The organism is Youngimonas ophiurae (nom. illeg.) (genome assembly GCF_049803795.1).
In the GTDB taxonomy this organism is placed as follows: Bacteria; Pseudomonadota; Alphaproteobacteria; order Rhodobacterales; family Rhodobacteraceae; genus Thalassobius.
This window is the reverse complement of the sequence record NZ_JBNAGJ010000012.1, coordinates 1-56,893: the sequence shown is the minus strand read 5'-3', so window position 1 is coordinate 56,893 and position 56,893 is coordinate 1. Positions and strand designations below refer to the sequence as shown.

General features: G+C 60.2%; 53 protein-coding genes (1 of these 53 cut by a window edge). 25 read left to right on the top strand and 28 right to left on the bottom strand.

Features of this window, described 5'->3' with window-relative positions:
• Positions 1-235 carry the beginning of an NAD-dependent succinate-semialdehyde dehydrogenase gene (locus ACP15O_RS17815; RefSeq protein ID WP_084658595.1) on the bottom strand. 1,211 nt of this gene lie to the left of the window's left edge, so the window shows 235 of its 1,446 coding nt (coding positions 1-235); the start codon lies at positions 233-235; its stop codon lies off the left edge, out of view.
• A gap of 180 nt (positions 236-415) precedes the next feature.
• On the opposite strand from ACP15O_RS17815, the gene ACP15O_RS17810 reads away from it, so the two are divergent.
• The 15 genes from ACP15O_RS17810 (at position 416) to ACP15O_RS17740 (ending at position 18,311) form a co-directional block, all read left to right on the top strand.
• Positions 416-1,210 (top strand): IclR family transcriptional regulator, encoded by a 795-nt coding sequence (locus ACP15O_RS17810; protein WP_009804224.1) that lies wholly within the window; start codon positions 416-418, stop codon positions 1,208-1,210.
• Positions 1,211-1,225: 15 nt separating this feature from the next.
• The gene (locus ACP15O_RS17805; protein WP_007120593.1) at positions 1,226-2,386 is read left to right on the top strand and encodes an acyl-CoA dehydrogenase family protein; all 1,161 of its coding nucleotides are present in this window, start codon (positions 1,226-1,228) and stop codon (positions 2,384-2,386) included.
• An 18-nt stretch (positions 2,387-2,404) separates the two neighbouring features.
• Positions 2,405-3,559, top strand: coding sequence for an iron-containing alcohol dehydrogenase (locus tag ACP15O_RS17800; RefSeq protein WP_007120592.1), 1,155 nt, complete (start codon positions 2,405-2,407; stop codon positions 3,557-3,559).
• Positions 3,559-4,761 carry a CaiB/BaiF CoA transferase family protein gene (locus ACP15O_RS17795; protein WP_007120591.1) on the top strand — a complete coding sequence of 401 codons (1,203 nt, stop codon included), beginning with the start codon at positions 3,559-3,561 and terminating at the stop codon, positions 4,759-4,761. The genes ACP15O_RS17800 and ACP15O_RS17795 overlap by 1 nt, the downstream gene beginning before the upstream one ends.
• A gap of 52 nt (positions 4,762-4,813) precedes the next feature.
• Positions 4,814-5,695 carry a helix-turn-helix domain-containing protein gene (locus tag ACP15O_RS17790; RefSeq protein WP_232272173.1) on the top strand — a complete coding sequence of 294 codons (882 nt, stop codon included), beginning with the start codon at positions 4,814-4,816 and terminating at the stop codon, positions 5,693-5,695.
• A 73-nt stretch (positions 5,696-5,768) separates the two neighbouring features.
• Positions 5,769-6,227: an acyl-CoA thioesterase gene (locus ACP15O_RS17785; RefSeq protein ID WP_007120589.1), complete on the top strand. Its 459-nt coding sequence runs from the start codon at positions 5,769-5,771 to the stop codon at positions 6,225-6,227.
• A gap of 149 nt (positions 6,228-6,376) precedes the next feature.
• Complete coding sequence (locus ACP15O_RS17780) at positions 6,377-8,548, top strand: ParB/RepB/Spo0J family partition protein (RefSeq protein WP_009804227.1); 2,172 nt, start codon at positions 6,377-6,379, stop codon at positions 8,546-8,548.
• A gap of 126 nt (positions 8,549-8,674) precedes the next feature.
• Positions 8,675-9,055 (top strand): DUF3768 domain-containing protein, encoded by a 381-nt coding sequence (locus tag ACP15O_RS17775; RefSeq protein ID WP_009804228.1) that lies wholly within the window; start codon positions 8,675-8,677, stop codon positions 9,053-9,055.
• A 116-nt stretch (positions 9,056-9,171) separates the two neighbouring features.
• Positions 9,172-9,468 (top strand): hypothetical protein, encoded by a 297-nt coding sequence (locus ACP15O_RS17770; RefSeq protein WP_009804229.1) that lies wholly within the window; start codon positions 9,172-9,174, stop codon positions 9,466-9,468.
• A gap of 80 nt (positions 9,469-9,548) precedes the next feature.
• Positions 9,549-9,932, top strand: coding sequence for a DUF6878 family protein (locus ACP15O_RS17765; protein ID WP_009804230.1), 384 nt, complete (start codon positions 9,549-9,551; stop codon positions 9,930-9,932).
• Position 9,933: 1 nt separating this feature from the next.
• Entirely contained in the window at positions 9,934-10,410 is a 477-nt protein-coding gene (locus ACP15O_RS17760) for a DUF6915 family protein (RefSeq protein WP_037930962.1), read from the top strand.
• A 105-nt stretch (positions 10,411-10,515) separates the two neighbouring features.
• Positions 10,516-11,145 (top strand): hypothetical protein, encoded by a 630-nt coding sequence (locus ACP15O_RS17755; protein ID WP_037931030.1) that lies wholly within the window; start codon positions 10,516-10,518, stop codon positions 11,143-11,145.
• A gap of 515 nt (positions 11,146-11,660) precedes the next feature.
• Positions 11,661-16,058 (top strand): strawberry notch-like NTP hydrolase domain-containing protein, encoded by a 4,398-nt coding sequence (locus ACP15O_RS17750; protein WP_040609075.1) that lies wholly within the window; start codon positions 11,661-11,663, stop codon positions 16,056-16,058.
• Positions 16,055-17,101: a DUF7146 domain-containing protein gene (locus ACP15O_RS17745; RefSeq protein WP_008335668.1), complete on the top strand. Its 1,047-nt coding sequence runs from the start codon at positions 16,055-16,057 to the stop codon at positions 17,099-17,101. The genes ACP15O_RS17750 and ACP15O_RS17745 overlap by 4 nt, the downstream gene beginning before the upstream one ends.
• Before the next feature lie 298 nt (positions 17,102-17,399).
• Positions 17,400-18,311 (top strand): DUF2493 domain-containing protein, encoded by a 912-nt coding sequence (locus ACP15O_RS17740; RefSeq protein ID WP_009804234.1) that lies wholly within the window; start codon positions 17,400-17,402, stop codon positions 18,309-18,311.
• Positions 18,312-18,319: 8 nt separating this feature from the next.
• Here the strand turns inward: ACP15O_RS17740 and ACP15O_RS17735 are convergent, their stop codons facing one another.
• Positions 18,320-18,613, bottom strand: coding sequence for a helix-turn-helix domain-containing protein (locus ACP15O_RS17735; RefSeq protein WP_008335665.1), 294 nt, complete (start codon positions 18,611-18,613; stop codon positions 18,320-18,322).
• A gap of 129 nt (positions 18,614-18,742) precedes the next feature.
• On the opposite strand from ACP15O_RS17735, the gene ACP15O_RS17730 reads away from it, so the two are divergent.
• The 5 genes from ACP15O_RS17730 to repC all read left to right on the top strand — a co-directional run bounded on the left by ACP15O_RS17730 (position 18,743) and on the right by repC (position 24,891).
• Entirely contained in the window at positions 18,743-19,906 is a 1,164-nt protein-coding gene (locus ACP15O_RS17730; protein ID WP_008335662.1) for an ATP-binding protein, read from the top strand.
• 555 nt (positions 19,907-20,461) lie between these two features.
• A complete protein-coding gene (locus ACP15O_RS17725) occupies positions 20,462-20,800 on the top strand; it encodes a DUF736 domain-containing protein (RefSeq protein ID WP_008335659.1) in 339 nt (112 codons plus the stop codon).
• Between the two features lie 209 nt (positions 20,801-21,009).
• Entirely contained in the window at positions 21,010-22,365 is a 1,356-nt protein-coding gene (locus tag ACP15O_RS17720; protein WP_009804235.1) for a ParA family protein, read from the top strand.
• Entirely contained in the window at positions 22,362-23,384 is a 1,023-nt protein-coding gene (locus ACP15O_RS17715; protein ID WP_037207731.1) for a ParB N-terminal domain-containing protein, read from the top strand. The genes ACP15O_RS17720 and ACP15O_RS17715 overlap by 4 nt, the downstream gene beginning before the upstream one ends.
• Before the next feature lie 226 nt (positions 23,385-23,610).
• A complete protein-coding gene (gene repC / locus ACP15O_RS17710; protein WP_081940158.1) occupies positions 23,611-24,891 on the top strand; it encodes a plasmid replication protein RepC in 1,281 nt (426 codons plus the stop codon).
• Positions 24,892-24,903: 12 nt separating this feature from the next.
• On the opposite strand, the gene ACP15O_RS17705 is transcribed toward repC, so the two are convergent.
• A complete protein-coding gene (locus ACP15O_RS17705) occupies positions 24,904-26,013 on the bottom strand; it encodes a tyrosine-type recombinase/integrase (protein WP_008335646.1) in 1,110 nt (369 codons plus the stop codon).
• 113 nt (positions 26,014-26,126) lie between these two features.
• Here ACP15O_RS17705 and ACP15O_RS17700 point away from each other — a divergent pair, with 113 nt between their 5' ends.
• Both ACP15O_RS17700 and scpB read left to right on the top strand, forming a co-directional pair.
• On the top strand, positions 26,127-27,011 hold the full coding sequence (locus tag ACP15O_RS17700) for a DUF1403 family protein (protein WP_084353839.1): 885 nt from the start codon (positions 26,127-26,129) through the stop codon (positions 27,009-27,011).
• A 2-nt stretch (positions 27,012-27,013) separates the two neighbouring features.
• Positions 27,014-27,610 (top strand): SMC-Scp complex subunit ScpB, encoded by a 597-nt coding sequence (scpB, locus tag ACP15O_RS17695; protein WP_133840908.1) that lies wholly within the window; start codon positions 27,014-27,016, stop codon positions 27,608-27,610.
• Positions 27,611-27,705: 95 nt separating this feature from the next.
• Here the strand turns inward: scpB and ACP15O_RS17690 are convergent, their stop codons facing one another.
• The 4 genes from ACP15O_RS17690 to ACP15O_RS17675 all read right to left on the bottom strand — a co-directional run bounded on the left by ACP15O_RS17690 (position 27,706) and on the right by ACP15O_RS17675 (position 31,124).
• Entirely contained in the window at positions 27,706-28,545 is an 840-nt protein-coding gene (locus tag ACP15O_RS17690; protein ID WP_084353837.1) for a hypothetical protein, read from the bottom strand.
• Between the two features lie 13 nt (positions 28,546-28,558).
• Positions 28,559-29,476 carry a nucleotidyl transferase AbiEii/AbiGii toxin family protein gene (locus tag ACP15O_RS17685; protein ID WP_084353836.1) on the bottom strand — a complete coding sequence of 306 codons (918 nt, stop codon included), beginning with the start codon at positions 29,474-29,476 and terminating at the stop codon, positions 28,559-28,561.
• On the bottom strand, positions 29,466-30,296 hold the full coding sequence (locus ACP15O_RS17680; RefSeq protein WP_084353844.1) for a type IV toxin-antitoxin system AbiEi family antitoxin domain-containing protein: 831 nt from the start codon (positions 30,294-30,296) through the stop codon (positions 29,466-29,468). Before ACP15O_RS17680 ends, ACP15O_RS17685 begins: the two co-directional genes overlap by 11 nt.
• A gap of 246 nt (positions 30,297-30,542) precedes the next feature.
• A complete protein-coding gene (locus ACP15O_RS17675) occupies positions 30,543-31,124 on the bottom strand; it encodes a plasmid pRiA4b ORF-3 family protein (RefSeq protein WP_235866649.1) in 582 nt (193 codons plus the stop codon).
• A 416-nt stretch (positions 31,125-31,540) separates the two neighbouring features.
• Here ACP15O_RS17675 and ACP15O_RS17670 point away from each other — a divergent pair, with 416 nt between their 5' ends.
• From ACP15O_RS17670 to ACP15O_RS17660, 3 genes are read left to right on the top strand one after another with little or no spacing between them, the layout of a single operon-like run.
• Positions 31,541-34,069 (top strand): tellurite resistance TerB family protein, encoded by a 2,529-nt coding sequence (locus tag ACP15O_RS17670; protein WP_133840909.1) that lies wholly within the window; start codon positions 31,541-31,543, stop codon positions 34,067-34,069.
• Positions 34,062-35,369 carry an ATP-binding protein gene (locus ACP15O_RS17665; protein ID WP_084353833.1) on the top strand — a complete coding sequence of 436 codons (1,308 nt, stop codon included), beginning with the start codon at positions 34,062-34,064 and terminating at the stop codon, positions 35,367-35,369. The genes ACP15O_RS17670 and ACP15O_RS17665 overlap by 8 nt, the downstream gene beginning before the upstream one ends.
• A 5-nt stretch (positions 35,370-35,374) precedes the next feature.
• Positions 35,375-37,546, top strand: coding sequence for a DEAD/DEAH box helicase (locus tag ACP15O_RS17660; protein ID WP_084353832.1), 2,172 nt, complete (start codon positions 35,375-35,377; stop codon positions 37,544-37,546).
• Between the two features lie 43 nt (positions 37,547-37,589).
• On the opposite strand, the gene ACP15O_RS17655 is transcribed toward ACP15O_RS17660, so the two are convergent.
• From ACP15O_RS17655 to ACP15O_RS17555, 21 genes are all read right to left on the bottom strand, one after another.
• A complete protein-coding gene (locus ACP15O_RS17655) occupies positions 37,590-39,335 on the bottom strand; it encodes an ATP-binding protein (RefSeq protein ID WP_084353831.1) in 1,746 nt (581 codons plus the stop codon).
• Positions 39,336-39,344: 9 nt separating this feature from the next.
• Positions 39,345-40,370, bottom strand: coding sequence for an SIR2 family protein (locus ACP15O_RS17650; RefSeq protein ID WP_133840910.1), 1,026 nt, complete (start codon positions 40,368-40,370; stop codon positions 39,345-39,347).
• A 248-nt stretch (positions 40,371-40,618) separates the two neighbouring features.
• Positions 40,619-41,707 carry an ATPase, T2SS/T4P/T4SS family gene (locus ACP15O_RS17645; protein WP_425097390.1) on the bottom strand — a complete coding sequence of 363 codons (1,089 nt, stop codon included), beginning with the start codon at positions 41,705-41,707 and terminating at the stop codon, positions 40,619-40,621.
• 82 nt (positions 41,708-41,789) lie between these two features.
• Positions 41,790-43,232: a TraB/TrbI/VirB10 family type IV secretion system protein gene (locus tag ACP15O_RS17640; RefSeq protein ID WP_133840893.1), complete on the bottom strand. Its 1,443-nt coding sequence runs from the start codon at positions 43,230-43,232 to the stop codon at positions 41,790-41,792.
• 2 nt (positions 43,233-43,234) lie between these two features.
• Positions 43,235-43,957 (bottom strand): TrbG/VirB9 family P-type conjugative transfer protein, encoded by a 723-nt coding sequence (locus ACP15O_RS17635; RefSeq protein ID WP_133840894.1) that lies wholly within the window; start codon positions 43,955-43,957, stop codon positions 43,235-43,237.
• A gap of 5 nt (positions 43,958-43,962) precedes the next feature.
• The gene (locus ACP15O_RS17630; protein WP_133840895.1) at positions 43,963-44,643 is read right to left on the bottom strand and encodes a VirB8 family type IV secretion system protein; all 681 of its coding nucleotides are present in this window, start codon (positions 44,641-44,643) and stop codon (positions 43,963-43,965) included.
• A gap of 17 nt (positions 44,644-44,660) precedes the next feature.
• Complete coding sequence (locus ACP15O_RS17625) at positions 44,661-45,674, bottom strand: TrbL/VirB6 family protein (protein ID WP_133840896.1); 1,014 nt, start codon at positions 45,672-45,674, stop codon at positions 44,661-44,663.
• A complete protein-coding gene (locus ACP15O_RS17620) occupies positions 45,675-46,100 on the bottom strand; it encodes a hypothetical protein (protein ID WP_133840897.1) in 426 nt (141 codons plus the stop codon). It abuts the gene before it with no gap.
• Positions 46,101-46,108: 8 nt separating this feature from the next.
• Complete coding sequence (locus ACP15O_RS17615) at positions 46,109-46,876, bottom strand: type IV secretion system protein (protein WP_152460853.1); 768 nt, start codon at positions 46,874-46,876, stop codon at positions 46,109-46,111.
• The gene (locus tag ACP15O_RS17610) at positions 46,873-47,985 is read right to left on the bottom strand and encodes a lytic transglycosylase domain-containing protein (RefSeq protein WP_133840899.1); all 1,113 of its coding nucleotides are present in this window, start codon (positions 47,983-47,985) and stop codon (positions 46,873-46,875) included. The genes ACP15O_RS17615 and ACP15O_RS17610 overlap by 4 nt, the downstream gene beginning before the upstream one ends.
• Positions 47,982-48,191 (bottom strand): hypothetical protein, encoded by a 210-nt coding sequence (locus ACP15O_RS17605; RefSeq protein WP_133840900.1) that lies wholly within the window; start codon positions 48,189-48,191, stop codon positions 47,982-47,984. Before ACP15O_RS17605 ends, ACP15O_RS17610 begins: the two co-directional genes overlap by 4 nt.
• The gene (locus ACP15O_RS17600) at positions 48,188-50,617 is read right to left on the bottom strand and encodes a VirB4 family type IV secretion/conjugal transfer ATPase (RefSeq protein WP_235872045.1); all 2,430 of its coding nucleotides are present in this window, start codon (positions 50,615-50,617) and stop codon (positions 48,188-48,190) included. Before ACP15O_RS17600 ends, ACP15O_RS17605 begins: the two co-directional genes overlap by 4 nt.
• Positions 50,556-50,834: a VirB3 family type IV secretion system protein gene (locus ACP15O_RS17595; RefSeq protein WP_038070148.1), complete on the bottom strand. Its 279-nt coding sequence runs from the start codon at positions 50,832-50,834 to the stop codon at positions 50,556-50,558. The genes ACP15O_RS17600 and ACP15O_RS17595 overlap by 62 nt, the downstream gene beginning before the upstream one ends.
• 15 nt (positions 50,835-50,849) lie before the next feature.
• On the bottom strand, positions 50,850-51,131 hold the full coding sequence (locus ACP15O_RS17590) for a TrbC/VirB2 family protein (protein ID WP_065335126.1): 282 nt from the start codon (positions 51,129-51,131) through the stop codon (positions 50,850-50,852).
• A gap of 16 nt (positions 51,132-51,147) precedes the next feature.
• Positions 51,148-51,459 carry a lytic transglycosylase domain-containing protein gene (locus ACP15O_RS17585; RefSeq protein ID WP_425097389.1) on the bottom strand — a complete coding sequence of 104 codons (312 nt, stop codon included), beginning with the start codon at positions 51,457-51,459 and terminating at the stop codon, positions 51,148-51,150.
• Positions 51,459-51,650, bottom strand: coding sequence for a helix-turn-helix transcriptional regulator (locus ACP15O_RS17580; RefSeq protein WP_425097388.1), 192 nt, complete (start codon positions 51,648-51,650; stop codon positions 51,459-51,461). Before ACP15O_RS17580 ends, ACP15O_RS17585 begins: the two co-directional genes overlap by 1 nt.
• A 341-nt stretch (positions 51,651-51,991) precedes the next feature.
• Positions 51,992-53,191, bottom strand: coding sequence for a 3-oxoadipyl-CoA thiolase (gene pcaF, locus ACP15O_RS17575; protein WP_009804213.1), 1,200 nt, complete (start codon positions 53,189-53,191; stop codon positions 51,992-51,994).
• A 2-nt stretch (positions 53,192-53,193) separates the two neighbouring features.
• Entirely contained in the window at positions 53,194-54,114 is a 921-nt protein-coding gene (locus ACP15O_RS17570; RefSeq protein ID WP_009804214.1) for an electron transfer flavoprotein subunit alpha/FixB family protein, read from the bottom strand.
• Positions 54,114-54,872: an electron transfer flavoprotein subunit beta/FixA family protein gene (locus ACP15O_RS17565; RefSeq protein WP_009804215.1), complete on the bottom strand. Its 759-nt coding sequence runs from the start codon at positions 54,870-54,872 to the stop codon at positions 54,114-54,116. Before ACP15O_RS17565 ends, ACP15O_RS17570 begins: the two co-directional genes overlap by 1 nt.
• Positions 54,873-54,948: 76 nt before the next feature.
• The gene (locus ACP15O_RS17560; RefSeq protein WP_009804216.1) at positions 54,949-55,704 is read right to left on the bottom strand and encodes an SDR family NAD(P)-dependent oxidoreductase; all 756 of its coding nucleotides are present in this window, start codon (positions 55,702-55,704) and stop codon (positions 54,949-54,951) included.
• A gap of 72 nt (positions 55,705-55,776) precedes the next feature.
• Positions 55,777-56,893: flavin-containing monooxygenase (locus ACP15O_RS17555; protein WP_425097387.1), on the bottom strand; the 1,117-nt coding region annotated here is incomplete at its 5' end.

Here is a 56,893-nt window from a genome sequence, read left to right as displayed (position 1 = left end):
GCAGCAGGTCGGCAAACCGTCGCAAAATTGCACTTCGTTCCATGGGAGAGCTGTTTTTCCATCGGCGAAAAGCTGATTCGGCCGAGTGAACCGCATGGTCCAGATCTGCGGCGCTAGCCTGCGGAATCTGTCCGATAGTTTGCCCGTTTGCAGGGTTTATGACTGCACGATCCTCCGGCGTGGGAGAAGCGATCCAGTCCCGTCCGATGAGGTGCTGGATGGTCGGATAATTCATTTCTTTCATGGCGTTATGCCCTCGCTCAGTTGTGTCATCCGCAGGATCCGGCACGAAGGGGACCAGATGGACGACTTTAGTTTTCCGCATAGCGGAAAAGTTTACCACAGTATTGACGCGGACGTTATCGATCGTTTAGATGTGTTTCAAGACGCATAATTCTTCCCGAGGAGGGATGTCGTGAGACCAAGGAAAGACCGCACCAAGGACGCCGAGAGACAGGACCGCGATTTTGTCACGGCGTTGGCGCGCGGCTTGGAGCTGTTGCGGGCCTTTCGGCGGGAAGGGGAAGCTCTGGGGAATGGTGAGTTGGCCGAGCGCACTGGCCTGAGCAGATCGACGGTCTCCCGGCTGGCCTATACACTGAACAAGCTGGAATACCTCAGCTACGACCCGGATACAGCACGTTATCGACTGGCCCCTCCAGTGCTTTCGTTGGGTTTCTCCTGCCTTGCAGGGATTCCGCTGCGGCAACTGGCGAAGCCCTTTATGCAGGAGCTGGCTGATTACACAGGCATGCCGGTGGCCATGGCCAGTCGTGACCGGCTATCGATGGTCTATCTGGAGCGGTGCAAGGGCACTAATGCCGTCACGCTGGCGATCGAGGTTGGTGCCCATATTAAACTGGCCACGACCGCGGTTGGTCGCGCCTGCATAGCGGCGCACGACCCGGATGAGCGGGCCAGAATTCTGGCCCTTGTGGAGGAACATGAAGGCGACAACTGGCCGAATGTGCAGCCCGGAATCGAAGCAGCTATCGCAGACTACCAACAGCACGGTTACTGCACGTCCTTCACGGAGTGGAAACGTGATGTGAACGCTGTAGCGGTGCCCTTCGTGCCGAAGGACGGCTCACCCATTATTGCCTTCAACTGCGGTGGCCCTTCGCAAACCCTTACGCGCGACTGGATCGAAAGCGACGTCGCGCACCGCCTTGTCGATCTTGTCCGCCGCGTTGCGGCGGTCGCACCCTGAACAATAGAGAGCATCATGGCCCTTGATAAAGATACCCTTTCCCAGTTTCTCGACGCGCTCGACCGCTTCGTGAAAGAGCGACTAATCCCTTACGAGGATCGCGTCGCCGACGAGGATGTGATTCCGCCGATGCTGGTCGATGAAATCCGCATGATGGGCCTTTTCGGCATGTCGATCCCGGAAGATTTCGGCGGGCTCGGCTTGTCGATGATAGAGGAAGTGCAAGCCGCTTTCGTTCTTGGCCAGGCTTCGCCTGCGTTCCGGTCGCTAGTTGGCACCAACAACGGGATCGGCTCTCAGGGAATCATCATCGATGGAACCGACGAGCAGAAGGCGCAGTATCTACCAGCTCTCGCGTCCGGAGATATGATCGCATCCTTCGCCCTAACCGAGCCAGATGCTGGGTCGGATGCTGGCAGTCTGCGCACTACGGCGCGGCGTGACGGTAACGATTTCCTTCTGAACGGCACGAAACGCTACATTACCAATGCACCGCGTGCCGATCTATTCACGGTTTTTGCCCGGACCAATCCAGAGGCGGAAGGTTCTGCCGGCGTAAGCGCCTTTCTCGTCGAGGCAGGGACGCCAGGCATAACGCTTGGCCAGCCTGACAGGAAGATGGGGCAGAAGGGCTCGCACACATGCGACGTCATCCTTGACAATGTCCGCGTGCCTGCCGCGAACATTATCGGCGGGCCGGACCGTCTGAACAAGGGCTTTAAGACAGCAATGAAAGTCCTTGACCGGGGCCGACTGCATATTTCTGCCGTCTGTGTGGGCGCCGCCGAACGGCTGATCCGTGACAGCCTATCCTATGCGATGGAACGCAAACAATTCGGTGAACCCATCGCTGAAAAGCAACTGATCCAAGCCATGCTGGCTGACAGTCGCGCCGAGGCCTTCGCAGCGCGTTGCATGATCGAAGAAACAGCACGCCGCAAGGACGCTGGTCAGAACGTGTCGACTGATGCTGCCTGCTGCAAGATGTTTGCCAGTGAGATGGTAGGTCGAGTGGCCGATCGCGCAGTGCAAATCCACGGCGGTGCAGGATACATGGCCGAATATGCGGTCGAGCGCTTCTATCGCGATGTGCGTCTCTTCCGCATCTACGAGGGGACAACCCAGATTCAGCAAATACTGATCGCGCGGAATATGATCCGCACTGCAGCAGCTTAACAGGAGCGAAGACAAACTATGGACTTCAATTTCCTTTCCACCCCGAGGATCGTCTGCGAGAGCGGTGGGCTTGGCCGGATCGGCAGCCTGATGCAAGATTTGTCTTGCACCCGTGCGCTGGTCGTGACGGACCCGGGCATATTGGCCTGTGGTTTTGCGGACGAGGCAGCCGCCTCACTTAGGGCTGCTGGCATCGAGGTTGAGATTTTTCATAAAGTCGAAGCGGACCCCCCGATCGCTGTCGTCGAGGCCGCGGTAGAGGTCGCGCGGGCCTTTGGTGCTGACGGAATCATCGGACTTGGCGGCGGCAGTTCACTGGACACTGCCAAGGTCATCGCAGCGGCGGTAGCCAACGATCAACCGATTACGGACATGATCGGGATTAATCAGGTCACCGATAAACGCTTGCCACTGATCCAGGTGCCAACCACGGCAGGGACCGGATCAGAGGTAACATGGGTGTCCGTGCTGACTTCGGAAAGCCACGAAAAAAAAGCGGTATATGCACCGCAGCTTCTGCCTGACGTTGCCTTGCTAGATGCAAAGCTAACATTGGGAATGCCTCGTCACATCACAGCGGCCACGGCGTTAGACGCAATGGTTCACGCCATTGAGGCAGTAACCAGTCGCACCAGAAAGAATCCCATTTCCGATGGAATGGCGGACAAAGCGCTGGTGCTTCTCGGTCAGAACTTACCAATCGTCATGGAAACGCCTTCGGACCTGTCAGCGCGAGAGGCCATGCTGTTGGGGGCGACACTGGCTGGGATGGCCTTCATTAATGCCAGCGTGGGGGCGATTCATGCCTTGTCATACCCACTTGGAACAGGTTTCAAGGTTCCTCACGGGCACGCAAACGCTCTGGTCGCAGGACCAGTGATGAGGTTCAACATGCCCGTTGCAGAAGCTGAATATGCTCGTCTATCGCGGTTACTACTGCCCTCGCGGCCTTTCAACTCTGATGCGGCTGCGGCCCATGGCCTGATCGACGAGATGGAACGGATGCTAGTCGAAAGCGGACTTGAGTCTCGACTTTCTGGTGTCGGAGTGACCGAGGCAGCCATTCCCGGAATGGCTAATGAGGTCGTGACCGGTATCACGCGATTGCTGGAGACCAACCCGCGCGACATGACAGCCGAAGATGTGTCGCGCCTCTATCAGGAGGCGCTTTGATGGCTGGCTCATTGGACGGGATCAAGGTGGTCGACCTCAGCCGCGTGCTGGGCGGGCCTTACTGCACCCAAATGCTTGCGGATCATGGCGCTGAGGTCATCAAGGTGGAGCCGCCTCTGGGCGACGAGACCCGCAGTTGGGGCCCGCCTTTCAATGATGAACTCAGCGCTTATTTCTCTGGCGCCAACCGCAACAAGCGGTCCATCGCTATCGATCTGCAGCAACCGGAAGGGCGCGACCTGATTTTGCGGTTTCTTCAGGATGCGGATGTTTTAGTTCACAATTTTAAGTCTGGTACTCTTGAAAAATGGGGGCTTGGTTATGCTGATGTTCTCAGGGCACGTTTTCCTAGACTGGTACTCTGCCATGTGACTGGATTTGGTTCCGATGGCCCACTTGGCGGTTTTCCCGGCTATGACGCCGTGGTACAAGCTATGACGGGCCTCATGAGCATCAACGGCAATCCCTCCGAAGGCCCGACACGCATGGGTACGCCCATCGTGGACATCGGCACCGGTCTGATCGCCTGTAACGCTATTCTCGCCGCACTTTTGGAACGGGGCCGGTCCGGATTGGGCCAAGCCATCGAAGTGCCGCTATATGATTGCGCGATCAGCATGATGCATCCCCAAGCGGCTAATTCCCTCATGTCCGGACAGATACCAATGGCGACCGGCAATGGGCATCCAAATATCGTACCATACGACATGTTCGAAACAAGTAATGGCAAACTCTATCTGGCTATCGGTAACAATGGTCAGTTCGCAAAACTCTGTGACGTGCTTGGCCTACCTGAGGTGCCCTGCGATCCACGATTTGCCGACAATGCCGCGCGTCTTGCGCATCGGTCAGAGATGACAGAGGTCTTGTCAGAGTGCCTGGTGCAACATGACGCCTTCAAACTTGAGCCGGTGCTTTTGAAAGCTGGGATTCCCGCCGGAGTCGTTCGGAATGTGAATGAAGCGTTGGAGCATCCACACACCCGACATCGCGGCATGGTGGTATCAGTTGGCACCTACCGCGGCACCGGCGTGCCAGCACGCTTGTCGCGTACCCCCGGAGCGGTTCGCGCGGCACCGCCTCGCTTCGGGCAGCATAGTAGGGAGTTGCTTAGCGAGGCTGGACTGACAGAAGCTGAAATCGATAGATTGACTCAAGCGAATATCGTTCGAGAAGAACCGCGGATGCGCGAGACGACCTAAGCCGAAATTTCAGCTCAAGCGGACGATCGTGAAAAAGTTCAGGGAGGCCAAGATGGAAAGACTGCTCATATCACCGGACCGGATACCCGAATGGATTCCCGGCACGACTACGTTGGACAGTTCCGGGTGCAACTGGAACGGCATTACCCTGAAGGGCTATCGTTATGAGCGACAAGACGCGGCAATTCCCCCCATGCGCGACTATATGATTGTTGCATATGATGGCGCGCCAACCACTATGCGCCGCACGAGTGGCGGCCCATGGCAAAGCGCGCGCGTAGAGAAAGGTAGGATTTCCTTGCTCACGCGTGCAGAGGAATCCACTTGGAGTTGGTCCGAGCCTATCACGGTTAGACACGTCTATCTCAGTCACAGTGAACTCGAAAACACGGCCCTTTCGGTCTTTGATCGTGACCCGAAGTCCATTGAGATCAATGATTGTCTGTCTGCGAAGGACCCCTGTATCCTGAACTGCATCCAATTGCTAGAGAATGAGCTAAAGAACGGTGGAATCGGCCAGAGATTGATCATCGACGCCCTGCGCATCCAGATCGCCGTTCACCTTCTGCGTCAGTACGCCAAGGTCTCTTTGACCAGCGACGCAAACTCGAACTTCAGCCCTGCTCAAAGGCAGAGAATCATCGATCTCGTTGAAAGCTGCTTAGGTGAAAACCTCAGTCTGGAAGACATGGCCGCATCTATCGGTTTCAGCCAGTTTCACTTTTCGCGTCAGTTCAAGGCGGAGTTTGGGTTGGCACCGTATGCATATGTTTTGCGCAAGCGAATATCGAAGGCCCAGGAGATGCTGAGAAAGGGTAATGCCCCCCTGAAAGTGGTCGCGCTTGACTGCGGTTTTGCAGATCAGAGTCATTTTAGTCGAACTTTTCGAAAAATGACAGGCGCGACCCCCGCCGAATTCCGGCGCATGGCATAATGACCGGAAAACTATTCCTTCCTATCGCTGTCACGCACCAGAGACAAAGAAATGTTGAGCCCGTAACGCTGCAATGAATGTACCAGAAACAGAATTTAAACCACGATTTGCCTTCGAACGCAGGATTTTCTTTGGCGACTGTGACCAGCTGGGAATCGCCTTTACTGGCCGGATTACGAATTTCGCGCTGGAAGCGATCGAGACTTTCTGGGACGATTTGCTTTCAGGCCGGGGCTGGCTTTTTCTACTCACGGAAAGAAACACGGCCATGCCTTTTGTCTCTATGGACCTACAATTCCATGCGCCGGTGAAAGCAGGCGCGAACCTAGCATGCGAGGTCTATGTGGTCCATGTCGGGGAAAGTTCAGTTGGTCTAAAAGTTGTCGGCCGTCAGCATGACTTGATTTGCTTCGAATGCGAAACGAAGTCAGTTTTCCGAGATGCTTCAACATTTGGTAAAGTCAAAATTGAAAGCTCAATTCGGCAGATTTTGCTCGCGGAAGTGGGTTCGGAAAATCAAACAGTGAGCTAGGCCTGTAGGCTTTGGAGACAGCAAAGCCTGTGCAAAACGATCTCATGTAAGGGAACACAAGAAAAAGCCAGAGAAAGGGAAGCCCGGGTGCCGGGCTTGAAAGGATAGAGAGAGGCTCTTCCGGGTCCGGCGTGACAAGGACCCTGACCATGGCCAAGACCACAACCCGCCCGAAACCCGCCACTGCGAAGAAAACCGAAGCCACTGAGTTGTCCGTGCCTGGCGGCGGGACCGACATCCGGATGATCCCGCTCGACCAGTTGGAGCCGAGCCCGCTCAACGTTCGAAAAGTTGCGGCCAGCGCCAGCGACGATGCTGAGCTCCTCGTCAGTATCCGCGAGACCGGAATTAAACAGAATCTGGTGGTTCATGCGCTGTCAGAGACACGTTTTGCAGTCGATGCCGGCGGTCGTCGCCTCAAGGCGCTGAAGCAGCTCGCTGAGGACAGCGTCATCCCCGCCGATCACCCCGTGCCCTGCCTCGTCGATGATAAGCGCAACGCCATCCTTACTTCTGCAACTGAAAACCTCCAGCGCGCGGCGATGCACCCCGCCGACCAGTTCGAGGCTTTTGAGGCGATGATCGCCGAGGGCCGCAGCGAAGACGAGATCGCGCTCAAATTCGGCGTCTCCGTCGACCTGGTGCGCCGCCGCCTCAAACTCGCCCGTGTCGCGCCCGAGATCATCGAGCAGTTCCGCGCGGGTGATCTGACCCTTGAATGCGTGATGGCTTTCACACTGACCGACGACCATGATCGCCAGCTGGCGGTCTGGAACGCAGTGAAGGGCGGCTATCACATCCATCCGCAAAGCATCAAACGCCATCTTACCGAGACCGCCCATTCGGCGAACTCGGCCATCGGGCGCTTTGTCGGCATTGAGGCCTATGAGGCGGCGGGTGGTGTTCTGCTGCGCGATCTCTTCGACGACCGCGCCAGCGCCCATATGGAGAACCCCGAACTCCTAGAGCGTCTCGCCATCGAAAAGCTGCAGGCTGCGGCGAAAACCTTCGAGGGAACGTGGAAATGGGTCGAGGTGCATCTCTCGGTGGATTACGGCGCGTTTCGCAGCTTCGGGCGGGTCTATCCGCAGGACATCGACCCCGATCCGGACCTGCTCACCGAAGAAGAACGTCTCATTGCGCGCGAGGAAGAACTGGCGGCGAAGAATGACGGCGAGGACTGGACGGACGCGGAGACGGAAGAATATTATGCCATCGAGCCGCGCCTGCGCGAGATCGAGGCCCTGCAACGCGAACGGCAGCCTTACGCGGACGAAGATCGTGCCATCGCGGGCGTGGTTCTGACCATCGGTCATGACGGCGCGCTGCGTGTCGAGAAAGGCCTCGTGCGGCCAGAAGATATCCCCGCTGCGGTCGTCCCGAGCGAAAATAGTGCTGACGCGGGTGATGCCCCGTCTCCTGTCCGCCCGAACGTGACGCCGCCAACCTCCTCGACACCGGTGCCCACCTCCGACCCGGCCGCGACCTTGCGCAAGGCGAACGGGATTTCGGCGAGCCTCGCCGACGATCTGCGCGCGACGCGTCAGCATATCCTTCGGGCGCATCTGGCGGCGGATTTCGAGGTGGCGTTCGATGCGATGCTCTACGCGCTCTGCGAGCAGGCTCTGGGGCGGTCCTACAACAACGAGGCGCTCGATATCTCGATCCGGCCCTTCCAGGCGCAGAACCGCGAGGTGCTGCATTCGGATACTGTTGCCCAGAAGATGCTCGAGGCGCTGGAGCAGGGCCTCGCCACCGACTGGATTACGCTGGAGAAGCCCGAAAACTTCCGGGCGATGTCGGCGCTGCCCATTGCCGCCAAGCAGGCGCTTTTCGCCTGGGCGACGGGTCTGGCAGTCAAGCCGCAGCTTTCCTCCGACAATCGCCCCTCCCCGATCATCGAGGAGATCGGCGCGCGTCTTGACGTCGATGTGGCGGCCTGCTGGCGCCCGACTGCTCAGAATTACTGGGGTCGGGTCAACAAGGGGCATGCGGTCGCTACCGCGCGCAAGCTCATTGGCGACGATTACGCCGAAGATCGCAATCGCGAGCGTAAGGGCGATATCGCGGCCGCGATGGAGCGGGCCTTCGCGGAAACGGCCGGCGAGACGGAAGGGTTCGACGCCGCAACGGTTGTCAGGACGACGCGCTGGCTGCCCGACGGGATGGTGTTTGCCGGTGCGGCGGAGGCTGTTGCCGACATGGCAGGCGAAGCGCCGGAGACCGAGGAGGGGGATGTGTCCGCCGAAGATTCTCTGAGCGACGCCGAGAGCGATGAACCGTCGTCCTTGCCCGCCTTCCTCAGCGAGGATGCGGCTTGACGAGCCGCACGCTGACCTGATCACGACATGAGCCTTGGGCCGTCCTCACATCGAGGGCGGCCCTTTCCGGCTGACGGGTTACCAACAGCCGATATCGGATCGGCGGGCCCGTCCCGGAGATATCCCATGACCACCACACTTGACCTCGATCCCGTTAAGGAAGCCGCACTCGTCGCTTCGCAGAATGACGCCTTTCGTCGCTCTATCCTTGGCAATATCCTCGTCACCGATGCCCCGCAGGGCCAGTTCGTGATGACCCGTGGCGTTGCAGCGCTTGGGCCCGATGCCCAGCTTGCTCTCACCCGCAGCGTGGCTTCATTTGACGCGTTCAACGCTGACAGCGACCCGCAAGGATGGCACGAGATGGGCGTCATCGACCTCGACGGCACGAAGGTCTGGTTCAAGATCGACCTGTACGACGTCGACTACACCTATGGCTCGCCTGAGCCCTCCGATCCTGATCAGACGCGCCGGGTCCTGACCCTGCTTCTGCCGTCGGAATACTGACGCCCCTTTTTCACCGACATCGCCACGGATCGCCCTTGCACAAAGGGCGGTCCTTTCGGGCTGGCGGGTTCCAAGGGGCGCGATGATCGTGTCCGGCCTGCCGCAGGAGACCAGAGATGGCCAAGACACTCGACTACCAGATCACCCTCTATCCCGCACATCGCGATGGCGCCTTCGTCGTCACCCAGTTCCAGATGCTGGCGAACTACCCCGAAAAGCGCATCGAGGCCGCGGGCATGGATGATCTGATCGACCAAGTGACGCAGTTCGCGATGGAGCACGGCGAGAGCTGCAGCGCCTCGGTGCGCTGCCTCGCTCCGCGCAAACCGCCGGGGTTCAAGCGCGCGACCGAGAATTTGTATTTCAACCTGGTTGACCGGACGGCTGAGAAACGCGGCGACGCTGCGGCCTGAAGCCCCCCAAAGGAAACCTCCGGGGCGCGGCATGCAAGACGGTCGCCCTCACCCTCCCTCAATTCCAAAGGACCGAAGATATGACACAAGCAAATGATTTCTACGCGCAGATGCTCGAAGCCCAGAGACGGGCAGCCGAACAGCGGGTCGAGACCCGCGCGGCGCTTCTCACCGAACTGCGCGGCCTCGGCGTGACCGGCCTCGACGTGCAATATGAAGGCTATGGCGATTCCGGCAATGTCGAGGAGGTCGTCGTGACGCCTGACACGATTACCCTGACAGAAGAGCTGCGGCGACGGGTCGAAGATTTCGGCTGGGACTTTGCCTATGCGCTGAGCCCTGGCTTCGAAAACAACGAGGGCGGCTATGGCGAATTGACCTGGGCGCTCGAGACGGACAAGATCGATGTCAGCCACTCGAACCGCTTCATCGAGACCGACACCACAGAACATGAGGGGCTCTGACATGGCACATCCTCTCCACCACGCCGAAAGCTCGGCCCGTAGATTTGGCGGTGTTCCAGATGATTACCAACATGTGCATGACTGGTTTGACTCATCTAAAGAGCACCTAGGTCTCTTTGTTCACAGAGCCCAAAAACATCATACGGTCGGGATTTATGATGCCGAGCGGGTGTTCGGTCGCAGCCTGATCAACAGCGCGGGCCGGGTCGTTCCGATCCGCTGGATCGGCGAGCAGCATGTGCGCGAAGACTGCCAGGGGCGTATCCCGTCACTGGCTGACTGGCTCGGACGCATACAACCCGAACCGTGGATGGCCAATGGCCGGATCGACAACGACCCGACGCAGATCGGCAGCGATCCGCGTGCGGCCTGGGTCCAGGCGGTTGCGGGTCACCAGACCATTCTTGGCTTTGAGGATTGGCTTCTCAAGGTCTCTGTCGAGCACGTCCAGCATCGCCAGAATCGCGCCGCCGCCTGATCCGCCGGGCGGCAAACTCACCAACCATCTGATCCCATCCAGATCGACCCGCCTGCGCCACAACCGGCTTGGCGGGTCGATTGCGTTTCGAGAAAGGACATGGACATGCAAGATCCCGTCTACGAGGAGGTCCACCAGGGCCACACGATCAAGATCTACCACGACCCCGACGCTGAGGACCCACGAGAGTGGTGCAACCTCGGTACGCTGATCTGCTGGCACCGCCGCTATCGGCTGGGTGACAGCCATCAGTACGACAGCCCTGAGGCGTTCCTGCGCGATCTTGCGGGCGTCTCGGATCAGAGCGATCTCTCGATGGATCGTCTGCGGGACCGCGCCGAGCGGAAGGCAATCATTCTGCCTGTGTTTCTCTATGACCATTCCGGTCTCGCGATGAACACCGTCGGGTTCCACTGCCCGTGGGATTCTGGGCAGGTCGGTTACGTCTACGTGACGCTCGAAGCGGTCCGAAAGGAATTCGGTGTAAAACGCGTGACCAAGGCCCTGCGCGAACAGGCTGTAGACATCTTACGTGGTGAGACCGCCGACTACGATTCTTACCTTGGTGGGCGTGTCTATGGTTACATCGTCGAACAGGGTGGCGAGGAGATCGACGCTTGCTGGGGGTTTGTTGGCGCCTATGAGACGCATTGTTTGCCGGAGGCGCGGAATGCCGTTCCTCGGTCCGATCCCCATGCGCCACCCGCGACCGGTGCATTGACCGCATATCCATAGAATAACTCGCCGCCACACACCGGAACTATGGGCAGCACCCGATCGCGGACATGCATTGCTGCATTGCAGAAAAGTCATAGCCCGCCCATTGTGCGACTGCAGCATTGCTCCTATGTTCGCTCTTGTGATCGGTTCTCTCCTCCTCCCTGAGCCGATCCGGAATAATCGGCGGCATCCACCTCCTCCCGGATGTCGCCTTTTTATTTGCAGATCCCCATTCTGAGCTCTTGCGATTTCTCCTCGTTGACCATTCGGTCCCCGAGCTTGCTGTGTGTCGGGTCCGTTTCGCTGGAGGTGCCCAAAATGCAGGCACGGCCGTGTCCCAGCAGCCTGGCATGGGTTTGCGCGACAACGCCCACAGCGTCATCCCCAGATTTTGTGGATAAGTTTTCGCTGCCAAGACTTCAGTTTTCGAGGCCATGAAAGAGTGAGAGACAGGGCGGGAGGGGTGACCCCTCCCGGGTGAGAGAGTGCACGCGGGGCTCGGGGCCAACCCTCAACCCCGGAGATTGCCGATGAACGCTCACCCCCATTCCGTCCAACTTGCAACCGAGCCCGAAGCCCCTGCCCTGCCGGATGCCCCACGCTTCGCCCAAAACCTGATGCAGGCTGCGAAAATCCTCGTCCCCGTTTTCGAGGCAGGCAGGTCCATCGACGCCGCCGCACTTCGCGCCGCGATGGAAGATGCTTGCGGTGCCAGTGACACAAGTGGTGCCTGGGTCTGGAAAGACGCCTATGAGGCGGCCGAGGTCGCCCAAATCCTTATACTCTCGCGCTACGGCGCGCTGATGCAGCGTCAGGCACTGTCGCCGCAGGCCTTCCTCACCATGATCGAACGTTTCACGGCTCTGGCCCCGTCTCACACGCGCCGCTCCGAAGACAGTATCCGTCTGCAACAGTTTTCCACGCCTTTGCCCCTCGCGGCCATCGTCGCGCAGGCCGCCGGGTTTCGGGACGACGACCTGATGCTCGAGCCGTCGACGGGCACGGGCATGCTGGCCATCTTTGCAAAGATCGCTGGTGCACGGTTGGCGCTGAATGAACTTGCCGACACGCGCCGCGCCCTACTGGGGCAGTTGTTCCCCGATGCCGCCGTATCTGACCACGATGCTGCCTCGATCGACGATCGTCTTGATCGCTCGATCACGCCCTCGGTCGTGGTGATGAACCCGCCGTTTTCCGCTGCCAACCATGTCGAGGGCCGGTTTAGGCAAGCGACCAGTCAGCATGTGCTTTCCGCCCTGGCACGCCTCGCGCCTGGTGGGCGGCTTGTCGTCATCACCGGCGAAAGCTTCCGTCCCTCTTTGAAATCCTTCCAGTCGACATTTCAGCGGATCGGCCAGAGCGCCGATGTCGTGTTTTCGGCCCCCATCGACGGCAAGGTCTTCGCACGGCATGGCACCACGATCGACACGCGGTTGACGGTAATCGATAAGCGCGCGGCTGGTGCTGAAGAGACCGCACCGGCTGATATTGACGCCGCCTATCATCCGATCTGCGCGACCACGAGTGATCTTCTCTCCGTAGTACTCGCCCATTGCCCGGAACGCCGCAGCCCCCCGCCCTGCCCCACCACATCGGCCCTTTCGGTCCCGTCTCAGCCGACCCGCACCAACCTCCACGCCCTGCGCAACGCAGCACGCAAAGAAACCCGTGCGCTCGCCGAGGAACGCGCGAAGCATCCGTTCGACGACATCGAGACGGCCCCGCTCGACTACTTGCCAAAAGCCTGGAGCGAACCCTATGGCACGTTGCAGGACACGGTCTACGAGGTCTATGACCTGCAGGCGATCCGGATCGACGGCGCGGCGGAGCATCCGACAGCACTTGTGCAATCCGCCGCCATGGCCTCGGTGCCGCCGCCCGTGCCGAGCTACCGCCCCGTTCTGCCGAAGACCCTCGTTCGAGACGGTCTCCTCTCTGCGCCGCAGCTCGAAAGCGTGATCTACGCGGGCAATGCACACGAGACGCATCTCAAGGGCTGGTTCAAGCGCGGCGAGATCGAAGGTCAGCTGATGGCAGCGTCTGAGGATGACGAAGGTGCCTTTCGCCTGCGCAAGGGCTGGTTCCTCGGCGATGGCACGGGCTGCGGCAAGGGCCGGCAGGTCGCGGGCATCATCCTCGACAATTGGCTGCAAGGACGACGCCGCGCGGTCTGGGTCTCGAAGAGCGACAAGCTCATCGAGGATGCGCGCCGCGACTGGATGGCGCTTGGGGGGCGTGAAAGCGATATCGTGCCGCTCTCGAAATTCCGCCAGGGGAGCGATATCCGTCTCCCAGAGGGCATCCTCTTCGTCACCTATGCCACCCTGCGTTCTGCTGAACGCGACGGGAAAGCCTCCCGCCTCGATCAGGTGACGTCCTGGCTTGGCGAGGGGTTCAACGGGGTCATCGCTTTCGACGAAAGCCACGCCATGGCGAATGCCGCCGGCGAAAAGTCCGACCGCGGCGACAAGAAGGCATCCCAACAAGGCCTTGCTGGCCTCGCGCTGCAAAATGCCGTTCCCGATGCCCGGGTGCTCTACGTCTCAGCGACCGGCGCGACGGTGGTCGGCAATCTCGCCTATGCCTCCCGTCTCGGGCTCTGGGGCACGGGTGATTTCCCTTTCGTGACGCGGGCCGAGTTCGTTGCCGCGATGGAGGCCGGGGGCATTGCTGCCATGGAGATGATCTCGCGCGATCTGAAGGCGCTCGGGCTCTATCTTGCGCGGTCCCTCTCCTATGCCGGGGTCGAATACGAAATGCTGGTGCATGAGCTGACGCCCGCACAGATCGCGATCTATGACAGCTATGCCGATGCCTACCAGATCATCCACACCAACTTGGAGGCCGCCCTTCAGGCCTCGGGTATTTCCTCCGAGACCGGTACGCTGAACCCCCAGGCGAAATCCGCTGCGCGCTCGGCCTTCGAGAGCAACAAGCAGCGTTTCTTCAATCATCTCATCACCGCCATGAAATGCCCTTCGCTCATCCATGCGATCGAAGCGGACCTGGCCGCGGGGCATTCGGCCGTGATTCAGGTGGTCTCGACCAGCGAGGCGGTGATGGAACGGCGCCTCGAAGAGATCCCGCCCTCGGAGTGGGACGACCTGCAGGTCGATTTTACGCCGCGCGAGAACATCATGGACTACCTCATGCACAGCTTCCCGACGCAGCTCTTCGAGCCCTACTCCGACGAGAACGGCGACCTACGCTCGCGTCCCGCCCTCGATGGTGATGGCAATCCGATTATCTGCCGTGAGGCGGAGCGGCGGCGGGATGAGCTTGTCGAGCATCTCGGTGCCCTTGCCCCGGTGCAGGGCGCGCTCGATCAGATCCTGTGGCATTTCGGGGGCGATGCGGTGGCCGAGGTCACGGGGCGCAAGCGGCGCATCGCGAGGACGCGTGAAGGGCGGCTCAAGGTCGAGAACCGAGCCGCCTCCTCCAACCTCGGCGAAACCCAGGCCTTCATGGATGACGCCAAGCGCATCCTGATCTTTTCTGACGCCGGTGGCACGGGGCGCAGCTACCACGCCGATCTTGGTGCAAAGAACCAGCGCCTCCGGGTGCATTACTTGCTTGAGCCTGGCTGGAAAGCCGACAATGCGATCCAGGGGCTGGGGCGTACCAACCGCACGAACCAAGCGCAGCCGCCGCTCTTTCGCCCCGTTGCCACAGACGTGAAGGGTGAGAAGCGGTTCCTCTCCACCATCGCCCGCCGCCTCGATACGCTCGGGGCCATCACCAAGGGGCAACGCGAGACGGGTGGGCAGAACATGTTCCGCGCCGAGGACAACCTCGAGAGCCCTTATGCACGAGCGGCGTTGCGGCAGTTCTTCTACAAGCTGCGCGCGGGCAAGATCGACGCCTGCTCCTACTCCAGGTTCCAGGAGATGACCGGGCTGACGCTCGATGAGGCGGATGGCACGATGAAGGAAACCCTGCCGCCGATCCAGCAGTTCCTGAACCGCTGCCTCGCGCTCCGCATCGACATGCAGGACGCGATCTTCGAGGCCTTCGGCGGGTTTCTTTCGGCGATAATTGAGGACGCGCGTCAGGCAGGCACCCTCGATGTCGGGCTAGAGACCCTGCGCGCCGAGAAGTTTGAGATCGTTGATCGCAAGGTCATCTTCGAGCATGAGGCGACGGGCGCGACGGCAACTGCGCTGACCGTGGAGCGTATCGATCGCAACGATCCGCTCACTCTGCCCCGCGTCAAAGCCATCTGCGCCGACACAAGAGGCGCGACGCTGTGCTGGAACAAGACCTCCAAACGCGCGGCCCTGATGGTGAAAGCGCCGGCCTTCATGGACGAGGATGGCGTGCCGATCTTGCGGGTGAAGCTCCTGCGGCCCATGGCGACCGAAATCCTCGCGCTGACCGAGTTCTCGAAGTCGCACTGGGAAGAGATCGATGATGCGATGTTCGAGCAGCTCTGGCAGGCCGAGGTCGACGCGGTGCCGGAGTTCACTACATCGAAGATCACGCTGATCTGCGGCCTCCTCCTGCCGATCTGGGACCGGCTGCCCGCCGACAACATGCGGATCTATCGTCTGCAGACCGAGGACGGGGAGCGCGCCATCGGCCGCTTGGTCAGCCAGGAACAGCTTCTCAATGTCTATGCGCGCCTTGGTCTCGACTGCCAGATTGAGATGACGCCGCAGGAGGTGTTCGGCGCGGTCATGGACGCGAAGACGACCCTCAGCCTGCTTGGGGGCTACCAGTTGCGTCGCTCTCTGGTCATGGGACAGCCGAGGCTCGAGCTGATCGGAGCGTCGGGCGCGGCACTGCCCGCATTGAAGGCCTTGGGCTGTTTCACCGAGGTGATCCAGTGGAAGACGCGGGTGTTCATCCCGGTGGATTGCACCGAGGTGCTGGCGCGGGTCCTTGCCGCGCATCCGGTTGGCGCAAGCGCAGCGGATGCAGCCGCATGAGCGCGCGGCGCAGCATCGCAGACCTCTCGGCTGATCTTGCAGACCGCGCCGAGAGTTTCTGCCGCCAGTATTTCCCCGAGGGGTCCAAGCAGGGCAACTATTGGCAGGTTGGCGACACTTCGGGCGCAAAGGGTCAGAGCCTCGCCATCCGGCTGCAAGCTCAGGGTGGGCGCAAAGCCGGATCTTGGACCGATTTCGCGACCGGTGAGTATGGCGATCTGATTGACCTGATGCATGAACGGCTTGGTTCGGTCACGCTCAAGGAAACGCTGAGGGAGGCCCGGTCCTTTCTCGGCGAGGCCCCCTGCCCTTCCTTACCTTGTGACACCCAAAGGGCTGAGTGCCCCGATGCTGCCTCTAGCAAACGCATTGCGCGGGCGCGGAAGCTCTTTGCCGCTGGCAAGCCGGTTCTCGGCACCTTGGCTGCCACCTATCTGCAGGGGCGCGGGATCACACGGCTGGGTCCGGCGCTGCGTTATCACCCGCGGGTTTTCCTGCGGCAGGGCGAGGACGACGCCGATCCGCCGCAAAGGGCCCCTGCCCTGCTCGCGAAGATCACCGACAATCGGGGCCAGATCACCGGCTGCGCACGCTTCTATCTCGACCCGTCCACCGGCGGTTTGGCCGAGATCGAGAGCCCGAAGCGGATCCTCGGACAGCTGCACGGCCATGCCATCCGCTTCTGGTCCGGCAAGGCGCGCAGCGATCTCATCGTCGGTGAAGGTCTCGAGAACACCCTCTCGGTCGGCACGGCTCTCTCCGAGTTTGACCTCGCCTCCTGTCTCACTGCCACCCATCTCGGCCTCTTCATCCCGCCGCCGGGGATCAAGCGTATCTGGATCGCGCGGGACAATGACGAAGCGGGACGAACCGCATCACTGAGACTGCGTAACCAACTGGAATCGCTTGGTATTGCCTGTGGTGGTCTCGTGCCAAACATGGGCGATTTCAACGACGATCTGCGGGCATTTGGCAAAGATGCGCTGCGCCGGTCGTTGCTTGAGGCCATGAAAGTACAAGGTCTGGAGATCGAGGACGGGTGAGCGCCAGCCCCATAAGTGACGTCCGACAGGGCAAAGGTTCCGCGGGTTCGATCTGAACCCGTTTGGAAAAGAGGAGCGATGGACCGGCGGGTCGGAGCAGAGTGCTCCTCGCCCGGACAGCAATGCGCCCCGCACCAGAAAATTCCCCTGAGCCTTCGGCTCATTCCTCGCGGGAGCAATTTTCCGGCCCTGGGCGCATTCTCCGCTGCGCTCCGATCCTGACGGATGCGGCCCGGTCGCCGCCGGTCCTGTTATCGCCCCATCCAAATCGGGTCAGATCAATCAGAGGAACCAGACAATGCCCCATCAGACAGACATCCCCGAGGAAACCGGCGTAACCTCCGCCATCCTCGACCACCTCGCACTTCATGGCGCAACACCAGGACCCGGCGAGACCGATCATCGCCCCCTGCCCCAGCCTGACGAGGTCGAGCTCGCCATGGCGACACTTTTCGACACCACTATCGGCCTCCTCACCGGCAGCCAGTTGGAAGACAATCTCGAAGAGATGCTCTGGTCCCTCACCTCGATCTTCCATCGCCGGCTTGCCCATATCCAGAAGCTTCTCGACGATAACGAATTCGAGGTCCGGGAAAGTTTGGCCATCCAGGACGGTTCCGAGGTCGCTTCGGTTGAACTGGAACGCCTCCAGTTGATCGGGCTTAAGCTCTGGGACCATCGCGACGCTTTCGAGCAGATGCGCGATCTGGCCGTGGACCACTTCTCGGCCGCCACCGGTTCACCCTGGCTGCCCCGCACCGGATCCAAGGTCTCGCATCGCGGTCTCACCTCCGCCGTGGTGGACAGCCGGGCCTATCTCTCGGCCAAGCGGCGCAAGGAGACCGAGGTTCACTGCCCCGAAGGCACGCGGATCGCCTTCTCGGGCGGGGACTATCACGCCTACGACCTGATCTGGTCCGTCCTCGATGCCACCCATGCGAAATACCCAGACATGATTCTTTTACACGGCGGCACACCAAAAGGTGCCGAGATGATCGCTGCCCGCTGGGCAGATACCCGTGGTGTCACGCAGGTGGCGTTCAAACCCGACTGGAAGAGCCATGGCAAGGCTGCCCCCTTCAAGCGCAACGACAAGATGCTCGAAACCATGCCACAGGGTCTGATTGCCACGCCCGGTTCGGGCATCACCGAGAACATCGTCGACAAGGCCCGCAAGCTCGGAATCCGCATCAAGAGGATCGGGGCTTAGGCCCCGGTTCACGCCCCGCGCAAGAGGTCCTGTACGACGGAAGGCTTCTTGGCGATCAATGCCAGCAGAACCTGTGCTGGGCCTGTCGGGTGCCGGCGCCCGTGTTCCCAGTTCAGGAGCGTACCTTTCGCGACGCCAATGCTCTTGGCGAACTCGGCCTGGGACAGGCCCGTCCGTTGCCGGACTTCGGCGACATCGACCTCCGCCACGGACACTTCATGCACTTTGGCGTCGGCCAAATCGCCATTCGCGAAGGCCAGAGCCTCTTCGAGGCCCTTGGATACAGATTTGAATGCACTCATTTTGCGTCGATGCTCCTTGGCCACGGCTGTTTTGCTGGGGCAGTAAGATACTTCGGCTTGAGCAACTAGCTATGGCCGTAGGTAAGATTAACCTTGCAAATCTTCCGTATCGTGGAGTAATTGCAAGGTATGTACAAACGCAAGACCCAACAATTCGTTCAGTCTTCCTTGGAGAGCCAAGCGGCTGTGGTCCTTCTCGGCCCCCGACAGGTCGGAAAGACAACACTTGCACTCGACATCGCATCAGAGCGCCCATCTGTCTATCTCGACCTTGAGCGTGAGGCGGACAGGCAAATCCTGACTGAACCAGATCTCTATCTGGACGAACAGGCGGGCAAACTCGTCATCCTCGACGAGGTGCAGCAGATGCCTGACCTCTTCAGAACCTTGCGCGGCCAGATCGATCAGCGTCGGCGGGCCGGGTTTCGGACGGGACAGTTCCTGCTATTGGGATCGGCTTCCAATATCCTCTTGCACCAAACGGCGGAATCCCTCGCCGGTCGTGTTCGATATGTTGAAATGCCCCCCTTGCAGCCTGACGAGGTGGGGGCCGATCAGTTGAACTTGCTCTGGCTGCGCGGCGGCTTTCCCGACAGCTTTCAGGCCGCGAGCGATCGGGCAAGTATGGACTGGCGTCTGGATTTCCTGCGCACCTATCTGGAGCGAGACATCCCTGCCCTCGGACCTCGGATTCCGGCAGCGACCTTGCGGCGGTTCTGGACGATGCTTGCGCATGTCCAGGGCGGCCTTCTGAACGCCGCGGCCCTTGCCGAGGGATTGGGCGTGTCCGGCCAGACCGTTGGGCGCTACCTCGATCTGCTCGTCGATCTCATGCTGGTGAGACGCCTGCAGCCCTGGCACGAGAATGTCGGCAAGCGTCTGGTGAAATCGCCAAAGGTCTATGTGAGAGACAGCGGCATCGTGCATGCGCTGTTGGGCATCGGCACGACAGAAGGCTTGCTCGGGCACCCGGTCGTCGGTGGCAGTTGGGAGGGGTTCTGTATCGAGGCGCTTCTTGCTGCCGCCCCTTTAGGCACCGAACCTTTCTTCTATCGCACTTCGGCCGGTGCTGAACTCGACTTGGTTTTGCGTTTGCCAAGCGGCGACATCTGGGCTGTTGAGATCAAACGGACGACTGCACCAAAGGTTTCGAGAGGATTTCACACAGGGGCCGAGGACATTGGAGCCAACCGAAAGCTCCTGGTCTATGCCGGTGAGCATGAGGTCCCCGTCGCGAAGGACATTCGAGCGTTACCACTGGCACATGCAATCGAGTTGTTGAGCGCGCTATGACCTCGTTTTTATCTCTGGCTCAGGACACTTCCATTGGTCTGAGGATAACAGCGACACGCGAAGAATCTCAGAGCCAGGTCTGGCCATTAGTCGGGCACCAGAGCGGATGAGTGTCTGGCAACTCGATGGTATCTGGACGCCTGCATCTCCGAATGCGAACGCAAACGCCCCTGTGATGCCACGGAAGGATGGGCGAATGCTCTGCCGTTGCCATCGATTTGTGATCTGACGGCTTTGGTCTTCGAAGAGTCTTGAAGTTTGGATGGACGAGAAGACAATCCCTACTCCTTGCGGCATCTCTCTCGTCTGTTCCCCTACTTTCCTTCATGGCCACCGCACTTCTCCCTTTGTCTGAGTTGCATGACATGCTGGTCGCAGCTGTCGTCCCGTCCACAAAGGTTGTCGCCGATCTTTTTCCCCTGACCCTGCGGGTCATTCCGCGCGGACCAAAAAGACCGGCGCCTGCCCCTCTCCGCTGCGCTCCGCCTTCGGTGTGGCCGGGCCTTGGCCAGCTGCAAGGTGACCATCATTGCAACGCAAACAAGGAGAAGAGCAATGACCACGAACTGCATCAAATTCACCAGCGCCGACATCGAAACCGCCAAGGGCGTCGGCTCCATCTCGACCCTGACCTTCGACCTCGACATCACGGTCGAACCCGTCGCGAGCTCGAACCCGATGGCCCCCACGCACCGCGTCCTCGGCCGCTCCCCGCGCGGCAAGTTGGTCGAGTGCGGCGGCATCTGGAAGAAGCAGAACAAGGAGACCGGCGCTGACTACTACACGCTGACCATCCGCGACCACGGCTTCAACGCCAACCTCGGCAAGGCCGCGAACCAGGACGATCTGTCCCTGCAGGCCGTCATCCCCTGGGGTCCCAAAGACGCCGCGTGACGGCTAAGGCCGGTCGGTTCTCCACCGACCGGCCCATCAAGACTCCAATCTTGAACGCGTTCAAGATTGGAGTTTTAGGGGTGGTGGAGCTTCTAAATAAGCGCCTGAAACTCATAGGCGCGTGGTATCTTTATTTTTCCTCCAAAACCGTGCTACCATAGAAGCAGAATCGAGTCGAACTCGGACCCAACCGAAGTCAGGGCTTAGGAATGAGCGGTAGTCTAGAACAGTTTTTGACGGACCTGTCACGTGGGCTTGAGCGCACGATGGTGGCAGTGAACAAGGAACTCACCTTGCGTCAGCGCATCAAGCGCACGTGGTCAATGCGCCAGTGCGCAAGGTTTATGAACGTCAGTATTCAGTATCTAACCAAGTTCGCCAATTCGAGCGACGACTTTCCCGCGGGCGAATATGTTGGAAGAGAGCGTGTTTTCACGCTTTCCGAATTGATGCACATGCGGGCCCTTCTGGCGGCCTCGGCAAAGCGGCCCTACGACTACCTAGCCTGGCGCAAACCCGACGCCCCCTTACCCGTCATCTCGTTTGCCAGCCAGAAAGGGGGCACGGCTAAGAGCCTGAGCGCCGCGCATTTTGCGCAGTATCTCAGCTTGCATTACGGCATGCGCGTTGGTGTCATGGATGCAGACCCGCAAAGCACGATAACGCTCTACTTTGTCGGGGGTGAAGGTCTTCCCCAGATGCCCGACGAAAACACCGCCTCCATGGTGGACTTTGCCGGCCTCTTCCAGTCGGAAGATGCGCCATACACTGATCACGATGCGCAGACGCTCGACAGCTTCTTTCTAAAGACCTCCTGGCCGGGGCTGCGTCTGCTGCCGGCACATGGCGAAACGTCTGAGGGAGAGATCCAGATTGCGCGCCTTGTGCGAGAGGCCCCCGCCGGAAAGAGCTTCTATCGCTACCTGCGCGATGCCCTTGATCGCTGGAAAGCGGGCCACCCGCCAAAAACGCTGCCCAACGAATTGGTAGTCGAGGGCAAGGTCGATCAGCAGCGACTGAACGCTGCGCTGACCGAGACCCTCGATGTCATCATCATCGACTATCAGCCTGCGTTGACACTTTTCCAGCTGAATAACGTGATTGCGTCGACTTCGCTGGTCATCCCGCAAACCATGAAGGGGTTTGACATCGCAACGCTGTCGACCTTTGTGACCGGCCTGCTGGGGATGCTTCAGCATATTCTGGCCCATGAACGGATCGAAATAGGAACTGGTGCCAACATGCTGTTGCCGACGATCGTCCAACGATCCAATGCGCAGGATCTAAACCACATCGGAAACCTGCTGGAACACTGCCCCACGGAAATTCTGCCGGTGTTTTATCTGCGTTCCGACGCAATCTCGAATGCGTCGGACGTCTATCAATCCGTATACGAATATGAGCCGGACACGCCGGGAAAACGCAAGGGGATCAACCGGTTCATCACGAATGCCGATGCGGTTAACGACGCCATAGTATCGCGACTCTGGCCGGGCTTCGAACGCGGTTATGCCAATACATGGATGGACGAGTTCTATGAAGATGACGGCGAGGGTGAAGCATGAAACGCAGTATTCCAAGGTCGCTGGTCAGCAAGGCTACTAGTCCCGACACATCCAAGGAGCGCACGCCCGGTCCCGAAGGCCGGGCAGAAACGGGCGACGCTGTTTCTACTCCTTTCAAGGGGGCCGGCAGTGCTTGGAAATCAGGGGCGCTTGCGCAATCGCAAGCCGCTGTGGAGCGAAGCAGAGCTGAGCTTTGTTCGGATATCTTAAACGGCCGCCACGAAATAAGCCTGTCGCCAGACCAGATATCAGATCCGATGGGGACAGACCGCCGTCAAGACTGGATGTCCCAGGAAGCATTCAGGTCTCTGGTAAACAGCATTGCCTCGAACGGGCAGGACACACCCATTCTGGTGTGGCCCGAGGATCCGGATTGGGAGCCGGATCCGTTGGAGCCGTCGAACGTCACTGGTGTTCCATTTGTCATGCTTACAGGACGCCGCCGACTGGCGGCCGCGTCGGAGTTGGGTTTACCTCTTCGTGCAATCCTCGCTTCGCCGGAAGCGCGAAACGCCGAGAACAGCAAGTTTGAGATGTTGTTTCTGCGGTTCCGCGAGAATGAGGAGCGCGAGAATCTTAGCCCATTTGAGCGTTTGGTTTCGATTGGTGAAATGTATGAAACGTTGGCTTCTGGGGCAGACAAGCTGACAGCTGTGGCCTTCGCAAAGAAAATTGGCGTGCATGAGAGCCTAGTCTCACGAGCGAGGTCTGTTTTCGCTGCGCAGGATCAGATCTTGAACGCGTTCAAGAATGTCTACGACATGAGCTTTCGTGATTTGCAGGGAGCCTTAGCGAGCTTGGAGAGGGTGAACAAACCCAAGCTCAAACCGAAGGCAAAGCCCAGAAAGCTCACGGTCAAACGCAAGGTGGGCAACCGAAATCTTTCGGCGACTTCAGTCGATGGAAACCTATCCATCAAGGTTGCAGGTGTGCCGATAGACCAAGAGCGTCTCGAGAAGCTCGGAGATTTAGTCGCCGACTACTTGAGCGCCGAAGGTTCGGGGAAGGAAACCGACTGACGACAATGTCAGCGACATATCCTCCAGAACGACGAGGCAAGGAGCAAAAAGGAACGACAATCGAAATAAAGGCAAAAGAAAAGCCCCCAAGCGGTGTGGCCTGAGAGCTGATCTTAATGGTTTGGTCACCTTCAAGATAAGTCTCGCAGGATTCACTGTCAACGACGAACGCTCCTGAGCGAACGGCTTTCTTTTGCCTCCACATAAACGGAGGTGAGATACAGGCATGAAACATACAGGTTGGCGCAAGCCGACACCGGGTCTTGGGGTTGCTGAGCAACTTGCCCAAGCCGGTGAACGGGTAGCAGTACCCAAAACACGGGCATTCGTGGCACTTAAGCGCGTGGGGGCACATATCGGCTTGAAGGCCGGAGACATGTTGCTCCTCGACACGCTCGGGGCCTTTACCCAGGCCCAGGACTGGGAGGAGGGGCAGCGTCCGATCGTCTGGGCGTCGAACGCCTATCTGATGGAGCAAACGGGTTTTTCGCTGTCTGCCCTCAAGCGCCACGCGCGGCGCCTTGCTGAGATCGGCGTGATCTCCTTCCAGGATAGCCCCAATGGCAAGCGGTGGGGCCGCAGAGACGTCGATGGCCGCATCGTCGAGGCCTATGGCTTCGATCTGTCGCCGCTCTCAGCCCGTGTCGAGGAGTTCGAGGAGCTTCATGCTGAGTTGCAGGCTGAACGCGAGCTCTGCCTACGCCTGAAGCGCCAGATCACTGTGGCGCGCCGGATGATCCGAGCCCGGATCGAGGCAGCTCTCAGCAGCGCTCTGCGTGGGCCCTGGAGGCAATTCACGGGGCTTTTTGAGGAGCTTCTGGAACGACTTCCGCGCCGTCATGAAGCTTCAGAGCAGTTGGAGCGGCTATTGGCATGGTTCAAGGAACTCCAAGAACGGGTCGAGGCGGCTTATCTTAAGGCGACTGTTGCGACAAAACCTGTGGAAAACACCGATGATAAACACGCCCAAGTCACGAAGAAGACTCAAGAAATGAACCCCAGGGAGGTCATTTCTGAACCTCATATACTAATTACAAACCAACTTAATCCTGTAACTAGTAATTCCTCTGAAAAAGAGGAAGCGGCGGGTGTGGTGCCTAATGCCCAACCCGAAGAGCGGGTTGATAGGGAGCTGGAAGACTGGGTTGCCGAGGTACGCAAGAAGCGGACAGCGCTCGATCTGCCGACAATCATGCAGGCCTGTCCGGAATTCGCATCCTGGGCGCGGAATTTGGGTGGATTCCTGAAAGATTGGGGCGATCTGCACCGGGTTGCCGGTCAACTCAGGCCGATGATCGGGATCTCTGAGCATGCCTGGAACGTGGCGCAGGACCGAATGGGCACCCAGGTGGCCACGGCCGCGTTTGCCCTCGTCTTCGAGAAGCACAGTGCGGGCGAGGTTGCCTCGCCGGGCGGCTATCTGCGGGGCATGGTCGAGAAGGCCGGGGCAGGGGAGCTGCATCTCGAGCGCAGCTTCTATGGTAGGCTCAGTGGGCAGGCGGCGTGATAGGGCAGGGGCTCAGAGACCGGCGGCTTTGGTCAGGTTCACCCGGAACCGGTCCCGGCGGCGCTGATAGCGGCGGGTCATCTCGGCGGAAGCGTGGCCGAGGTGTTTCTGGACGTAGCGCTCGTCGACTTCGGCGGAGCTGGCGAGACCGGCGCGCAACGAATGGCCGGAGAACAGCGCCAGGCGGTCTTTCTCAGGCAGGTCCGACCGGATGCCGGCGTCGAGCACGGTGCGCTTGATCAGGCGCGCGACGTGTTTGTCGTTGAGGCGTGTCTCCAGCGCCTTCTTGCCGTCCCGCGAGGTGCCGACAAAGATTGGGCCAAAGTCGATCTTGGCGAAGTGCAGCCATTGTTCGAGCGCATGGACAGGGCAGGTCTGATCCTTGGAGCCGCGGCCGATCTCGACCTCGCGCCAGCCGGTCTTGGCATTGAGGGTGAGCAGGGTGCCCTTGTCGAACACTTCAACCCAGCCGCCCGAGTCCGGCGTGTCGTCCTTGTGGACATCGAGGCTGACGATTTCCGAGCGACGAAGGCCGCCGGCGTAGCCCAGCAGCAGGATCGCGCGATCCCTGAGGCCGCGCAGGTCAAAAGGCAGGGTGGCCACCATCGCAAGGATGTCATCGGCCAGGATCGCTTCCTTTTGCACCGGCGGACGGGCGTGTTTGCGTTTGATCCCGGCCAGCACGGTGGCGATATGGCGGTTCTTGCGATCGAGGGCAAAGCCGCGCTGCGCATAGTTCCAGGCAAGGCCCGACAGGCGGCGGTCGATGGTGCTGACCGATAGGGCAGGGGAGGGGCCCGCTCCGGACGCCAGGTCCGCAAGGTAGAGCCCGATCATTTCGGGCGACGGGGGCAGAGTCTCCGCGCCCTTCATCCGGCACCAGCGCGCGAAATGCGCCCAGTCTTTCGCATAGGCCTTCAGCGTATTGTCCGAGGCCGCGGCGCGCGCATAGTCGCGCGCGGTATCCACCAGCCGATCGAGCGTGCCTGAACCAGCCACAAAGGAAGGAAGGCTCAAAGCCTCGCTGCTGGGATGATCTCTCTCGTTGTTCTCGCTGACCGAAGGCCCATTTGGCGGCTTTGAGATCGATTTCTCGTTGTTTTCTGACATGTCGCTGAGCATATTCTTTGGTGTCCGATAATGCAAACTTATTGGACATAGCGCGATCTTGCAGGCTGCGGCGGTTCTAACGCTATTTTCTGGTGAAAAGCGCCGCGATGACGTAGGCTCCAAGCATGACATATGCTCGGCTCGATCACACCAGCGACCTCGACACATTACCCCGGATGCCCGCCTGGGTCACCTCAGCGCGGGCTGAAAGCCTTGAAGATGTTGCGTTTTTGTCGGGCGCAGCGCTGAGCCACCTGCATGTTGTGCTGGAGCGCGAGGAGGTGCCCCAAGCCTTGTTGCGGGATCGGCTCGCGCTGCGCGCAGCGGAGGCCTGTGTCGCGTTTTCGGGGCGCCTGGAGAGAGCAGGGGATCTGCGCGACGCGGTGCATTTGTTGCGTTCTGGCGATCTGCCGGGACCGGCTGGCGAGACCTGCCTCGCCTGGCGGCGCGCGGTGGAGCGGCCGGTGTCGACCAAGGCTCTGGATCGAGCCTTGCCGGCCTTCGAGTCGGGCAAGATCGCGATGTGGCTCAATGCAGGGAAGGGGGCGCCGGTGACTCGGGCCGCGATGGTGCTGGAGGCGGTGCTGACGGAGGCGCCACGCGCTGACGTAGCTTCGCTGGTCCTCGCGGATGCGGCTCTCGCCCAAACATTCGGTTGGGATCATCTCGTGCCGTTGTTGGCCGCGGGTCTGAAACGTGCCGACCTGCGCAAGCAGGGCGACGATTTGCGTCTCGTCTGTCATCGGGCACTCATCTTATCGGCGGTCGAGGCTGTGCGTCTCTCCGCCGACCTCGCGCGTCGGGCGGCACACCTAAAGGCCGTTGCGCCAAAGCTTCGCGCCAAGGGAGCGGATGCCGCTGTCGAGATGTTCCTCACCCGCGATGCCGTGGCACCTTTGGCCTTGCCCTTGTCGGATCGCGCCGCGCGGCGGCTTTGCGACCGACTGGTCGATCTCGGCGCGGTGCGCGAGCTGACAGGGCGAGACACGTTTCGGCTCTACGGGGTGTAGCGATGGCGAAGGATCGTTCAGAGCCGGACCTGGACCGTGAGTTGGCCGACCTGCCGCCTGAGCTGCGCTGGCGGGAATGGATGCGCCGGATCGAGGCGGTGCTGTTTGCCTCGGCCTCGCCGGTGCCGCGCGAAGACCTGGCGCGCGTGGTGGGGCAGGGGGTCTCGGTGGATCTGTTGGTCGAGGATCTCGTCGCCGATCTGGAAGGGCGGGCCTTCGAGATCGCCCAGGTCTCTGGCGGCTGGATGTTTCGGACGCGGGCGGCCTACGCTCCCGCGATCCGGGTCGCCGCGGATGTCGAGGATCAGCTACTCGACCTGAGTGAATTCGACGTCGCGGTCTTGGCCGCCATCGCCTATCACCAGCCGATCACGCGCGACGGGCTCAAGGACATCTTCGGCAAGGAGATCAGCCGCGACCTGATCGGTCGGCTGCATGCGCGCGACTTGATCGGGACCGGGCCACGATCGCCGCGCCGCGGTGCGCCATACACATTTGTGACGACCGAGCAGTTCCTTGTTGCATTTGATCTGGAGACTCTCGCGGATCTGCCAGAGCGGGAGCAGTTGGAGGACGCAGGTCTGGATGGCGGGTCATAGGAATGGTTGCGGGCTGGCGATCCCCGTATTGGCCAAACGGTGAGGCATGTCGTGGACATTTCGTGACGCTCTCAGTTGTGACTTGTTGAGAGAACTCAGGCTTCGATCCTGAGCCCTCTGAACAGAGCTTCCCAAGGGTCCCCATCCTCGGTCATCGCGCCCGGTTCCAGGTTTGCTATGTTCTCGTCGATGACTGCGTTGTGGTAGTTCTTGAGCCAGCTGTATTTGCGCCGCACCGTCGCGTTGGGACTGTCGGCGAGACCGCTCTCCACCAACGTTTTGTGCCTACCCAGAAACTCGATCCAGCCGGCGTATTCGCCGTCGAGCTCGCTCAGACTGGCGCGAAGATAGTCGATGTAGTGGAGGCCTGACTCGTCCTGGCGCAGGAGGTTGTTCAGGTGACGCTCTTCATCCTCATAGGAATGTCCTTCCCGCCAAAGCGTTTGGTCCTGTCGGTGGCGTTCGATGACATCTTCATGGATCGCAATGCGCGGGAAGATGACCTCGCCTTCTTCCATGAAATAAGCCTGAACGAGGGCAGGCCCAAACACCGGACCACTGAAGTCGATGCCGAGATGCATAGGGCCGATGGTCATCGCGCCGCGCACCATTATGCCGTTCGCCACGCATTCGATCTGGATGTGCAGCAGATCGATGAGTTCCCAGACCAAAGGGCCAGCCTGGTACTGAGTTTCAATGGTTCTGGTTCTTACGATCGCGTCAGACACGATCTCTGCATGGACTTCGCTGATCATCCGCATCTCGTCGGAGCGGGTGGGCGGCGTGGCATCCCCTTCGGACACCCTGCGAAACATCGAAAGCAAGTGCCTGATCTCTGCACCGCTTCGCGTGTGCAGGAGGTTCCTGAAACCGAGGACATCAAAAAAGGTCACAAGGCATTCTTCGTAGTCGGGGTCGTTCTCGAAATCAGTCATCTCTGGTCCATCTTCAGCCGAGGAGCTTCTCCAACTCTTCCCCTTGGGCGGCATGCTTCTTGGGGTTTTCTGCTTTCAGCTTGTTCACGTTGATGAGCTTCCATCGGACCGCTGGAAGCTCGGCCGCTTGAGGGCGGTCGATCGCGTCGAAGTCTGGATCGCCGTCATGCAGGGTTCTCAGAAACCTCTTCGCGCCCTCATCCAAGCGGGATTGGATATCACCGATCAGGCGGTCGCGCGTTGAGACCAATTCCGTTAGGTCGACTGCTTCCTTCGTCATGCCCTCGAATTCCCGCGCGTAGGGCTGATCTAGATCGATCAGGTTTGGATTCAGCAGTTCGTGCGGCGGGCGTGGTGAACTCGCGAGGTAGATCAGAAACGTGCGGAACAACTCGTCGGTAAACCCTTCGTTCTCGTAGAGCAGTTTAACGTCGTAGAGGTCTCGCGGGTGCTGGCGATCTAGGGCCGCATGTAGCTTGCCGCCGAACAAATCCTCGAAGGAGACGATGTTCATCGTCGCATATCCGAACGCCTCCTCGACGGCTTCGGAGACTTCGCGTTGTTCCGGATCATGCACGACGCCCCGGGTAACGGGGGAGGTTTCGATTTTGATTTCGGCTGTGCCGAGGCGGGCGAGCGCACGCGTGGCGCCGCCGCCACCGCCGGCAATTCGCTGCGCTTTGGCGCCGGCGATGCCGCCTTCGATGGCGGCGGTAATCCGGTCCATCGCGTCGTTGATCTCGACGAGGCTGTCGGCGCGGTCCTTGACAGGCAGATAGGTCAGATCGATATCGACCGAGAGGCGCGGAAGGTCGCGATAGAAGAGGTTGATGGCCGTCCCGCCCTTGAGCGCAAATATCTCCTCCTTCGCCACATATGGAAGTACCCGTACGAGCAGGGCCACTTGGGCGGCATAGTCTTCACGCGCCATCACCACGTTCCTTTCTTACAAACTCTTCGGGCACCATGATCCTGTAGCGTGGATGTATCTTGCCGCCTTTGACCAATGCGCGATCCCCGCTGCCGAGGTCGAAGTCTTCCGGATCGAGACGCTTGCGCCAGGCATGGTCGTGGCGGTCGGCGAACACGAAGAACAGGCGTTTGACCTTGATCTTCTTGCAACTTCTGAGCAGTGCCGAGAGGGTTCTTGGGCGCAACGTCGTCAGGCTTTCGAACACCATGTCGAGGTTGTGAAAGCTCTCCTGATCCGGCAACTCGTCAAGCGCTTCGAGGATGGCGCGTTCCGGCGAGGACATCACCAGTTTCCAGTCCCATGGCAGGGACGATGCTGTCTCGTTGAGATTATTTCGCGCGTCATTGACACCCAACTCTGGATCGGAGAACAGCGATACGCTGCGTGTGCGGAGTTCGGTGTTGAGCGGCAGTTTTTCGAGCCAGTTGGGGATTTTTGAGCCGTAGAGCCAGACTGTGCTCTTGTCGCCGAGTGAGAGGTAGTGCGCATAGCCTTGCAGGCCCAATGCCGTCGCCCCCCCGATATGGACAGGGTAGTGCATGATGTGCTGGAGCGAGAGCAGGCTGGTCTTCCAGTCGAGCGTATTCGTGGTGGCGCTGCTTGGTGCGGGACGGCGGAACACTCCGCGTCCTAGGCGTTCTAGCCAGCCGCGTTGCACATAGCCGTAGGACGAACGCCGACCTATCCCGTGGTGCTCCAGCCAGGCGGAGTCCACGAGGAACCCCGTGGGGACAGCCTCAAGAAGACTCTTTAGTTTTTCGTGTTCTTGTCCACTCATGGGCGACATAATGATGTATTTTTAAAGATGCCGCCACTTGTTTCTGTGATAACCTGTGAGATAGTCCGTCAAGGATCGACAAATTCTGGAATTTTCAAAGAGACTGGTGGTTGTCAGCTCTGAAGCTCACCAGCAAAGCAGGGCGTGGATGCCCTCGGAGGGCTGAGAAGACATCCGGCCATTCGGATCGAACAGTCGAAGCTATGTGCCCCTGTCGAAGCCGCTGCGCCAAACCAGAGTCAGGTTTCACTTTCGATTGTGGCGTTCTTTTGCCCATACAAACATCGCACCGACGGCAGCATTGGCTTGCTGCACGCTGAACACTTCCGGTTCGAACGCGCCCGCCCATTGCTTTGTATCGCGATGTTCCGGGTGGTGTTTGTCGGTCAGCGCGTCGAGAAACTCTTCGTAAGAGTAGGGTCCTCCACAGTCCTCTGGCGGGCAGGCTCGCTCTCCGTCAACACAGGCGGGAAAGTCCAGATCTGGTCTTCCGGTTGGTTTGCTAAACTTCTCAACGGTGACGAGATGCCGCCAGCCATCGCCGAAATCATAAGTGTATGTGAACTGACTGCCTTTCTTGACCAGCTTTCCAAGAGTAAACCTCTTCTCGTCCTTCCGCCCATCGGTAGGGTCCCAGCTGTCGTCACTTTCGTCGCGGGCCTCGAACCTGTCTTCGCCAATCTCGAACTCATGCAAATGATAGTCTTGCCAAGGCATAGCGCCCTGGAGAACGGAATGCAGGATGTCCAAGCTGATGTCATTCGGCACGACGATACGGCGCCAGATGGGTGGTTTGATGCCAACCAGTTCGATTTTCAGCTCAATCAAAGTGTGTTCCGCCTGTCTCAATGGCCCTGCCGTTGAAGTAACTTTTGATTCTTAAGTTGAAGCATTCAAGGGGAACATTGGCCCCTCCCGCCCTTTGGCCAGGACCGCGCCCTACTCGGTCGGCTGCGCGCAGCCGCCCTCCCCGAGCTGAAACGCCGCCTCTCCCTGCGACGTGCCGCTGGCCCGGCCGTCTCCTCCGGAGCCAGCCCGACCAGCCGTCGCATGGTCGTGGCAACGCTTCATCTCGGCCGTTCCGGTTACGGTCACTGGGGCAGGGGTGTGCCCGCAACGGTGCGAACAGATGTATGTGGCCATCGGCCCAATCAAGCATAAAGCATGGGAAGTGCTTCAACCATGACGTTAGTCGTTGCAAAGATGGCTGTGCAAAATAGTGTGGTTCGGAGAGGGTTCCGATAATGTCTTCAATAATCAAGTTTTTCCGAATTACATTCTTTCTCGTCCTGTATTTTTTCTTATGTATGGTCGTGGTGACCACAATGCTTCAGGGTTGGCCGATTGGCGGCCAGATGTTGTTTGCATTTGGTGTTCCCGTCATTCTGGTCTGGTGGCAAGAAAAACGGAGATCGCGGAAAGTCGCTGCAAAGGCGCAAGCTGAGGGGAGTTCCGAAAATCTACCCCCCCGACCTGAGCCGGTGCCGCGCCCAAGTGCCTACGACAAGCGTATCGAGCGTGAGCGCGAACGAACTCGCGAAGCCAACGCGTCCAAACAGCCGGCTGCCGTGCAGGCTTACTCCCCACCAAAGCAGGACTACGCTGAAATCGTTCGGGCTGGAAAGTCTGCGGCGCCGGCACTTGCCGCGGCCGCTGAACGAAATCAGCCCTCGCGAGTGGCATCGAGCGCATCGGTCCGATCATCGAAAAGCGGGTGGGTCCCGTCTTATGAAACAGCTAGCGTCGCCGGCCGCAACATCGGCGGGATGGTCTATGTCGGCACGGCTCCCTTGCTGAACACCTACGGGTATCGTGACAAGTGCCGAGCCTATATCGATCCGTCTCTGTCTGTCGCGCGCTCTGGAGCCGACAAAGCTGGTGAAGGTATGCCTTACTGGCCCGGATACGCGGATATCTCACCTCAGTGCCGGGCGACCTACCTCGACTGGTTGGCCAGCGGGCGCAACGACGCCTCCTACAACCCCGGATACATGTTCCTGTACTTCTACGGGCTGGAGCGTCGCTTCTTCGTCGATCAGTCCAACGAAGATGCCAAGGATATCGTCCAGGAAGTTCGGCGGCTGCATTCACTTTACCCTGACAACCACTCCGTCAGGCGCTATTTGGGTGAGTTCCTCGACATTGCGATGCTTGCCGAAACCGACCTCGACGCTATCGAACCGATTTTCGAGAAGCAGGGCTGGGAACTTCCGTTCTCACTCAAATACGCAATCGGAGCTCGGATCGACAAAGGCGAGAACCTGACGGCTGACTGGTTGCTGAGTTGGTTCATCTGCCATCCGGAAACAAATCTGAGAACTCCCGCGACGCGGTGCCGTGACGAGTTCGTCGCTCTTTTCCGTATGCGGTTTGATCGGCGTTTTCCTGATGGGCTCAAAGTGACAAAACCCCGGAAATCACTCACGGCATCCTATCGCGCCGCCTCCAGCGAGTTTCAGGGGTCAGTCAATCCGACCGTGGATGGCAAACCCGTGCCCGACATCTCCGGCTTGCGCAAGCCGGTCGAGATTGCGCAAGAGCTGGCTGACGAGGTGATGAACGACCTCGACAAGCTCAGTCGCTTCCTGGGCCGAAACCCTGACGGCCGCGGAAGTGTGGAAGCGCATGCCTTGCTACCCTCTGAACTTTGGGATGCTTTCCCATCAGAGGAAATGGACCGCTTGAAATCTTGGGCAAGCGATATCGTCGATCGCGGGGGATTGGTGCCGCTTGAGGAGGTGATCGGACGACTGGAGGGAGAAACGAACGAGAAGATCGGAAAACGGCAAATGACAGGAGCCGCCGACGCGCTCGCGCGCCTCGGTTTCGGTCTGGCGCCCGACCCTCGGTTTGCGCTCCGGTCGCCCAAGACGGAGGAGCCTGTTGTGCTGTTTCGTCTGGGCGAACCCATCGAAAGACTGGAGGACGTTTCCGACAGCTATCGAAGCGCCTTGATCGAATTGGCACTTGGGTCGTTAGTCGCCCATGCTGATGGTCGCATCGCGGAGCCTGAACGCAGGGCGTTGGAAGATCAGGTTTCTGCCACGGCCCTCAGCGATCAGGAACGCCGCAGGCTGCGTGCAAACCTTGAATGGTTCCTGGCCGTGCCACCGGACATGACGCTTCTGCGGCGCAAACTGAAGGAGGTGGGCCAAGACAGCCAAGCCGCTATGCGGGCAGCGCTGGTCGGTGCAGCACATGCCGATGGCATTATTCACTCCGACGAAGTCGCAAGCATCGAGAAAATCTACAAGGCTTTGGGACTTGATCCTGCGCTTGCCTACACCGACCTGCATGCTGGCGAAGTTGCGGATGGTCCACGCACTGTTCGCGCGTCGCAACCGGGTCGCCCGGGCGAAGCGATACCCGCGCTCGAAAAAGCCAGCGGACCGAAACTCGACGCTTCACGGATCGCAGCAATTCGTTCGGACACAGAGCGCGTGTCGTCCGTCCTCGGTCAGATTTTCGATGTCAAAGAGGAAGAAAGTGGTGCCTCCGCGCCTGCCAGCCAAAGCCAGCTGGTAGGGCTTGACCCGAAACACGGCGCCCTTGTCCTCGAACTGGTCACTCGAGAGCATTGGTCTGAAACCGAGTTCGAGACGATCTGCGCCTCGCATGGGTTGATGGCATCCGGGGCTTTGGAAGTCGTGAATGAATGGGCTTTTGAGACCTACAACGAAGCACTGCTCGACGAGTATGATGGATATGACGTGTCTCTGGAAATTGCGGAGGCGGTAAAAGAAAAGATGAGTGCGGAGGGCAGGGATGTCTAAGTTGAAACCACGTGAACGCGATGCAATCGTACAGGCGCTTCGGGCCGGGGTCGTGCCCAAACTCGGTTTGCGCCATATTCAGGTTGGCCGCGTCCGAGAGATTGAAGAGCTCGTCAAGGACATGGACCGGATATCCGATGGCGGATCGGCGATCCGGTTCATCATCGGGGAGTACGGATCGGGCAAGACGTTCTTCATGAACCTGATCCGCCTCGTGGCTCTGGAGAAAGGCCTGGTCGTGATGTTCGCGGATTTAGCGCCAGATCGGCGCATTCACGCGACCGGCGGACAAGCTCGCGGGCTGTATGCCGAGATGGCCCGAAACCTCTCGACGCGGACCAAGCCCGATGGCGGGGCATTGGCCAGCGTGGTGGAGCGATTTGTCAGCCAGGCTCACCGAGATGCTGAAGAACGGGATTTGCCCACGGGGACCGTCATTCGTGAACGCCTTGGCCACTTTGAAGAACTTACCGGAGGGTTTGAGTTCGCCGAAGTCATCCGTCGATATTGGGAAGGCCATGAGACCGGCGACGACGAGTTGAAATCCGCAGCCCTGAGATGGCTGCGCGGCGAGTTCGCGACACGCACCGACGCGCGCAAAGCACTTGGTGTGCGAACGATCATCGACGACGCCAGTGTCTATGACCATCTGAAGCTGATGTCGGCATTCGTGTGCGAGGCCGGGTATAAAGGATTGCTGGTCGGCCTCGACGAGATGGTGAACCTCTACAAGCTCACTTCGTCGCAGGCCCGCAATGCAAACTACGAACAGATCCTCCGGATCCTGAACGATGTGCTGCAGGGTAGCGCCGAGAACCTCGGATTCCTTATGGGTGGAACCCCGGAGTTTCTGATGAACACCCGTCGAGGGCTCTATAGCTACGAAGCCCTTCAATCGCGTTTGGCCGAGAACACCTTCGCGCGGGACGGATTGGTCGACCTTTCAGGACCGGTTGTCCGGCTGGCCAGCCTGACCCCTGAAGATCTCTTCGTTCTTCTGGCCAATGTGCGGCGGATCATGCAGGACGATGCCGGTGCTCTGCCGGACGACGCGCTCGAGGCCTTCATGGCGCATTGTTCGGACCGGATCGGTGAAGCTTACTTCCGCACCCCGCGCAATACGGTGACGGCATTCGTGAACCTGCTTTCCGTGCTTGAGCAAAACCCCGGTGTCGAGTGGAGCGATCTGATCGAAAAGATCGAGGTCTCCGAAGACCTCGGCGAAGACATGAACGAGGTAGACGAGTCGACTGGTGCCCAAGACCCCGGTGACGATGATCTGATCAGCTTCAAGCTCTGACGCCGATGAGCAGTGCGTTCGACAAACTGGCGAGGCCTGTGCAGAAATGGATACGCCAGAAAGGTTGGCGCGAACTTCGCGACATCCAGGCGCGATCCATCCGGACGATCTGCGAATCCAATGCCGATTTAATCGTTGCAGCTTCTACGGCGGGCGGAAAGACCGAGGCGGCGTTCCTGCCGTTGATTTCACAGGTGCTTGACGAGCCGTCGGGCGGCACCGGCTTCGACCTGCTCTACATCGGTCCGCTGAAAGCCCTGATCACGGACCAGGCCATGCGGCTGGAGGGCATCTGCCAGGAAGCAGAGCTTCCGGTTGTTCCCTGGCACGGAGATGTCTCGCAATCCATCAAGACGCGCGCGTTGATATCTCCAAAAGGGATCCTTCTGATAACCCCAGAGTCCCTTGAGGCGCTTTTCATTCGTCGCGGTTTGGAAATTGCCCGCCTGTTTGGGGCGACACGGGCGGTCGTGATCGACGAGCTGCACACAGTTCTGGACAGCGAACGCGGTGTCCAGCTTCGTTCACTGCTCACACGGCTCGAGCTCGCGATAAAGCGCCCAATCCGTCGGATAGGTCTGTCAGCTACGCTAGGCGACATGGACCTCGCTAAGGCCTATCTTCGCCCTGACGCCGCAAACGCTGTCCAGCTGATCGAAGCAGATGGCGGCGAGGCTGAATTGAAGCTTCAGCTTCGCGGTTACCTTTCCGGCGATGAAGATGAAAACAGCCCATCCGCAACGGACGCGATCGCAGCACATCTTTTCAAACACCTTCGAGGCAGCGACAACCTGGTCTTCGCCGGAGCGCGTCAACGGGTCGAGATTTACGCAGATCGGTTGCGGGAGCTTTGCGAACGGGAGCACCTGCCACAGGAATTCTATCCCCACCACGCGAGCCTCTCCCGAGAACACCGTGACTTCGTTGAGCGGCGCTTGAAGGACCCTGCGAAACCGACGACAGCCGTTTGCACATCGACGCTCGAGCTTGGAATCGACATCGGTGACGTGACCTGCGTGGCTCAAATCGGTGCGCCATTCAGCGTCGCCGCGTTGCGACAACGGCTTGGCCGATCAGGCCGGCGTGAAGGACAGCCGGCCATTCTCAGGCAGTATGCTGTCGAAGCCAAGTTGACGCCGGAGAGCAGTTTCGTGGATCGTCTTCGCCTCGGCCTGATCAGGTCCATCGCGATGATAGACTTGCTGCTGGAAGGCTGGTGCGAACCTCCAAAACCTCAGGCGCTTCATCTCTCGACGCTCGTCCACCAGATACTGTCAGTCATAGCGCAGCGCGGCGGTGCGTCTGCAAGCGTGGTCTACAATGTGCTCTGCCGCGAAGGCCCCTTTCGGAAGGTCACAACCGAAGTCTTCGCAGATGTGTTGCGTGCAATCGGCCACCCAGAAACCGGCTTGATCGAACAGGTCGGCAGCGGGCTGTTGCTTTTGGGACCCGCGGGCGAAAAACTGGTTGAGCATTACAGCTTCTATGCGGTGTTTCAGACGCCTGAGGAATTCCGGTTGGTCGCAGAGGGGCGGGACCTTGGAACCCTGCCGATCGATAATGTTCTTGCCCCTGGGATGCTATTAATATTCTCTGGGCGACGTTGGGTTGTTCAAGAAATCCATGATCGTGAAAAGGTCATCGTCGTCAAACCCGCGAAGGCTGGTGTGCCGCCCGTCTTCGGCGGCGATGCGGGGGACATTCATGACAAAGTGATCGACCGAATGTTCGCCGTGCTCGAGGGGGATTCCAGCCCAGCTTACATGGATACAGTCTCTTTGATGATGCTCGAGGAAGCGCGTGCTCACTATGAACAGCTGGGGTTTAGGGCCAATAACCTACACACCATTGGCGAGCATACATCAGTCATTGCGACGCGGGTCGGTACTGTGAAGACATCAACCCTCGCGCTAGCACTGAGAAGTGAGGGGTTTTCGGTCGAACTGCATGACGGGTTTCTGATGGTGGAGGCCGGGGACGAAACCCCCGATCTTCAAACGGTACTAGCGCACATTCGATCTGGCGAACCTGTCGATCTGTTCGCTGGAGCTGGGAATTTAATGTCGGAGAAGTTTCATCCTTACCTGTCGCAGCCCCTCTTGGAGTTGGATGCAATTTCTTCCAAGCTTGCGCCCGATACTCTTACCGCGATGGTCGGTAGAATCGTCCCAGCATAATATGTGCGGCAATACTCGTTGACTGTTTTCATCGCTCCTAGGGCTAGTGATTGCTTTGTCTCCGCCAAGAAAGGACGGCATCTTCCGTTCCCGCAACTGGTGCCGCGTCACTCCAACGATCCCAGAAATTGACTGTCGCGCTATTGGGCTTGAAGCGCGGCTCGGACACCACAACTCGCGTCGGAAGCAAGCTCGCATCGCCGACCACCAATGCCTCACCGATGTCGAGGACCGGTAGAAGATCACCAAACCCGCCGAGGCTGTCAGGCAGCAACCGTTTGATCACGGATTGATCGTCGCCGTTGGTCAGCCGCATCGCAATGACATTGTTGCACTGGCTCAGAACGGTGCGGTTCACTTCGGATGGTCTTTGGCTGATAACCACTAGTCCAACACCGTATTTCCTGCCTTCTTTGGCGATCCTCTCGAAAATCCCGACAGAGATCTCATCGGCTGACTCTGACGATGCACGCTCCGGGATATACAGATGTGCCTCATCGCAGAACAATGCGATGGGATGACGGTTGTCTGGTGGCGTCCACTGGCTGACTGTGAATATCAGCCGAGCAATCAAGCTGACCATGAGCGGCAGGATGTCGGACGGCACTTCCGAGAAATTGATGATCTTGATCCCACCCTTGCCATCAGCTTGCGATCCGCGCCCGCCTATCAGGAAATGCGTTACCTCCGACAGCCAGGCCATATCCATACAGGCTGCTGGCGGCTGAAATATGAACCCAAGCCTGCGATCATTTCGTTTGGCTTCAAATCGCGCGATTAAGCGGCTGAGCTTGTCGAAGTATGGTCCTTGCTTATCCTTGTTGTTAGCGCCCGGAACCATTTGTTCGTTCAAGTCAGATAGTTGCTTGTGGACACTGTCGATATCGAAAGGCACGGGGCTATCGATAGTGAAATTTGCAAGAATGTCGGCGTGTTTTCCCGGATCAAGCATTGCGCGCTTCGCATCGGTGATACAGCGCGTCATGAGCATGGCTTGGTTCGGAGCGTTCTGATCGGACCGATCTACAAACAAAGCGACCAATGCCTCATAGCCGAGAAGCCAGAACGGTAGATGTAGAACACCGTCGGCCAGTCGGCGATCGTGTCCAATGTCCCCCGGCCCAGCGATGCGTAGATGCCGAAACTCGTCGCTATCGAGGGTCTGGTACTCACCATGGATATCGAACAAGATTACGTTGGCTTGTGGAAGACCGGCAATCTGGTCTAGGAGCCGCGCAGTTGTGTACGATTTGCCGCTGCCAGTGCTACCGACCACGATGGCATGACGTTGGAACAGACGGTTGCCGTTCAAGAAGGCCCGCGCGTCCTCGTCCAAAGCATAGCGACCAAGATCAAGCTGCGGGCCGTCGCCGGAAACCTGCGAAATGACCTGCATGAAGTCTGTCAGGCGCTGACCTTCCAAGGAAAAGCAATCCGCATCGATTTCGGGCACAGTCTCTAGGGTGCGCTTAAAGACGTTCTCTTTCAGCCCCTCCTTGTCTACGAGTGTTCCAATCAGAGCGACCCGAACGAGGTTGTTTTCGGGGAGCGCGGCTTCCGGATCCTCCTCAGACCCGTCTATTGCAGTTTCGTCACCTGCTTTGCGTGTGATGCGCGAAACTATCCCGATTAAGTGCTGCCCGGCTTTCGAGCTTCTGATCGCGGTCAACCGATTGACCTGAATCCGTTTGAGGCGTTCAAGTTCATCGACTCGCACCGTCACAGTGGCAGTATCGACGGCAATAATTTTGCCGAGACTTTCATCATCGTTGAAATCAAGTATGCCCAACTCTTCCTCCTAAAACCCAATCAATTCGTTCAATGCAGGCAACTCCCAATATTTGCCCCCGATAACAACAATACCGTCTGGGCTGTCACGGTTGTAAACCATCGTCCCCTCATCGTGGTTCTCGAGCGCGAGGTAGTGACGCCCGGCGTTGTTCTTGAGAAAATCCTTGGCTTCGGGCGTTAAGGTGCGCGCTGCGACAAGGATGGGAACGTCATGCACACGACAACGCGTCATCAGCTTCGGATGGATATGGCCGTCGCGGAACCCGTATCCTATGCAAATGAATGCGGTCGCGGCACTCAACACACGATCGGCGCCCTGTATCGCGCTCCGAAAGGGCTCGTCGTGCGTCCGCTGATATTTGCTTACACCTGGCGTGACGATCAACGGAACCAAACCATCGGGCAACTCGCTCGTCATCGGTAGCGACATCACACCCCCATGCGGGTCTGAAAACCAATCAAGAGACCCGTGGACTTTCCAGACTGTGACCGTCCGCGCCAAATTGGCCCCTTGTTTGAAAATCAGATTCTCCGCCCCATCGGCCCGTCGCAGATAGCCCGGAAGGAAACCCGTGTTGTGGATGTAGCCGCCTGAATCGGCTGCATACTCTGCAACGCGGTCGTAGTTTGTTGTTACGACATGGATATTGCGGTTTGTACTTCGGAATAAACCTGTGAATAGGGTGCGGAGCGGAAAAATGGTCTCGGTCTTTATAGCTGATTTGAGCAGGCTATAATCGCCCTGAGCGATGAAGTCCCAGGTACTTCGGACAATCTTGACAACCAAGGAGTCGGGTAGAGGCTTGTTTTCTAGTGCTGCTTCTAAATGATCTCCAGCGGCCAAGGCTGTTCTAACAAGTGTCCAGGCATCGACTTCCGGTCCATCGTCGGCCTGTACATTATCGCGGAGCCAAACGGCCAAATCCCCCATGCCACGAATGCCATGCGGTATCGAGGCCCCGCTGCCCAAGACTATCACTGGGCTATGCTGTGCACAGTTTTGGCACTGCTTTGCGAGTTCTTCTAGTTCCAAAGCTATTTTGCCTCACTTCTTGTACTTCGGCTTAGTTTGTCTGTGCCCGAAAACGATTTGGTCCAAAATTTCGCTCTTACGATACCCCCGGTAGCACTTCTTTGTCACAGCAAGTTTTCGCTGTCGTCGCAAGGTGGGTGCGTCGGGAATCTGGCAAGTGACATGGATCCGAAAATGCCTGCTCCAGCTATGATCCATGCATCAACATGCGCCCTCTGGCATCTTTGACGGCTGTTCACCATCCTTCCTTAGCGGCCAACGCACTTCTCCCTTTGTCTGAGTTGCATGACATGCTGGTCGCAGCTGTCGTCCCGTCCACAAAGGTTGCCGCCGATCTTTTTCCCCTGACCCTGCGGGTCATTCCTCGCGGAGCAAAAAGACCGGCACCTGCCCCTCCCCTCGGCCCGCCCGAGCTGGACGATCACATCGATGGATTTCCGGATGTATTCCCGAACCTCGGCAAAGGTCAGTGGTGTGCCGGCCTGCAGCACCATGATCGCCAGTCGATCGATTGCGAGTTCTGCGGTTTCCGCGTGGATGGTGGAAACCGACCCGCCATGGCCGGTGTTGATGGCCTCGAGGTAGGTCAGGGCCTCGGCACCGCGCAGCTCGCCGACGATGATCCGGTCAGGTCGCATACGGAGGGAGGCTTGAAGGAGAGCGTTGGCGCTGCGTTGCGAACCGGCACCGCGGTCGGCAAGGAGGGCGACGGTGTTGGGCTGGCCGGGGAAGAGCTCAAAAGCGTCTTCGATGGTGATCAGCCGCTCGTGCTCGCTCACATGGGTCAGGAGGTGGCGGGCGAACGTGGTCTTCCCGGTCGAGGTGCCGCCGCTGATCAGGACGTTGAGCCGCGCCTCGACCAGAGTCTGCAGCGCGGCCTCAAGGTTCTCCTCCGCTAGACTGGCGATGTTTTTCATCTTCTCCGCGCGGAGGGCGTCGAGCGAGACGGCCTTGCCGAAGAGATAAGCCGGGGCGTAGTCCCTAATGCTGCCAGAGGCGAAGAGGCGAATGGTGATCGAGGCACCGCGATCGATGGCGGGCGGCACGGCGACCTGGACCCGAAGCGGGCGGCCCGCATATTCCACCTTGCCGGAGACGAGGGGGTTCTTTTCAGAGACGCGGGCCTTGGCATCGCCGACGATGGTCTGGGCCATGTTGAGGGCTGTGGTCCGATCCACGGTCTGACCTTCGTGGCGCATGCTGGCATCCCCCGCGACCTCGAGCCAGACCTTGCCGTCGGGGTTGATCGCGATCTCGACCACGTCGTCACGCCGCAGGAGATCGCGGAACGGGTCGAGATAACGCTCGAGGTATGAGGCTGGCGAGGCCTGATCCATCAATTCGGTGATTCCGGTAATATTGAACCTGGTTTCGCTGCCTCTCGCCTGCGGCTCGAACGCGAAACCTGATGCTTCTTTTTCATTGTGAACCGGAACCCCCGTAGATCACCACATCCCGGTCCACGAGCACGGTGACCGAGGCGCCCTGATCGACATAGATCGTCGGCGCGATCGAGACCTGATCGGCGATGACCGACCCGACAGCGTCCTGCAGGTCGCTGCTGACATCGCCCAGGACAATGCTTGTCGTCTCGTTGTTGGCACTCTCCGCCGCCACGGCAGGCGCCGCCCCGATCACGGAAATCAGCGCCGCCCCGCCGAAGCGCTCGGCAAACTTGGTGTCGACGAGACCAGTGAGGCCCGAGCGGCCAAGCTGGTCGCCGCCCACAGCGGCGATTTCCATCGAGGTGCCGTCCGGGGTCAGGACGCGGGTCCAGAGGATCAGGATGCGCTTCTGGTGCATTTCGATCCCGGAGCGGTATTGGCCAAAAAGGCGGGAGCCCCGGGGGATCAGGATCCGGTCCCCGGAAAACGCCGGGACCGGCTCGGAGACGACCGCGACCACGGAGCCCGGCAGGTCGCTGTTTATAGCGGTCTGGAGCGCCGCCTGGATGACGGACCCTTGCGTCAGCGTGCGTTCGGGATGGGTGAGGCGGGCAGCTTCTTGCACTTCGAGTGGGCGCGCGCTTTGCAGGAACGCCTCATTGCCCGAGAGTACCGGGCCCCCGGTTCCAGCGGCAGCAGGATCGGCGACCGCCGCGCCACTTTGGCCACCACGGGGACCGTCAGCGTAGACCACGGCGGGGGATTTGATTTGCGCGGTCAGAAGCTCTTTGGCGACCTGTTCGGCCTCGCGCTGGCGCTGCTCCTCTTCCTGGCGTCGGCGTTCTTCGAGAAGGCGCTGATCGGCAATCAGACCCTCGCGGTCGAGCTCGGCCTCGAGCCCCTCGCGCTGCGCGCGTTCGGCATCCAGCATGGCCTGCAAACCTTCGATGCGGGTCTCGGTCTGGCGCTGCAGATTGGCCAGCTCGGTTTCCTTTGCGGCGAGCGTTGCTTCGAGCGCGGCCTTTTGCTCGTCGAATGCTTCCCGAAGATCTGAGACGGCGGACTGGATTTCCGAGTTGCGGGCGGCCTGGCTGGCGGCCAGCGCCTCGCGCAGCTTGGCGATCTCGGCCAACACTTCGGCGCTCGGCTCAGGTGCTGGCGCCGCAGGCACCTCGAGCGCTTCCTCGACGGCGATCAGCGCGTCGTTGACCCGTTGCTCGGTCTCGTCAGGCGGAAATTCCAGCCGCCCGCCGGTGCCGGGGCGGCGGTCCTGGAAGGTCTCGACATCGGAGGTCTCAAGTGCGCTGTCACCTTCCTGCAGACCAGTGGCCAGGAAATACGCGACCCCGGCGCCGCCAAGGGCGAGGGCCGCGGCGAGCGCACCGACCCCGAGGCTGTTGCCCCGGCGTCCGGATTTTCCACGCTGGTTGAACTGGTCGAGGCGGTCCTGCAGATCGGGAGGGGTTTGATCGGCCATGGTCAGTTGCTCACGTAGATCGCGCTTTCGTCGCGCCAGGCGCAGATCGCCTCGTCGCCGATGCGCAGCGTCCAGTAAGTGTTCACCCCGAGCACCCGGACCGTGTTGCCTTGCTGGGTCCAGTTGACCGTCCGCTCGCGACCCTGGTCATCGGCCTTGAAGAGGGCGGGCTGGCGACTGTTCTCCGGGAAGACGAAATACGTGTAGCGCCCGTCGTCGTAGATATGGCTGGGGCGGAAATCACCTTCGCCCGAGACGCGGTAGTTGTAGTTCCGCGGAGCCTCATAGCCCTTGGGCTGGGTGGCACCCGCCGCGCGGCGTTCCTCGTCGGGGTAGCGGAAGCGCACCTCGAAGAACATACCAGTGCGGTTCGGGATCGAACCCTCGCGCAGGTGGAAGGAATAGGTGCGGCGGTTGGTGATCACCGTCATGTTGGTCGAGGCATTGGCCACATGCGGTTTGATCGTGAGAACATTGCCGAGCTCGGGGATCGGATCGACCTGGAAGCTCTCGGTGTCGCCGACAATGACCGCCTCGAACCTCTCCCCGGCCCCGAAATGAATCGTGGTCGAATGCCGCAAGTCAGTTTCGATCCGGTAGACCTGGTTTTCATTGTAGACGGCAGTGCGGATGCGGATATCGAGCGGGCCGCCTTGTGGCGTGGCTTCGGCGGATGCGGCAACGGGCATGGCAAGCGCCAGGAGGAGCGCAGGTAGAGATCTCATTTAGGTCAGTTCTCCAGGGTCTCGGCGTCGACGCGGTAGGAGGTCACCACGAAGCCCAAGGGGTTGGCCCAGACGTCCTGAAGGCGCTGGCGGGTTTCGGGTTGGAAGTCGTAACCGACAGTGGCGACGTAAGACCGAGTGACGGTGCGGGTATCGCGGGGACGGCGCAGCGTGCGGGTGAAACGGACCTGGGCCACGCCGCGCTCGATCTGGTTCACCGACTTGATCACCACCTCGATCTTGGCGTCACGGCCATAGACGGTAATCGGGTAGTCTTCGTTGGTGGAGGACCAGAGATCGCGCAGCGTGCGCGCGGCGTCGCCATCCGAACGGTCGAGCACCGAGTTGATGCGTTGCTCGCCATCGGTCAGGTCATAAGTTTCCCGATCATCGACATAGGCCACGAGATTGGCCTGGATGATGGCATCGCTTTCCGAGAGTGTCAGCGCCTGGACGGCGGCGACCCGGTCCATTTCGCCGGTTTCCTTGTCGACCACGACCACGAAGGTTTCGGTCGTCTTGAGCGGAAAGAGGCTCGCGCCGGCGACCATGCCGGCCACGCCGACCAGCACACCGGCCGCCGCGACCAACCACGCGAAGCGCTCGCGCCGTCTTGGCCCGTAGATGAAATCCGCCTCAAAAGCATCGCGATCGGGCGCGGGGGAACTGGTCACAAGCTTCTTCAAGTCAATCGTCTTTCACATCAGGGTTTGCGGAAGGCCTTGGCGGCGGAGAGAAGCGCGCCGGGGCTTTGCCGGATCATCTCGCCGGTTTTGACCACGCCCGCATTGGCCATCTGGTTCAGCTCGTGCGGAGACTTGCCGGTGACGAGGCGGGAGGTCGCGCCGGTGCCATACTGGCGCGTGTTCACGAAGCCCTGACGCGCGAGGCCGGTCAGACCCACGGCGTTGGAGGCAATGCCCACGACGCCGGTGAGGTTGGAGGCGATGTAGGGGACCGAGGCCATGATCCCGGCGCTGAGGATCAGGATGACGAGGAAGGGCAGGATGAGGCTGACGGTCTCGACATCACCCGGATCGGCGGAGGCGTCCCCGATGGCCTCGGCGATGGCGACAATGATGCCTGCGGCCCCGGCGGCGGCGACCGGCATGAGCGCATAGCCGATGGTGGCGCGGGTCCAGGCCTCAAAAAGCGACTGGGTTGGTTTGAACAGCGAAGTCACGATCATGAAGGGGGCGATCACGATCATCAGCGCGAACACAATGCGGGCGAAGGCGATGATCCCGGCGGTGACGGCGGCAAAGACGGCTGAAAGGACGAAGAAGATCGCGCCCAGGACCGCCCCGAAGACCCAGCCCGCCCGGTCGCCGATCGTGTCGCCATAGGCGGTGATGCGGGCGACCATGTTGTCGAGGCTCTCATAGACCCCGGCCTCATCGCCCGAGCCGGTGAGCGCGAGGATCGAGGCCCCGACGGAGTCGGGCACGCGCGTGACGATGTCATAGATGACGCTGAAATTATCCCAACTCTGCGCGAATATGCCCACGAGCGCCACCTTCATCCCGAAGGCAAAGCCGGTGCCGAAGGGCAGGGGGCGGAGTTGCATGACCGCGTTGATCCCGAGGAGCACGACGAGGAGCGCGGCCCCGGCCGAGATCACGTCGCCGACAGCGCCTGCCGAAGAGACAAAGCCGTCCTGCGCCACAGTGTCTACCGCGGCGTCGACCTGTCCCAGTATGTCGCGAATTACTCCCATCTATTCCGCACAGACCTCCACGACCTGAGCCTCGAGCGCGTCGGCCTGCGCGTAGAGATCGAGCACCTTGAACGGCAGACGCGGGTTGTCCGAGGTCTGGAACCGGGGCATGGCGTCAAGCGCTTGGTCCCAGGTGAAGTCGCCCAGCAGGCAGGTACAGCTCTCCGAGGCGAGCGCCTCTTCAGCGATCAGGATACGCAGAATCGCGCGGTAACCATTGCGAAGGTATGCGGTCTCGGCCAGATCGATGGGCGGTTTCGGGACCCGGCATGCGTCGGCCTGGTCCCGCGCGATGGCCATCGAGTTGAAGGTCGTGTCGCCGGAGGGATCTGTGCTCGGGGTCTGGGCCAACGCAACACTGGGCAGGGTACTCACGACAAGTGCGGCGAAGCAAAGAGACCGAATTGATGCCAAGCTGTGAGTCATGGTTTGCCTCATGGGTCCACCGCCATCGAGCGGAATTTGCGCTCATCCGCGAGGGTCGCGGCATCGACGACGCCAAGCTGGCCGGCACTGACGCCTTGCGCCGCTTCCAGCCGCCAGATTTGGGTCAGGATGATGCCGAGCTCGGCGGTGACGCGGGTGTTGAGATCGACAGCGGCCTTTAGACCGTCCTGATCATCGATGAGCCCGACCATGGTCTCGAGCCGCTCGAGGCTTTGGCCTGCCTCCTCGTGGCTTTCCTGCGCGGCGACGGACAGCATGGCGCTGGCTCCGGCGGAGGCGGCTATGCGGTTGTCGGCGGGCTGATCCGATCCCGAGAGCGTGCTCAGGCGCTCCGAGGTGAAGCCGCTGCCCGACAGCACGCGCTCGACGGAGGCCGAGAGTTCCGCACCGGGATTGAAGCCGCTGAGGAAATCGCCGCTGGCCAAGGACTGCGCGGTGTTGAGAGGAGCCACGAGCTTGCCGCGCAGCGCGCGGAATTCCTCGACTGTTGCGAAGAGCTCGCCCAACCCGCTGCCCTCGATCAGCGAGGTCAGTTGCGCCTCAAGGTTTGTGAGCTGCGACAGCTGGGTTTCCAGTTCCAGCCGCATGGTGGCGAGTTGCTGCATCTGGACATTTAGATCCTCAGCCATGTGTTCGAGCTGGGCGACGAGTTGGCCAAGCTGCGAGCCATCGAAGGTCGGCACGCCCTGAGCCGTGGCGGGCCCGCTGAGCCCGAGCGCGGTGACCGCGGCGGCGGTCAGGAGAAGCTGTCTCATTCGGGAACTCCCATTTGCATGAAGTCGCGCTCGGCCAATCGGTCGGCGACGAGGTGCTGCGCGTAGGCTGCCTCGCGCTGCTGGTTGGCGGCCATCAGCCGGACACGAAGATTGAGAATGCGGGCGATCTCGGCCTTGGCGTAGGTGTTGAGTTCCCAGGCCGCCTTGGCATTGGGCTGCGCATCGATCTGCAGGATGATCGCGCGGAGGCGGTTGATCACTTGCTCGGTCGTTGCCGAACTATCGGCGGCGTAATAGACGCCTGCCTCGGAGATGCTGGCATATTCGGCCAGTGCAAAATCCGAGGGCGAGAGCGTCCCGAGCGCGTCGGCGCCGCCAACGACAGCCAGGTATTCGTTGTAGAACTTCGAGATGTTGCGCACGTAGCCCTGGGTTTCGGCAAAGGGCGGCACGCCGCCATATTCGATGACCCGGCCCGGTCCGGCGTTATAGGCCGCAAGCGCATGGGGGATGTTGCCGAAGCGGCCCAACTGCGTGGTGATGTAACGCGCGCCGCCGCGCAGGTTGTCCTTCACATCATAGCGATCGACGCCGAGGTCAGACGCGGTTCCAGGCATGAGCTGGGTCAGCCCATAGGCGCCGACCGGGCTTTCGGCGGCGACGTTGAAGCGGCTCTCCTGCTTGATCAGGGCCTGGAAGAGGCAGCGCCACTGGGTGGCGGAGAGGCCGGCGCGGGCCACACCCGGCGCGCCTGCGAACTCGCCCGCGACCTCGACGATCATCATCTCGACGGTCTCGCGGCCCTCGCCAAAAAGGCGGCTCACCATCGGACTCGCATCGGTGTTCGGGTAGACCGCCGCCACCCCGAAATCCGCATTGCCCTCGAGCGCGCGGATATCGAAGCCGGGGCCGGTGATCGCGGCGGTCATCTCCTCGAGGACGCGCAGTTGGTCGGCCTGGACGTCGGCCAGCGTGGACTCGGTGCGGTCCTTGTCCTGCTGCACGCCCAGATCCTCGGCCAATGCCGTCACCCGTGCGATGGCGCGGCCGATCGCGGAATTGTCCTGCGTCGGAACCCCTTGGGCATGCGCGGGCAGGGTACCGAGGCCGAGGCAAAGCCCGGCGGATATGATCGCGGCGCGGTTCATTCCGGACGGGGCAGGGGCTCGAAGGTGCAGTCGGGCTTGTCCGTCTCCTGAACCGCTGCGCCCATGGTCGAGAAGGAAAGCGCGGACCGGGTCACCTGCGGCTCGCCATTGCGACCGAAGCAGGGCGAGGTTTTCTCGGTGTACTTTTCGCAAGCCGACAGCAGGCTTGCGGCAGCGCAAAGCGCCAGGAGGGGTTTTGAACTCATATCACATGTCTCCAGAAATCGGGATTGGCGCGCCAATCGGCAGGCACGCGGGCCTCGCCGGTGGCACCGCCGCCAAGGATGGGAAGGAGGTCTCCAAGCGCGGAGAGATCGGCGTCGACGAAGACGCTGTCGCCCGCCGAGCGCACAAGCGCGATGCGCTGGCCGATGGTGGGCTGGACGAGAAGGGCCGCCTCTTTGGCGTTCACGCGGAGGAAATCGTAATCCGAGATTGTGGCGCGGTCGTTCGGGAAGAGGATCTGGGTCGGTACTGTCTCGACGATGGTCTTGCCGACGCGGCTGTCGCGCAGCTGGCTTGGATATTGCGTCATCATGATGACGACGCAGTTCATCTTGCGCAGCGTCACCAGCCAGTTTTCGAGTCGCGCCCCAAAGTAGGGATCGTCCAAGAGCTTCCAGGCTTCGTCGAGGACGATGATGGTGGGGCGGCGGTCCTCGACCACGCGTTCAATCTGGCGGAAGATATAGGAGAGCACCGCCATGCGCTCGGTGGTCATGTCGAGGATTTCGGTCATGTCGAAGCCGATGATGTCGGAGGCCAGTTCAAGCCCGGCACCCTGTTCCGGCTCGTCAAAGACCCAACCGTAGCGCCCACCCGGCGCCCATTCGGCGACGCGGCTTTGCAACTCGCCATCATCATCAAGCGATTGAAACAGCGTCTCGAAACTAACGAAGCGTTGCAGCGCCGCGCCCGCATCGGCGTTCTGCCCGACGGCACTCTGGATATGGCGGGATTGCTCGCCCGAGAGCGTGCCATTGCGCGTGAGAAGGGTCGCAAGCCAGTCCGAGAGCCAGGCGCGGCCACGCTCATCGGTCTCGGTCGCAAGCGGGTTCAGCCCCGTGGGAACACCGGCCCGGATTTCGTTGTAGCGGCCTCCGAGGGCGCGCACGGCCATCTCGAGGCCGCGATCCTTGTCGAAGAAGAAGAGCCGCGCGCCGACCCGTTGCGCCTGCGCCGCGAGGAAGGCGGTGGTGAGCGTCTTGCCGGTGCCGGTGCGTCCCAGAACGAGGGTGTGGCCGACGGTCGGTTCCTTGCCCGGGCTGCCCGCCTCGTGGAAATTGAAGCGATAACCCGAGGTGCCGACCGTCGGCAGGACCGAAATGGTCTGACCCCAAGGCGACTGATCCGGCCCGCGCCCTTCGACGCTGCCGTGAAGTGCCGCGAAATCCGCGAAGTTGATCGAGGAGATCGGCGTCTTCCGCGCCCGGTAGCCGAAGTTGCCGGGGGACTGCGCGAAGTAGGTGGCTTTCAATGCCATATTCTCGCGCACGATCACCGACATGATCTCCTGGCCCACGCGCTTGATCTGGGCGGCGGCCCGTTCGAGCGTGTCGCGGTCTGGTGCATAGACGGCGATCGAGAGGTGATGGTCGCCAAAGGCGATGCGGCCTGCTTCCTGATCGTCGGCGGCTTGCCCGAGTTGCTCGCGCAGGGAAACGGCGGCATCGTCGGAGGCATGCATCTGGCGGATGATCCTTTGGATGCGCTCAGCCATGATGTTGTTCGGGATCGGGCTGAAGGAGTTCGTCAGTACGATGTCGAGCGGCAGGTCGAGCGCGTCGAGCAGCGTGACGTCTGTAAGCGCCGGATAAGTCTTCATCGAGAAGAGAGCGCCGTATTTGACCTGGCCGGTCACGGCGTCGGTCAGGGTGACCACGTCGCCGTCGAAGGTCGCGCGGCAGTTGCTGAGCGTGTGCGAGAGGGGCAGGGTGCTTTGCCCGAAGGAGATCGGGGAGAAGCTGCCTGCGTTCAGTGTGTTGAGGTAGCCCAGCCACTCCCCGCCCGACTTTGTGAGCCTCACGGGATTGGCCGAGGCAAGCGCCACCTCGAAGAAGCCCATGACCTCGTTCAGCTCCTGCAGGCGCGTCGCGCGGTCCTTGACCCAGGCCTTGCGGGCCAGCGCGCGGAGGAGCGGAATACGAGCCGAAATGTCGGGGCGCCGGATCACGCTGAGATAGAGCTGGCGCTTGGCGGGGCAGAGGTCTTTGACATGGGCCTGCCAGCGCGCGTCGATCGCGGCTGCGAAACTGTCTCCCTCGATGGGGCGCATCCCGAGATCCTGCGGCACGGAGATCCGGTGAATGTAGAAGCCGAAGGCACTGCCAGTCTGGGCGACGATGGCCGCGACCGCGCGTTTGAGCGCGTCGAGCCGGGCGTCCTCAGAGGTCATCGGATTCAGACCATCAAGGCGCAGGGTCGCCAAGAGGTCGCCTTCGCGCAGGACCATGACATCGTCTTCCGCGAGCGCAAAATACGGCAGATGCTCCGCGAGATAGCTCTCCCGCGCGAACGCCCCGCCGCCAGCCTGAAGCAGAGCGGTTCCGTGAGTGGAAAGAGTGCCCGCATCAAGCGCCAAAGCTGTCGCCTCCGTGCAGGGCCCGGTTCTTCGTCGGGCGCACTGATCCATAGGAGACGCGCAGCACTTCGAAGAAATGCGGCTCGCGGTCAGCGACGAACCAGAGGATCGGATAGGCGACAAGGCCGATCAGGAAGAACACCATCGACTTGGTCCAGATGAACGGCAGAACGACCCCGGTCGCCAGTACCACGAGGTATCCGACAGGGAGGCCCAGATACTTGGGCGGTCGGGCGAGGCCCAGAAAAAGGGGGGATCGTTCTGCCAACTCTATTCTCCAACCTCAGGAGAAGCCGTCGACGATGGTGCCGGCCGAGAAGATCAGCACGATCCCGATGATGACCGAGGCGAACCAGCCCCAGTTCAGCCGCCCCATCATGCACATGAAGCCGGTGCCGATGACCGCGAGCGTGGCGACCGCGATCCCGATCGGACCGGTCAGCGCGGCCTCGACGGTTTCCAGCATGGTCTGGATCGGTGACAAGTCCTGCGCGAAAGCGGGCGTTGCGAAAGCTGCCAGGGTTGTGGCGACGGGCAAGAGGCGGCTGAGGCGATGTCTGAGCATGCGAAGTTCCCTTGTTTTACTGAAGATCGATGAGGACCGGAGCGCGCGCAGGCACCCGGGCTGCGACGCGGATGTCCGGCGAGGAAACAGGTGTAGCCGCGAGTCGGGACCGGATCCGGTGGATGCGCGCGATGTAGTCGCGGGTCTCGGTGAAGGGTGGAATGCCGGAATGCTCGACCACGCGGTGCGGGCCGGCGTTATAGGCTGCGAGCGCCAGATCGATGTCCTTGAACGTGGCGATCTGCGCGAGCAGATAGCGTGCGGCGCCATCGAGGTTCTGAGAGGGATCGCGCGGATCGACCCCGAGGCTGCGGGCCGTGTCTGGCATCAGCTGGCCGAGCCCATAGGCGCCTTGGCGATACGTTCGAGAAGGTCGAGGGAGGCGGCGAACTTGGCGTTCTCGACCTTGCCCATATGGCCGCGGCTCACGTCGGCCCGATGAGCAAGCTCCTCTTGGCTGAGGCCGCGGGCGCGTCTCAAGTCCTGGATGTTCAGTGCTACACGGTCCCGCAAGTTCATGCCCGCGAAACGGACACGCTGCGCGAAATATCGCCACGCGATATATGTTACATTCGGAAGTGCAGAGAAGAAATCTTGTAGCGGCGCGAGGTCGCCGAAATGGGATGCCTGCCGATACGCAGGTCACGGGATGATCCGTCTCGCAAACATTCTGGGCCGTTCAATCGTTCTTTCGGAAAAGGGCGGCACCGGCATTACCGGTGCCGCTAGTCGGTCGCTCCCGGGGAAAATTTGAAAGGCGACAACAGGGAGGCTGTAGAGGACTAATTCTACCGGAAATTTTGGGTTGGCCAAAAATCCCATAAGAGAACTTATGTTAGTTTTGTGGTTGTCGCGGCACCTCAGACAGCTTCGAGCGCGATTGCAATCCCCTGTCCCACGCCAATACACATGGTCGATAACGACTTTTCTCCAGGTTTGAGGTCCAGCATCGCTGAACCAGTGATGCGGGCACCTGACATGCCAAGCGGATGGCCGAGAGCAATAGCGCCGCCGTTCGGGTTCACGCGGGCGTCATCATCCGCGATCCCCAGGTGCCGTAGTGTGGCCAGACCCTGCGAAGCAAAGGCTTCGTTAAGTTCGATTACCGAGAAGTCTTCTTGTTTCAGTCCAAGTCGCGCCATCAGCTTTTCCGACGCCGGTGCCGGCCCGAAACCCATGATGCGCGGTGCGACGCCCGCGGTTGCGCCGCCCAAGACCCTTGCGATCGGTGTGAGGCCAAATTTTTTTGCGACGTCGCTGGTGGCAAGGATCAATGCTGCGGCACCATCGTTCACGCCCGAAGAATTCCCAGCGGTTACAGTGCCGTCCGCTTTTACGAAAGTTTTCAGTTGGGCGAGCGCTTCCAAAGTCGTACCCGCGCGAGGGTGTTCATCCTGTACGACGATCTTTGGCTCCCCCTTTCGCTGAGGAATCTCTACCGGGACAATTTCACGGGCCAAACGACCGTTCGCCATGGCATCTCTCGCCTTTCGCTGCGAACGCATGGCGAAGGCATCTTGGTCGGCGCGGTTGATGCTGAAGTCTTCCGCTACGTTTTCGGCCGTTTCAGGCATGCTGTCGACGCCGTATTGACTCTTCATCTGTTTATTGACGAAGCGCCAGCCGATGGTGGTGTCTTCAGCAGAATTTTCGCGCGAGAATGCAGTTGTAGCTTTTGGCATCACAAACGGAGCACGAGACATGCTTTCCACACCGCCAGCAACAATGAGATCGGCTTCTCCAGCTTTGATCGCGCGGGCGGCTGTGATTACGGCGTCCATACCCGATCCGCACAACCGGTTCATCGTCGTGCCAGGGACACAATCCGGAAATCCCGCGAGTAGCAGCGACATGCGTGCGACGTTGCGGTTGTCCTCGCCCGCCTGGTTGGCGCAGCCGAAAATCACTTCGTCAATGGCCGCTAGATCTAGCTTCGGGTTTCGGCTGGCCAGGGCCCTGAGTGGGATTGCACCAAGATCGTCGGCTCGCACAGAAGAAAGCGCGCCGCCATAGCGACCAATTGGTGTGCGGATGTAATCGCAGATGTAGACGTTTGTCATTCTTAGAGTGCCTTTGTCATATCCGGGACGGCGTCGAGCAGGTCTGCGACCAGGCCGTAGTCGGCGACCTGGAAGATCTGGGCCTCTTCATCCTTGTTGATGGCGACGATGACCTTGCTGTCCTTCATGCCTGCAAGGTGTTGAATTGCCCCGGAAATCCCGACCGCGATGTACAGCTCGGGCGCCACGACCTTGCCGGTCTGGCCGACCTGCCAGTCGTTCGGTGCGAACCCGCTATCCACCGCCGCGCGCGAGGCGCCGACCGCCGCGCCCAGCTTGTCGGCCAGGCCCTCGATGATCGCGAAGTTCTCCTCGGAACCGACGCCGCGACCGCCCGAGACCACGATCTTGGCCGAGGTCAGTTCCGGACGATCCGACGCCGCGACCTTGTCCTCGACCCAGGCGCTCAGGCCCGCGTTGCCGGCCGCTGCGATGGCCTCGACGGCGGCCGAACCACCCTGGCCAGCCGCGTCGAAGGCGGTGGTGCGGACGGTCAGTACCTTCTTGGAATCGTTGGACTTTACCGTCTGAATCGCGTTGCCCGCGTAGATCGGGCGTTCGAACGTGGACCCGTCCACGATGGCGGTGACGTCCGACAAAACCATCACGTCCAGCAGCGCCGCGACGCGCGGCAGGATGTTTTTCGCGCTCGCCGTGGACGGAGCAACGATATGTTCATAATTGCCTGCCAGGCTGACCACCAGATCGGCGACCGGCTCGGCCAGGCCGTTGGCATAGGCGGCGTCATCCGCCACCAGAACCTTTGCCACGCCGTCGATCTTCGACGCGGCCTCGCCTGCGGCAGCGGGGCCCGCAACCAGAACGGTCACATCGCCCAGCGATTTGGCAGCGGTCACCGCCTTGGCGGTGGCGTCCAGCGCCAGTGCACCACCGGCGATTTCTGCAAGGAGAAGAACAGCCATTACACGATCCCCTTTTCTTTCAGCTTCGACACCAGCTCGTCGACCGAGCCAACCATTTCCCCGGCCGAACGCGCGGCGGGCTCTGCCGTCTTGACGACGGTCAGGCGCGGCGTGACATCGACGCCGAAATCGGCGGCGGTCTTTTCGTCCAGCGGTTTCTTCTTGGCTTTCATGATGTTGGGCAGCGAGGCGTAGCGCGGCTCGTTCAGGCGCAGGTCGGCGGTGACGATCGCCGGCAGCTTCACCTTGATGGTCTGCAGACCGCCGTCCACTTCGCGGGTCACGACGGCATGCTCGCCCTCGATCGCAACCTCAGAGGCATAGGTCGCCTGACCCCAGCCCAGCAGCGCCGCCAGCATCTGGCCGGTCGCGTTCATGTCGTTGTCGATCGCCTGTTTGCCCGCGATCACCAGGCCCGGCGCCTCGGCGTCGATCACGGCCTTTAGGATCTTGGCCACCGCCAGCGGCTCGATATCTTGGTGCACGTCGTCGGCGGCCACGACGAGGATCGCCCGGTCCGCGCCCATCGCCAGCGCCGTGCGCAGCGTTTCCTGCGCCTGTTTCACGCCGATCGACACGACGACAAGCTCGTCCGCCTTGCCCGCTTCCTTCAGACGGATCGCCTCTTCAACCGCAATCTCGTCGAACGGGTTCATCGACATCTTCACATTCGCGAGACCAACTCCGCTACCGTCCGCCTTAACGCGAACCTTCACGTTGTAATCAATTAGGTGTTTTATAGGTGCAATTATTTTCATTGGCGTTTATCGTCTTGGAAATTTGCAATGGCAGTAACGGCCCGGGTTCCAGGCCGTTACTTGGGATGTGTCTCTGTCAATTCGCAGTATAACCGCCATCTACTACAATCTCTGCTCCGTGAACGAACGATGACTCATCCGATGCGAGGAACAGGACCGCATTCGAAACCTCTTCAGGTTTGCTTGGCCGCTTGAGCAGCGTGGCCCCCAGAATTGCCTGCCGGGTCTCTTCGTCGGCGTGTAGCAGATCTTTTGTCATGGGAGTATCGATGACACCGGGATGGATCGAATTGACACGTATGCCACTTTCGGCCAGGTCGACTGCGCAGGATTTGGTCAACATCCGTACGGCGCCTTTGGATCCAATGTAGGCTCCCGCCGAAGCGGCACCAACAATCCCATAGATTGAAGAAATATTGATAATTGATGCTTTTTCGGTCTCTTTCATCAATGGAACCGCGGCTCGGATACCGAGATAAACACCGCGTACATTGACGTTGATCGTCATGTCAAATTCGTCAGGCGAGGTTTCGTGGAGCGGCTTCAGAATGAGAATGCCAGCGTTGTTCACTAGCACATCAAGTCGACCAGCACTTGATTGCACCGTGGAGATGACATTCTTCCAATCTTCTTCAAGCGTCACGTCATGCTGAATGAATTCCGCCTTCCCTCCGGCTCCAATGATACCTTTTACTACGCTTTCACCCGCTTCCGTATCACGGTCGGTTACAAATACATGCGCGCCTTCACGTGCCAGCGTTTCACAATGGGCTTTTCCCATGCCCATGGCGCCACCTGTTACCAGTGCGACTTTTCCGGATACCCGTCCCATAGTTCTCTCCTGAGTGTTCATGAACAAATTTAATTGTTTCCGCCGGGTTTTCTTAATGCCCGACGGAATTCTTTACACCTTCTCGGCAGTGCGGTCGCGGATCAGGGATGTATAACCTTCCTCCTTAACCGCACTAATGGCATTGCGATAATTGCCAATCCCGGCCATGTAGAACATCACCGCATTCTTCTTTCCGGGGATATTTGCGCCGAAGATCCAGCTTTCAGCTTTGGGGAAGAGTGTCATGTCGGCGATTTCACGGCAGGTGCCAACCCAAGCGTCGCGCGCCTCCACGGTTGGCTCCACACTTTGAACCCCCTCTTCTTCCATTGCGCAAATCGTGTCAGCGATCCATTCAACTTGCGTCTCAATGCTGGGGGGCAGGTTAGTGAAGGGGCCATTAGGGCCAAGGATCATGAAGAAGTTAGGGAAGTCTACCTCCATCATGCCGAGGTAACCGAGTGGGCCTTCCTTCCAAGTGTCGCGCATGGTCACGCCTCCGCGTCCGCGGAGGTCCATTTTGACGTAATTGCCGTCGACCGCATCGAAACCAGTGGCAAAGATTACGATGTCAAGCTCATGCTCCTCGCCGCTTTCGAGACGAATGCCGTTCGGAGTGAACTCTGCGATCGGATCGGCCTTCACGTCGGCGAGGGTCACGTTGTCTCGGTTGTAGACCTCGTAATAGTTGTTTCCGCAAAGCGGGCGCTTGGCGTAAAGGTCCTTCGGCGTCAGTTTCTCTGCGACCTTGGGGTCCTTCACGATTTGCTTGATCTTGCCCTTGATGAAGTCAGCGGCCGCATCATTGGCCACTTGGCTGGTCGCAATATCGCAAAAGGTGCCAAACATGAAATAGAAACCACCGCCGCGCTGCCAGGCGGCTTCGAAGACCCGCTCCCGTTCCTCGGGCGAGGCGGTTTCGGCGGGTTCGGCGCTTTCTTCGAAGCCGAAGGCCACAACAGAATTCTTCACTTGATTCCAGATATTATCGTAGTTCGCCTTTTGCTCGGCGATGGTAGCATCGTCTTGCGGGGTGTTCCCAATCGGCACGACATATTGTGCAGAGCGCTGAAAAACAGTCAGGTGTTTTGCAATTGGTGCCGTTGCAGTGATAACCTGAACACCCGTCGAGCCGGTGCCGATAATGCCCACGCGTTTGTTGCTCAAGTCCACTCCCTCGGGCCAGGCA

What these genes read in the sequence shown, in the direction of transcription:
- ACP15O_RS17805 (WP_007120593.1), top strand. Translation starts at nt 1,226, where the DNA reads ATGGCCCTTGATAAAGATACCCTTTCCCAGTTTCTCGACGCGCTCGAC.
- ACP15O_RS17800 (WP_007120592.1), top strand. Translation starts at nt 2,405, where the DNA reads ATGGACTTCAATTTCCTTTCCACCCCGAGGATCGTCTGCGAGAGCGGT.
- ACP15O_RS17795 (WP_007120591.1), top strand. Translation starts at nt 3,559, where the DNA reads ATGGCTGGCTCATTGGACGGGATCAAGGTGGTCGACCTCAGCCGCGTG.
- ACP15O_RS17790 (WP_232272173.1), top strand. Translation starts at nt 4,814, where the DNA reads ATGGAAAGACTGCTCATATCACCGGACCGGATACCCGAATGGATTCCC.
- ACP15O_RS17785 (WP_007120589.1), top strand. Translation starts at nt 5,769, where the DNA reads ATGAATGTACCAGAAACAGAATTTAAACCACGATTTGCCTTCGAACGC.
- ACP15O_RS17780 (WP_009804227.1), top strand. Translation starts at nt 6,377, where the DNA reads ATGGCCAAGACCACAACCCGCCCGAAACCCGCCACTGCGAAGAAAACC.
- ACP15O_RS17775 (WP_009804228.1), top strand. Translation starts at nt 8,675, where the DNA reads ATGACCACCACACTTGACCTCGATCCCGTTAAGGAAGCCGCACTCGTC.
- ACP15O_RS17770 (WP_009804229.1), top strand. Translation starts at nt 9,172, where the DNA reads ATGGCCAAGACACTCGACTACCAGATCACCCTCTATCCCGCACATCGC.
- ACP15O_RS17765 (WP_009804230.1), top strand. Translation starts at nt 9,549, where the DNA reads ATGACACAAGCAAATGATTTCTACGCGCAGATGCTCGAAGCCCAGAGA.
- ACP15O_RS17760 (WP_037930962.1), top strand. Translation starts at nt 9,934, where the DNA reads ATGGCACATCCTCTCCACCACGCCGAAAGCTCGGCCCGTAGATTTGGC.
- ACP15O_RS17755 (WP_037931030.1), top strand. Translation starts at nt 10,516, where the DNA reads ATGCAAGATCCCGTCTACGAGGAGGTCCACCAGGGCCACACGATCAAG.
- ACP15O_RS17750 (WP_040609075.1), top strand. Translation starts at nt 11,661, where the DNA reads ATGAACGCTCACCCCCATTCCGTCCAACTTGCAACCGAGCCCGAAGCC.
- ACP15O_RS17745 (WP_008335668.1), top strand. Translation starts at nt 16,055, where the DNA reads ATGAGCGCGCGGCGCAGCATCGCAGACCTCTCGGCTGATCTTGCAGAC.
- ACP15O_RS17740 (WP_009804234.1), top strand. Translation starts at nt 17,400, where the DNA reads ATGCCCCATCAGACAGACATCCCCGAGGAAACCGGCGTAACCTCCGCC.
- ACP15O_RS17735 (WP_008335665.1), bottom strand. Translation starts at nt 18,613, where the DNA reads ATGAGTGCATTCAAATCTGTATCCAAGGGCCTCGAAGAGGCTCTGGCC.
- ACP15O_RS17730 (WP_008335662.1), top strand. Translation starts at nt 18,743, where the DNA reads ATGTACAAACGCAAGACCCAACAATTCGTTCAGTCTTCCTTGGAGAGC.
- ACP15O_RS17725 (WP_008335659.1), top strand. Translation starts at nt 20,462, where the DNA reads ATGACCACGAACTGCATCAAATTCACCAGCGCCGACATCGAAACCGCC.
- ACP15O_RS17720 (WP_009804235.1), top strand. Translation starts at nt 21,010, where the DNA reads ATGAGCGGTAGTCTAGAACAGTTTTTGACGGACCTGTCACGTGGGCTT.
- ACP15O_RS17715 (WP_037207731.1), top strand. Translation starts at nt 22,362, where the DNA reads ATGAAACGCAGTATTCCAAGGTCGCTGGTCAGCAAGGCTACTAGTCCC.
- repC (WP_081940158.1), top strand. Translation starts at nt 23,611, where the DNA reads ATGAAACATACAGGTTGGCGCAAGCCGACACCGGGTCTTGGGGTTGCT.
- ACP15O_RS17705 (WP_008335646.1), bottom strand. Translation starts at nt 26,013, where the DNA reads ATGCTCAGCGACATGTCAGAAAACAACGAGAAATCGATCTCAAAGCCG.
- ACP15O_RS17700 (WP_084353839.1), top strand. Translation starts at nt 26,127, where the DNA reads ATGACATATGCTCGGCTCGATCACACCAGCGACCTCGACACATTACCC.
- scpB (WP_133840908.1), top strand. Translation starts at nt 27,014, where the DNA reads ATGGCGAAGGATCGTTCAGAGCCGGACCTGGACCGTGAGTTGGCCGAC.
- ACP15O_RS17690 (WP_084353837.1), bottom strand. Translation starts at nt 28,545, where the DNA reads ATGACTGATTTCGAGAACGACCCCGACTACGAAGAATGCCTTGTGACC.
- ACP15O_RS17685 (WP_084353836.1), bottom strand. Translation starts at nt 29,476, where the DNA reads ATGGCGCGTGAAGACTATGCCGCCCAAGTGGCCCTGCTCGTACGGGTA.
- ACP15O_RS17680 (WP_084353844.1), bottom strand. Translation starts at nt 30,296, where the DNA reads ATGAGTGGACAAGAACACGAAAAACTAAAGAGTCTTCTTGAGGCTGTC.
- ACP15O_RS17670 (WP_133840909.1), top strand. Translation starts at nt 31,541, where the DNA reads ATGTCTTCAATAATCAAGTTTTTCCGAATTACATTCTTTCTCGTCCTG.
- ACP15O_RS17665 (WP_084353833.1), top strand. Translation starts at nt 34,062, where the DNA reads ATGTCTAAGTTGAAACCACGTGAACGCGATGCAATCGTACAGGCGCTT.
- ACP15O_RS17660 (WP_084353832.1), top strand. Translation starts at nt 35,375, where the DNA reads ATGAGCAGTGCGTTCGACAAACTGGCGAGGCCTGTGCAGAAATGGATA.
- ACP15O_RS17645 (WP_425097390.1), bottom strand. Translation starts at nt 41,707, where the DNA reads ATGGATCAGGCCTCGCCAGCCTCATACCTCGAGCGTTATCTCGACCCG.
- ACP15O_RS17640 (WP_133840893.1), bottom strand. Translation starts at nt 43,232, where the DNA reads ATGGCCGATCAAACCCCTCCCGATCTGCAGGACCGCCTCGACCAGTTC.
- ACP15O_RS17635 (WP_133840894.1), bottom strand. Translation starts at nt 43,957, where the DNA reads ATGAGATCTCTACCTGCGCTCCTCCTGGCGCTTGCCATGCCCGTTGCC.
- ACP15O_RS17625 (WP_133840896.1), bottom strand. Translation starts at nt 45,674, where the DNA reads ATGGGAGTAATTCGCGACATACTGGGACAGGTCGACGCCGCGGTAGAC.
- ACP15O_RS17620 (WP_133840897.1), bottom strand. Translation starts at nt 46,100, where the DNA reads ATGACTCACAGCTTGGCATCAATTCGGTCTCTTTGCTTCGCCGCACTT.
- ACP15O_RS17615 (WP_152460853.1), bottom strand. Translation starts at nt 46,876, where the DNA reads ATGAGACAGCTTCTCCTGACCGCCGCCGCGGTCACCGCGCTCGGGCTC.
- ACP15O_RS17610 (WP_133840899.1), bottom strand. Translation starts at nt 47,985, where the DNA reads ATGAACCGCGCCGCGATCATATCCGCCGGGCTTTGCCTCGGCCTCGGT.
- ACP15O_RS17605 (WP_133840900.1), bottom strand. Translation starts at nt 48,191, where the DNA reads ATGAGTTCAAAACCCCTCCTGGCGCTTTGCGCTGCCGCAAGCCTGCTG.
- ACP15O_RS17600 (WP_235872045.1), bottom strand. Translation starts at nt 50,617, where the DNA reads ATGGATCAGTGCGCCCGACGAAGAACCGGGCCCTGCACGGAGGCGACA.
- ACP15O_RS17590 (WP_065335126.1), bottom strand. Translation starts at nt 51,131, where the DNA reads ATGCTCAGACATCGCCTCAGCCGCCTCTTGCCCGTCGCCACAACCCTG.
- ACP15O_RS17585 (WP_425097389.1), bottom strand. Translation starts at nt 51,459, where the DNA reads ATGCCAGACACGGCCCGCAGCCTCGGGGTCGATCCGCGCGATCCCTCT.
- ACP15O_RS17580 (WP_425097388.1), bottom strand. Translation starts at nt 51,650, where the DNA reads ATGAACTTGCGGGACCGTGTAGCACTGAACATCCAGGACTTGAGACGC.
- pcaF (WP_009804213.1), bottom strand. Translation starts at nt 53,191, where the DNA reads ATGACAAACGTCTACATCTGCGATTACATCCGCACACCAATTGGTCGC.
- ACP15O_RS17570 (WP_009804214.1), bottom strand. Translation starts at nt 54,114, where the DNA reads ATGGCTGTTCTTCTCCTTGCAGAAATCGCCGGTGGTGCACTGGCGCTG.
- ACP15O_RS17565 (WP_009804215.1), bottom strand. Translation starts at nt 54,872, where the DNA reads ATGAAAATAATTGCACCTATAAAACACCTAATTGATTACAACGTGAAG.
- ACP15O_RS17560 (WP_009804216.1), bottom strand. Translation starts at nt 55,704, where the DNA reads ATGGGACGGGTATCCGGAAAAGTCGCACTGGTAACAGGTGGCGCCATG.